Here is a 57,671-nt window from a genome sequence, read left to right as displayed (position 1 = left end):
CGTGGGTCTGCTTGGAGCGCGGCAGCTTGCCCTTGGTGCCCTTGGGGATGCCGAGGTCCTCGAACAGGTGGGCCGAGGAGGAGTAGGTCTCGACCGGCTCGGGGATCCCGAGCTCGAGCGCCTTGTCGATCAGGCGCCAGCGGGGGATGTCATCCCAGTCCACGAACGTGATCGCGGTGCCCTTGCGTCCGGCACGGCCCGTGCGGCCCGTGCGGTGCAGGTAGGTCTTCTCGTCCTCTGGGCACTGGTAGTTGATCACGTGGGTGACGTCGTCGACGTCGATGCCGCGGGCGGCGACATCGGTGGCCACCAGGATGTCCACCTTGGACGAGCGGAACGCGCGCAGCGCCTGCTCGCGGGCGCCCTGCCCCAGATCGCCGTGCAGCGGGGCGGCGGCGAAGCCGCGCTCGATCAGCTCGTCGGCGACCTTGGCGGCGGTGCGCTTGGTGCGGATGAAGATGATGCACCGGCCGCGGCCGTCGGCCTGCAGGATGCGGCCCAGCATCTCGGGCTTGTCCAGGTTGTGCGCGCGGTAGACGACCTGGCGGATGTCCGCCTTGGTCGAGCCCTCGTCCGGGGCGGCGGCGCGGATGTGCATGGGCTTGGACATGTACCGGCGTGCCATGGCCACGACGGGGCCGGGCATGGTCGCGGAGAACAGCATGGTGTGGCGCACGCGCGGCACCGCCGAGAGCAGCTTCTCGACGTCCGGGAGGAAGCCGAGATCGAGCATCTCGTCGGCCTCGTCCAGCACGACCGTCTTGACCTGGGACAGGTCCAGGTGATGCTGGCGGTTCAGGTCGATCAGGCGCCCGGGGGTGCCCACCACGACCTCGACGCCCTTCTCCAGGGCCTCGATCTGCGGCTCGTAGGCGCGGCCGCCGTAGATCGTCAGCACGCGCGCGTTGCGGGTCTTGGCCGCGATGGACAGGTCCGAGCCCACCTGCACCGCGAGCTCGCGGGTGGGGACCATGATCAGCGCCTGCGGTGCGCCCGGGCGCTCCAGGCGGTCCCAGCCGTCGTCGTCGCGGCCCACGACGTTCTGAACCGCCGGGATGCCGAAGCCCAGGGTCTTGCCCGTGCCGGTCTTGGCCTGCCCGATGATGTCCTGCCCGCTCAGCGCGATCGGCAGCGTCATGGACTGGATGGGGAACGGGTGGACGATCCCGGCCTCCGCCAGGGCCTCGGCGATGTCCTCCCGGACGCCGAAGTCGGCGAAGGTGCGGGTCTCGACGGGGGCCTGGGGCTCCACCTCCACGGAGTCCTCGGCAATGGCCTCCAGCTGGGCCTCGCCCTGGTCCGGGGCGGTCTCGGGAGACTGCTCGGTCTCGGGGGATTCGGTCTGGCTCATGTTCGGGTCCTTCCCGTGGTCATCCGTGCGCGCTCGCGCGGCCGCGGTCCGCGGCGCGAAGGTGCGACGGGGCACGCCGCTGCGACCGCTTCCGGGGCTCGCGGCCGCTTGCGGGGCCGGGGCGGAAGGGGAGGACGTGCCAGGGGTGGGAGCCGATCGTGCAGGTCTTCGGGTGATCTCGTCATCGACGATCGGGCATCCGGTTGCGGGACCACTGTACTCGGCTGTGTGCCCGGTCAGGGAAGGGGCCGCGGCGCGCTGCCTCGGTCGAGGCGAGCGCGACGCGGCCCGGGTGCGCTCGCGCGCTGGCTGCGAGCTGCGGCTCAGCTGGCGCTGACTCCGGGCATGAAGCCCACGCGGCGCTTGGTCTCCGCGCCGATCTCGACGTAGGCGATCCCCGAGGCCGGCACCAGCGTCAGGTTGTCCTTGGAATCCTTCAGGGACAGGACGGTGCCCTCGTTCAGTGCGGCGGTGACCAGGTCAGTGGCCTCCTGCGCGCCCAGCGGGGAGTCGACGACGATCTCCCGTCCGACGTGCTGCATCCCGATCTTGATCTCCACGGTTCCTCCTGAATGATCTGCGGGCCGCGAGGGCTGCGGCCGGACTCCTGGTGGTTGACGAGTCTAGGAGCGGGTCACTTCCAGTCCTCGTCGAGCACTCCGATTCCGCCCCAGGCTAAACGCAAGACCAGCAGCTGGGCCTCCTCGCGGGAGATGAGGTCGCGGTGGCGCGACCAGTAGCCGGCACCCGTCTGGACCATGTCGGTCAGCGAGCGCGAGAGCATGACGGCCGCGTCCTGGCTCATTCCGGTGTTCGGGCCCAGGACGCTGCCCACGCCCTCGGCGACGCGCATGTGGAAGTCCTCGAAGCGCTCGCCGATCTGCGGATCCGCCATGAGGTCCGATTCGAAGATCAGCTTGTAGGACTGCGGGTCGTAGTCCACGAAGTCGAAGTACACGCGCAGCATCTGCTCGACGCGCGCGCGGTTGACCGTGATCCCCTCGCGGGCCTGTGCGCCTTGCAGGGCCTGGAGCAGGTCGCCGCCGAGACGCTCCAGGCTGTGCTCCACGAGCGCCAGGTAGAGCTCGTGCTTGCCGGGGAAGTGCTGGTACAGCACGGGCTTGGAGACGCCGGCGGCATCGGCGATCTCCTCCATGGAGGCGCCGTGGTAGCCGCGCTCCGAGAAGACGGTGAGGGCGACCTGCAGCAGCTGGCGGCGCCGCTGCTCCTTGGGCAGACGGGTGGTGCGAGGACGGGGTGTGGGCATGGGGCTCCTGGGCTCAGCCAGCGGCGCGGGGCAGCTGCCTGTGGCCGTCGGCCGCGTCGTGGTGCGTGCGGGGCCCGGGGGTCGGCTCGGCTCGCTGATCGGTGCGGCCGCGGCCGCAGTGGGTGGGGTCCGTGGTCCCTGCCGCGTCGCTGCGGGAGGAGTCGGGACCGGTGGGGGCAGGGGTCTCGAGGGGCTCGGCGCGCACGGGCACCGCCTGCTCGGGAAGATCGACGGACAGGCCGAACAGGGCTTCGAGCCCGGTCAGGTAGTCCTCTGCGCGGCCCTCCTTGGCCATGCGGCGGGCGCGGACCGTGGGCTCGTGGAGCAGGGACTTCACCATGCGGCGCATGGCGAACTCGACCTCCTCGGCGGCGGCGGTGCAGCCGTGCTGGCGGCGGACCTTCTCCAGCTCGGTGTCCAGCACGGACATGGTGTGCTTGCGCAGCGCCACGATCGCAGCGTCCATGTCCCGCTCGGACCGGCGGTCGCGGAAGCGCTTGGCGGCCTCGGCGACGATGCGGCGGGCGGAGGCAACGGACTCCTCGGTGGCCTCGGGGGCCGCGAGCTTGACCGACTCGAGCGTGATCAGCTCGACGCCGTCCAGGTCCACGACCGAGGGATCGAAGTCCCGCGACAGGGCCAGGTCGACCACCGTGAGCGGGCCCTCGGGAAGCTGATCGGCCGACAGCGGCTCGGATCCTCCGGAGCAGCCGATCACGACGTCCGCGCGCTCGAGGGCCTCGCGCAGGCCGTCCACGGGAACCGGGGTTCCGCCGCGGTTGGCGGTGAAGGCCTCTGCTCGTCCCGAGGCGGAATGGACCTCGATGTCGGCGCAGCCGCGGTCGCGCAGCGCGGCCATGGTGGCCCCGGCGTAGGCGCCGGTGCCGAAGACCAGCGCGCGGCGCTCGGGCCAGCTGCCGTCGGTGACGTCGTCGGCCAGGTCCAGTGCCACCGAGACGATCGAGCGGCCGCGCTCGCCCAGGCTCGTGCTGGTGCCGACCTCTCGGGCGGTCTTGGCGGCCTCCTCGAACAGGCGCACGAGCCCGCCGGAGGCGGTGCCGCCTCGCTGGGCATCGATCAGCGCGCGGCGCACCTGCCCGGTGATCTCGCGCTCGCCCACGACGGCCGACTCGAGCCCCGAGACGACGGTGAAGAGGTGATGGGCGGCGTCCTCGTCGACGTGCAGGTCCATGGACTCCAGGACGTCCTCGAGGGCCACTCCAGAGCGCTCGGCCAGCAGCCGAGCGAGGGCCTCGCGGGCGGGGCCGATGCCGGCGGCGCCGGTGCTGTCGTCGAGCTCGCCGTAGATCTCCAGGCGATTGCAGGTGGACAGCGAGACGGAGCCGCTCAGCCCAGCCGTGGGGCCGAGCTCCAGGGGAGCGCTGGCAGCACCGTCGGCCAGACGCGCGACGGTGCTCAGATCAACGGTGCGGTGGGATGCCACCAAGGAGAACAGGACCACAATCCCCTCATCCTACCGCGCGGTCGCAAGCTCGCACCGGTGGCGCGGACCACCTCCTGCCTGCGGGGGGCCGTGCAGACGTCTCGTCGCCAAACCAGCATGCTGACGGAGGGCACAACGTGCAGACGCCTCGTCGCCAAACCAGCTTGCTGACGGAGGGCACAATGGGAGCCATGACCCACGCAGCACAGACCTCCGGAGCTGAGACTGCAGCGATCCGGCCGCTCACGGACGAGACGGTCCCCGACGGCTTCCGCGGAGGGTTCGAGCGCCTTGCCCCGGAGCACCCGCTGCGCAGCGCCGGCACCCATGACTCGGCGCTGCTGCGGGAGCTGACCGGGCGCCGCGCTGCCTCGCACCCCGTCTGGTTCATGCGACAGGCCGGACGCTCGCTGCCCGAGTACAAGCAGGTCCGCGAGGGCACCGCCATGCTCGACGCCTGCCTGCGGCCCGATCTCGCCGCGGAGATCACGCTGCAGCCCGTGCGCCGCCACCGCGTGGACGCCGGCATCTTCTTCTCGGACATCGTGGTCCCGCTGCGCCTGGCTGGTGTGGGCGTGGACATCGTCCCCGGCAAGGGCCCGGTGCTCGAGCACCCGGTGCGCACCGCTGCGGAGATCGATGCCCTGCCCGAGATGGACGACGAGGCCCTCGAGCCCATCCGCGAGGCGGTGCGGTTGACGACCGCCGAGCTCGGAGCGACCCCGCTGATCGGCTTCGCGGGGGCGCCCTTCACCGTGGCGGCCTACATGGTCGAGGGCGGGCCGTCGCGGGATCATCTGCGCCCGCGCACCATGATGCATGCCGATCCCGGGGCCTGGCAGGCGCTGGCGGCGTGGGCGGCGCGCGCCTCGGGCGCCTTCCTGCGCGCCCAGGTCGAGGCCGGCGCCTCGGCCGTCCAGCTCTTCGACTCGTGGGCCGGATCGCTGTCGCTGCGGGACTACCAGGAGCACGTGGCCCCGCATTCGGCGGCGGCCCTGGAGTCCGTGGCGGACCTGCCGGTCCCGCGGATCCACTTCGGCACGGGCACCGGGGATCTGCTGGCCGCCATGCGCGATGCAGGGGCCGAGGCCGTCGGCGTGGACCACCGCCTGAGCCTGAGCGAGGCCGTGCGCCGGGTCGGGCACGGCACGGTCCTGCAGGGCAACATCGACCCGGCCCTGCTTCCGGCCCCCGCGGAGGTGCTGCACCGCCACGTGGACGAGGTGCTGGCGGCCGGGGCGGAGGCCGCAGGCCACGTGGTCAACCTGGGCCACGGCGTCCCGCCGAGCACCGATCCCCAGGTGCTCACGGACCTGGTCTCCTACATCCACGACCAGCAGCCGGCGCCCAGGCCCGCCGACGGCTGAGCAGGGGGCCGGTTGCAGGCGGTGGCCGCGCGGCGGCTGCGTTGTCGGTGCGCAGTGGCATCCTGGAAGCAGATGAGGGCCGGCGGTCGTCGATCCGCGGACCGGCCGGTCCCCGCAGCGGAACTCGGATCAGCAGGCGCCTGGGCGCAGGCGCACCAGTGCAGGAAGGACGTGCAGCGGTGGAGCAGACCGTGTCGGGGCTCTCGGGCCAGCAGCGCGCGCGAGGACCGCTGCGCTCCGCGCTCGTGGTCGGCGGAGGCATCGCGGGCCTGTGCGCCGCGCGGGATCTCGCCGCGGCCGGGCTGCGCGTCACCCTGGTGGAGGCCCGCCCCCAGTTCGGCGGCTCCGTCGGCTCCCACCTGGTCGAGAACCTCGTGCTGGACTCCGGCGCGGATTCCTTCGCGACCCGCTCGGAGGCCGTCGCCGAGCTGGCCCGGGAGCTCGGGCTGGGGGATCGGATCATCTCCCCTGAGCCCCTGGGCTCCTGGACGGCCCTGCCGGACGGCCCCCGGCCCTCGCAGCGCACGGGCATCCTGGGCATCCCCGGCGACCTCTCGGAGCCCGGCCTGGCCGAGACCCTGGGGCGCTTCGGGCTGTGGCGGGCGCGCGCGGACCTCAAGCGCCCGGCGAGGGTCGGGGCGCAGGCGCGCACCCTCGGGGAGCTCGTGCGCCAGCGCATGGGCACCGCCGTGCTGGAGAGGATGGTCGCCCCCTTCACCATGGGGGTGCACTCCGCCCACCCGGACGCTCTGGACCTGGACACCGTCTCGCCGGGGATGCGCCAGGCCCTGCGCGAGCACGGCAGCCTCAGCGGCGCGGCGGCCTCCCTGCGCCGGGCAGCACCTCCGGGAGGCAACGTCGCGGGTCTGCGCGGAGGCATGAACACTCTGGCTGAGGCCCTCGTGGAGGACCTCAAGCAGCGCGAGGTCAAGCTCGTGCTCGGCTACGACGTCCTGGCAGTGGACCGGGATCCGCGCCGTCCCGGCTGGATGGTCCTGCAGCGCCAGCCGGAATTCGGGGACAAGTCCGCTATCGCCCGCGGCGAGCTGCTGGTCCTGGCCTCCGACGGCCCCACGGCCGTGCGCCTGCTCGGGGCACAGTCCCGGGAGATCTCCGAGTTCCAGCCCAAGCTGGGCCCCCAGATCGCCCTGGCCACGCTGGTCGTGGACAAGCCCGAGCTGGATGCCGCGCCCCGCGGCACAGGCATCCTGGTCTCCGAGGGCGTCCCGCACGTCCGCGCCAAGGCACTCACGCACGTGAGCGCCAAATGGGGCTGGGTCCGCGAGTCCCTCCCGGACGGACGCCATGTCCTGCGCCTGTCCTACGGGCGGGTCGACAGCTCGGGGCGCACGGCCTCGCCGGAGCTGCAGCTCAAGGACGACCAGCTGCTGACCCTGGCCATGCGCGATGCCTCGCACCTGCTGGGCGTCGAGCTGCCGCACTCCTGCCTGGTTGACGGCGACGTCGTGCGCTGGGAGCAGGCCATGGCCCGCCCGTCGGCCGGGCACGCCGAGAAGGTCGCAGCCTTCCGCCAGGCCGTGGCGCAGATGCAGGACGTCGCAGCGGTCGGCTCGTGGCTCTCCGGCACCGGGCTGGTCGCCGTCGTGGCGGACACCCGCCGGGAGATCTCCCGCGTGCTGCAGGAGCACGGGGTCACCGAGCCGCCGCCCGCAGAGGCAGCAGCGCACGGGGTCTGAGCCCCGCGCACCACAGCACAGCACGCCGATCGGGCGATTCCGATCGGAGCCCGACGAGAGGAGCAACGCACATGTCCGCTCAGAGCACCGAGCAGTCCCAGGACGTCGAGCAGCAGGGGACCCAGCACTGGGCCGTCTGGTCCGTCTACGCCCGCGACAACGACCGCACCGTGCCGACCCACGAGCAGGAGACGGCCGCCGTCCAGGAGTTCGACGCCCTCGTCGAGCAGCTGGCGGCCGAGGGCATCGTGGTCCGCGGCACCTACGACGTCTCCGGTCAGCGCGAGGACGCCGACATCATGCTGTGGCTGCACGGCCAGGACCCCGCGGCCCTGCAGCTGGCCCTGCGCCGCGCTCGCCGCACCGCGCTGCTGGCCGGCACCCACCAGGTCTGGGCCGCCATGGGCGTCCACCGCGAGGCCGAGTTCACGGCCAACCACTCGCCGTCCTACGCCCGGGGCGTCGCCCCGGAGGCCTGGGTCTGCGTCTACCCGTTCGTGCGCTCGTACGACTGGTACTGGATGGATTCCGAGGACCGCTCGCGCATGCTGCGCAACCACGGCATGAAGGCCCGCGACTACCCGCAGGTGCTGGCCAACACGATCGCCTGCTTCGGGCTCAACGATTTCGAGTGGATGCTTGCCCTGGAGGCCCCCGAGCTGGTGGACCTGGTGGATGTGATGCGCCACTTCCGCAACACCGAGGCCCGATTGCACGTGCGCGAGGAGACCCCGTTCTACACCGGTCGGCGAGTGAGCACCGCGGACCTGGCCGAGGTGCTGCGATGACCGCGCCCGGAGGCGCCCCGGTGCCGCAGGAGCCGGAGCTCGCGCCGTCGGCGGTGACGATCCCCAGCGGTCGCGCCGTGGACTCCTGGCCGCACCCGGCCCAGGCGCCGCAGCTCTCCCGGGCCCGAGCGCAGGAGCCCGCGGACTGGGATGCGATCGTGCTCTCGTCGTTCGGCGGCCCGGAGGGCCAGGACGACGTCATCCCCTTCCTGCGCAACGTCACCCGGGGCCGCGGCATCCCCGATGACCGGCTCGAGGCCGTGGCAGGGCACTACCGCGCCAACGGCGGGGTCTCGCCGATCAACGCGCAGAACCGCGCGCTGCTGGGCGCGCTCGAGCAGGAGCTGCGCGAGCGCGGGATCGACACCCCCATCACGTGGGCCAATCGCAACTGGGAGCCCTACGTCGCCGATGTCCTGCAGTCCCTGCACGACCAGGGCAGCCGTCGGGTCCTGGTGCTGGCCACCTCCGCGTTCTCCGGCTACTCGTCCTGCCGGCAGTACCGCGAGGACTGGGGAGTGGCCCTCGAGCAGACCGGGCTCGGCGAGCAGATGGTCGTGGGCAAGATCCGCCAGTACTTCGACATGGCCGGGTTCCTGGAGCCGTTCGTCGACGGGCTGCGCGAGGCCCTGCTCCAGCGTGCCGAGCGCGGTCCCCTCAGGATCCTGTTCGCCGCCCACTCCGTGCCGGACACCGACGCCCTGGCCGCCGGCCCCGAGACCATGCGGGAGGGCTTCGCGACCGGCTCGGCCTACGCGGATCAGCTGCTCGCGGCCTCGCGGAAGGTCATGGAGCGCACTCGGGCGCGGCTGCAGGACGAGGGGCTGTCGCTGCCCGAGTCGCTGAGCTGGGATCTGGTGTTCCAGTCGCGTTCGGGTCCGCCGTCCATGCCGTGGCTCGAGCCGGATATCAACGATGCCGTCGAGCAGGCGGCGGATGACGGCGCAGACTCCGTGATCGTGGTTCCGATCGGCTTCGTGTCCGATCACATGGAGGTGCTCTGGGACCTCGACACCGAGGCCCGCGAGACCGCGCAGGAGCGCGGCCTGGGCTTTGCGCGCACACCGACTCCGGGGACCCATCCGGCGTTCGTGTCCGGACTCGCGGACCTGATCGAGCAGCGCATGGCCGGGCGCTCAGGCGAGCCCAGGTCCTCCGCGTGCAGCGACGGCACCTGGTTCGACGACTGCCCCGCCGACTGCTGCGTCAAGATCCTGCGCGGCAGCACCGAGCCGCGACCCACGATCGCGCAGAGGCCCGAGGGAGAGCCGATCCCGGTCGGTCTCGACGAGACGGGCCAGGTGGTGCGCGCATGAGCGGGCAGCCCCACGAGACCGATCAGGTAGGCCAGGACATGAGCGAGGCGGAGCGCACCGAGGACCAGCGGCAGCCGGCCGCCGTGCTGAGGGTGGGCACGCGCGGTTCCGCGCTGGCCCGCACCCAGACCACCTGGGCGGCGGACCGGGTGGCCGAGGCCGCCGGGGTCTCCCACGAGCTGGAGATCATCCGCACCGAGGGCGATGTCCTCACAGGGTCGCTGGCGACCCTGGGCGGGACCGGCGTGTTCGCGGCGGCTCTGCGCGTGGCGCTGCTCGAGGATCGCGTGGACATGGCCGTGCACTCGCTCAAGGACCTTCCCACGGCACCCACCCCTGGCCTGTCCATCGGCGCGGTGCCCGAGCGCGAGGACCCCCGCGACGCCCTGTGCGCCCGCGACGGCCTGCGCCTCGAGCAGCTGCCCGACGGCGCGAAGGTCGGCACCGGCTCGCCCCGACGGGCCGCTCAGCTGCTGCTGGCCCGCCCGGACCTGCAGATCGTGGACATCCGGGGCAACGTCCCCACCCGCCTGGCGCGCGTTGCCGGGCTGGATCCCGAGGGCCCCGGCGATCTCGACGCCGTGGTCCTGGCCGCCTCCGGCCTGCGCCGACTGGGGCTGCAGGCGCACATCACGGAGGCGCTGGACCCGTCGGTCGTGCTGCCCGCTCCCGGACAGGGGGCGCTGGCCCTCGAGATCCGCACCGAGGTGCTCGAGAGGGATCCAGAGCTCGCCGAGCAGGCTTCCGGCTCCTCACAGGACGCCGTCGCCGCGCAGCGTGCCCGCCCCGGGCAGGACGCGCTCGACAGCGACCTGCTGCAGGGCCTGGCGCGGATCAACCACCTGGAGACCCGCTGGGCCGTGACCGCCGAGCGCTCGCTGCTGGCACGGCTCGAGGCCGGGTGCGCCGCACCGGTGGGCACGCTGGCCACGGTCGAGAACGGCATGCTCACCCTGCGGGTCGCCGTGGCCTCCCCGGACGGGGCCGAGGTCATGCGCCGCACCGAGGCCTCGCACGAGCTGTCCACGGCCGCCGCCCGGGAGCTCGGGCGCCGCGTGGGCGACGGCCTGCTCGCCGACGGCGCGGCCCGACTGGCGGGGCTGGCCTGAGCACGGTGCCCACGGCCTCCCCGTCCCGGGACTCGGCGCGGTTCAGCGCGCCGAGCGCGGGAGCCTGCGCGCAGCCCCCTGCGTCCGGGGCGGCAGGCTCGGGACCGCGCCCGGGCCGGCCAGGGCCGGCGGGGCAGGGGCAGGAGCACCCGGCCGGCTGCGGAGACAGCCCGCTGCGGGGCCGGTCCGTGCTGGTGACCCGAACCCCGGATCGGGCGGCGGAGCTGCTCGAGCTGCTGCGCGAGCGCGGAGCCGAGCCCGTGCTCGTGCCCGTCCAGGAGGCGCAGCCGGTCACCGGCCAGCAGCGCCAGGACCTGTACGAGCTGCTCGAGGCGGCGGCGCAGGGGCCGAGGCCAGCAGTGCCCCCCGGCAGCTGGACGGAGGGCCGCTCGTCGGCACCGGTCACAGGTTCCCATGGATCCCCGGACCGGGCCGAGCCGCTGTGGCTCGTGGTGACCTCGGCCAACACCGTGCGCGCCCTGCATCGTCTGGCGCTCGAGACGCACGGGCGCGGCCTCGGGGAGCTGCTGGAGCCCGGCATCGAGCGCGGGCTGCGCGTGGCAGCCGTCGGACCGGCCACCGCGGCCGAGCTCGAGAGCCATGCCGTGCCCGTTCATCTGCAGCCCCATCGCACGGCCTCGGCCGCCGGGCTGCTCGAGACCTGGGCGCGGCCGGAGGGCCCGGACGCGGCCCTCGCCCCGGTGCGCCCCGGCACCGTGCTGCTGCCCCAATCGGTGGCGGCCTCGCCCGAGCTGACGCGCGGGCTGCAGGAGCTCGGCTGGCAGGTGCGGCGCCGCGACGCCTACCGGATGGCCCCGTGGCCGGCCGAGGATCCCCTGGTCGCAGCACCCGTGGGGCAGCACGATCCGGTGCGCACCGTCGAGCAGGCCCGCTCGGAGCTGGCAGCCGGCGCGATCGACGGCGTGATCCTCACCGCTCCGTCGACCGTCCGTGCGCTGGCAGACGGACTCGTGCGGGCTCCGTCGCCCGCGCTGGCGGCCATCGGGGAGCCCACGCACACCGCCGTCGTCGCACTGGGCCTCGAGGCGGTCGTGGCCGAGTCCACGGCGCCGTCCGGGCTCATCGAAGCACTCGAGCGGGCCGTGGCCGCTCCGCCGGGGCGCCGGCGGCCCGCCCCACCCCAGGACATCGCCCCATCAGCACAGGAGGAATGACATGAACGATCGCATCGATCCCAGCGCAGCAGCCGAGGCTCCGCGGAGCCGCCGCTTCAGCGTCGATCTGCCGCACCGGCCGCGGCGCCTGCGCCAGTCCGAGACCATGCGCCGCCACGTGCGCGAGACCCGCCTGCACCCGTCGCAGCTGATCCTGCCGGTCTTCGTGAAGGAGGGGCTGCAGGAGCCGGTCGAGATCGCCTCCATGCCCGGGGTGGTGCAGCACAGCATGGACTCGCTGCGCCGTGCGGCAGCCGAGGCGGTCGAGCTCGGGCTCGGCGGCATCATGATCTTCGGCGTCCCGGCCATCCTGGACGCCCGGGGCTCGGGCCTCATCGATCCCGAGGGGATCCTCAACCGTGCGCTGGGCGAGGTCCGCGACGAGGTCGGCGACGACCTCCTGGTGATGGCCGACCTGTGCCTTGACGAGTTCACCGACCACGGGCACTGCGGCGTGCTGGACGACCAGGGCCGCGTCGACAACGATGCGACCCTCGAGATCTACGCGCAGGCCGCCGTGGCCCAGGCCCGGGCCGGGGCCCACGTGCTGGCCCCGTCCGGGATGATGGATGGGCAGGTGGGCGTCATCCGCGACGCCCTGGATGCCGCCGGTCATCAGGACACCGTGGTGCTGGCCTACGCCGTGAAGTACTCCTCGGCGTTCTACGGCCCGTTCCGCGAGGCCGTCGACTCGGCGCTGACCGGCGATCGCAAGACCTACCAGATGGATTCCGCCAACCGGCGCGAGGCCTTCCGGGAGCTCGAGCTGGACCTGGCCGAGGGTGCGGACATGGTCATTGTCAAGCCGGCCATGTCCTACCTCGATATCCTGAGGGAGGTCGCCGACCAGTCGACGGTGCCGGTGTCCGCCTACCAGATCTCCGGGGAGTACGCGATGATCCAGGCGGCCTCGGCCAACGGCTGGATCGACCGCCGCGGTGCGGCCCAGGAGTCGGTGCTCTCGATCATCCGCGCCGGCGCCGATACCGTGCTGACCTACTTCGCAACTGACCTGGCCCGCTGGTGGCGCGAGGACAACGGACTGAGCTGACAGGCCCCAGACGACACGACGACCACAGCGGAAGCCATCGGCCGCGCCCTGCCGCGCCGCCGCCGGCTTTCGAGACATCGCTTCCGAAAGGACCCCATGACCGTCTCTGAAGAGCTCTTCGAGCGCTCCCGCCGCGTGATCCCCGGAGGGGTGAACTCGCCCGTGCGCGCGTTCGCCTCCGTCGGGGGGACCCCGCCGTACATCTCGGCGGCTCGCGGGCCGTACCTGACCGATGCCGATGGCCGCGAGTTCGTCGATCTCGTGGGGTCGTGGGGACCGGCGCTGGTCGGCCACGCGCACCCGGTCGTGCTGGAGGCCGTGCACGCCGCCGTCGAGAAGGGCCTGTCCTTCGGCGCCTCCACGCGCGGTGAGACCGAGCTGGCCGAGCACCTGGTGCAGCGCGTCCCGGCGCTGGATGAGATCCGCATGGTCTCGACCGGCACGGAGGCCACCATGACCGCACTGCGCCTGGCCCGCGGCGTGACCGGACGCGACCTCGTGATCAAGTTCGCCGGCTGCTACCACGGCCATGTGGACTCGCTGCTCTCGGAGGCCGGCTCCGGTGTGGCCACCCTGTCGCTGCCCGGTTCGGCCGGCGTCACCGAGGCCACGGCGGCCGAGACCCTCGTACTCCCGTACAACGACCTCGACGCCGTGCGCGAGGCTTTCGCCGCCCACGAGGGGCGCATCGCCGCCGTGATCACCGAGGCCTCCCCGGCCAACATGGGCGTGGTCCCGCCGGATCCGGGATTCAACGCGGGCCTGCGGGAGATCACCCGGGCCCACGGGGCCCTGATGATCTTCGACGAGGTCCTCACCGGATTCCGCGTGGACCCCGCTGGCTACTGGGGCCTGACCTCGCCGCAGGAGGGCGGCTGGGAGCCGGACATCTTCACGTTCGGCAAGGTCATAGGGGGCGGTCTGCCGGTGGCGGCACTGGGCGGGCGCCGCGAGATCATGGAGCACCTGGCCCCCACCGGCCCCGTCTACCAGGCCGGCACGCTGTCCGGGAACCCGGTGGCCATGGCCGCCGGGCTGGCCACGCTGCAGCTGGCCGACGACGACTGCTACCGGACGATCGACCGTCTCTCCGAGCAGCTGCGCGGCGAAGTCTCCTCGGCGCTGTCTGCCGCAGGAGTCGACCACTCGATCCAGAACGCCGGTTCGCTGTTCTCGGTGACCTTCGGGACCTCGGACCGCCCGGTGCGCACCTACGCGGATGCCAAGTCGCAGGAGGTCTTCCGCTGGGCGCCGTTCTTCCGCGCCATGCTGGAGCAGGGCGTGTACCTGCCGCCGTCGGTGTTCGAGGCCTGGTTCCTCTCCGCAGCGCACGACGAGACCGCCATGCAGCGGATCATCGACGCGCTGCCCAAGGCCGCCGAGGCTGCCGCCCAGGCGCAGCCCGTCCAGGGCTGATCGGCTCCGGGCCCAGCTTCACGGACAGGACAGCGCCCCGGTCCCTTCCGCATCGCGGAGCGGACCGGGGCGCTGTGCGTCGGCGACGCGTCAGTTCTTGTCGCCCAGGACGTTGTCCTTGGCGTCCTTCAGGTTCTCGCCGGCCTGCTTGAGGTTCGAGGAGTTCTCCTGCTGCTCGCCGGCGCCCTGCAGGCGCTCATCGCCGGTGGCCTCGCCGAGCTTCTGCTTGGCCTGGCCCGAGGCTTCCTCGGCCTTGTTGCTGATCTTGTCACCGAGTCCCATGGGAACCTCCTGTGCTCTGCTGTCGACCGGAAGGCCGACGGGGAATCCGAAGTCTACTGCGGGAACCCGACCTGCGGCAGTCCTGCTGGGATCATCCCTGCAGGTCGCGCACCGGCCAGGTGCCGTCGATGACGATGCTGGGGTCCTGACGACGGCTGCGCAGGAACTCCTGGAAGTCGGCGGCCTGCTCGGCGGACCATTCGATCTGCTGCCGGTGGATCTGCGGGGCGCCCACGCGCAGCTCGGCGAACTCCTCGGCCAGACGACGCCCGACCTGCTCGGCGGCCAGGGCGTCCGCCCCGGAGGTGTGCGCCTCCTCCAGGTCCACCTCATAGGCCTCGGACAGAGCCACCAGCGTGCGCTTGCCGCGCCATCTCACCCGCACGTGCTTGTGCATCACGTAGGGGTCCAGCACCGGGAAGGCCTCCGGGGCCTGCAGCCCGTGGCGTCGGGCCTCGGCGGCCAGGACCGTGAAGTCGTAGGACGCGTTGAAGGCCAGCACGGGGATCCCGCGCTCCAGCAGATCGGCGACGGCGGCCACGATCTCCGGGACCACCTCCGCCGCCGGACGGCCGTGCTCGCGAGCGTGCTCGGTCGAGATGCCGTGCACGGCCGCAGCGCCCTCCGGAATCTCCACGCCGGGATCTGCGAGCCAGTCCCAGCGCTGGAGGATCTCGCCCCGGGCATCGATCAGCAGCAGCGAGGCGGTCACGATGCGGCACTCGTGGGCGTCCTTGCCCGTGGTCTCCAGGTCGAAAGCCGCTCGCGGCAGCTCGGTCCAGGGGGTGCCAGGGTCCTGCGGGGCCGGTGCCTTGTGGTCGGATCGCGGCGCCACAGCATCGGCGGGCGCCGCGCTCGCGGCGGGTGCGCTCGGCCGATCCCCGGCACCGGTCGATGCCGCGGGGGTGTCGAACAGCGACAGCTGGGCGTCCTGGGCCTCGGGCTGCGAGGGGCTCGCCGGGCTGCTGCCCGACGGGGTCGGGAGATCGAAGAGCGGATCGGTCTGCTCGGACGGATCGGGTCTGCTGGCCATGCCGACACCGTACGGAGCCGCTCCGACAGCACTGGGCCGGCGGCTTGTTCCGGCGCGATGCGGCCGATGGCGATGCCGATGCCGCTGAGGTCGGGGCCTCGGGGGGGGGGGCGGCGCACCTGCCGCCCGAGATGGCCTTGTGCTGTCAGAGCGCTGTGGTGCGATGTGGCCATGTCCCAGCAGCGGCCGTCGCATCCCCCCGAGCCCGTCGTCGATCTTTCCGCGTCGCGCTCGGCCTGGCGCCTGGTCCCGGCCGAGCGCAGCTCGCTCGTGCTCCCGGAGCTCTCGGCCCTGGATCGCGATCAGCGGGAGATCGCCGAGCTGGCCGGCGGCTGCGGCCCGCAGCTCGTGCTGGGGGCGCCGGGCACGGGCCGGACCACGGCCCTGCTCTCGCTGGCCGCCCGCAGGCTGCGCGAGGGCCTGCCCGCTGACCGGCTGCTCGTGCTCACCCCGTCGCGCGCCGCGGCCGCCCGCGCCAGGGACACGCTGACCGCCACCGCGGCCACCACCATGACCTCTCCGCCGGTGCGGGCGTGGCAGGCCTACGCCTTCGACCTCCTGCGCCGGGCTCAGGCGGAAGGACTGCTGCCGGGAGTCGAGCAGCCGCCCCAGCTGCTGTCGGGACCGGAGCAGGACGTCCTGCTCAAGGAGCTGATGGCCGGTCACCGCAGCGGCCACGGCGCCGCCGTCGTGTGGCCGCCGGATCTCTCGGAGGCTGTCGGCACGCGCGGCTTCCGCCAGGAGGTCCGCGATCTCTTCGACCGCGTGTGCGAGCACGGGCTGTCCCCGGAGGACCTCGAGCAGCTGGGGCACCAGATGCAGCGACCGGACTGGATCGCCGCCTCCGTGCTGCGCCGGGAGTACCTGCGCGTGCGCCGCCTGCGCATGCCGGAGGCCTTCGACCCCGCGGCCCTGGTGAGCGAGGCCTGCCGGGTCCTCGTGGAGCACCCCGACTTCCTCCACCGGGAGCAGCAGCGGCTCGAGCTCGTGGTGATCGACGACCTCCAGGAGGCCACGCCGTCGATCCACCGTCTGCTGGAGGTGCTGTGCCGGGGCCGGGACGTCGTGATCGCAGCGTCGCCGGACACCGTCGTGCAGGGGTTCCGCGGTGCTCGCCCGGACCTGCTGCGCGGACTCGACGACCGCCTGGGCACCCCGCAGCGGCCCCTCACGCGCCGCGTCCTGGGCACCGGGCACCGCATGCCCCCGGCCATCCAGCTGGCTTGGCAGCGCGCGGCTCAGCGGATCCCCGCTCTCGAGACCGCCCTGGGGGCCCGCCGTCCTCGTCCCGTGCCGCCGGGGGGCGATCCGGAGGCGGAAGAGCTGCCGCAGGCGGTCCTGCTCGGCTCGGCCGCGCAGGAGGCGCGCTGGATCGGCCACGCCATCCTCGAGCGCCATCTGCTGCAGGGCGTGGCGCTGCAGGACATCGCCGTGATCGTGCGCTCGAGCGATCGCCTGCAGTCCCTGCAGCGCCACCTCACGGCTCTCGGAGTGCCGGTGACCACTTCGGCAGCCGAGACTCCCGTCCGGGACGAGTCCGCGGTGCGTCCCCTGCTGTCCGCGCTGCGGCTGATCGTGGCGGAGCGCTCGGCGGCCCAGCACGATCAGGAGCTGGAGCGCGAGCAGCCGGACCCCGAATCGCTGCGATCCGATGCCCCGGAAGCGCCGCGGGCCTCGGAGACGGGAGAGGGGGCCGCGCAGAGCAGCGCCGTGCTGGAGGCGCACGAGGCCGTCGAGCTGCTCAGCTCCCGGATCGGAGGCGCTTCGGCCATGGACCTGCGCCGCCTGCGCCAGCGCCTGCGAGCCCACGAGCTGCGCAGCGGCGGAGGACGCAGCTCGGACCAGCTGCTCGTGGAGGCGCTGCTGGACCCCACCGTCATGGAGGATGCAGGCGTCAGGGCCGCCCCGGCGCGTCGTGTCGCCCGGATGCTCCAAGCCGGGCGCACCGCGCTGCGTGCCGACGGGGCCACCGCCGAGACGGTCCTCTGGGCGCTGTGGGAGGCCTCCGGAGTGGCAGGACGCTGGCAGCGCACCGCCCTGGCCGGCGGTCCGGAGGGCCAGCGGGCCGATCGCGATCTCGATGCCGTGGTCGCGCTGTTCGGCACGGCCGAGCGCTTCGCCGATCATCGCCCGGGAGCCGGGCCGCAGGAGTTCCTGGACTTCTTGGAGCATCAGGACCTGCCCATGGACACCCTCGCCGCCCGCGCCCCCACGGGGGCCTCCGTGGAGATCATGACTCCGGCCACCGCAGCCGGTCGCGGCTGGCCGGTCGTGTTCATCGCTGGCCTCCAGGAGGGCAGGTGGCCCAACACGACGCTTCGCGGGCAGCTGCTGGGAGCCCAGCGCCTCTCGGACGCCGTCGAGCTCGGCGTGGAGGTCGCCGCTCAGGCCAGCCCCGCCGCCCGGCTCACGGAGGTCCGCCACGACGAGCTGAGGCAGTTCGCCACAGCCGTCTCCCGTGCCTCGCGCGAGCTGATCGCCACGGCCGTGTCTTCCGAGGAGGAGAACCCCTCGGAGTTCCTGGACATCGTGGATCCGTGGGATCCCTCGCTGCACCCGGAGGCCGCCCACCGGGCACGTCCCGTGCACACCGCGCCGCGTCCTCCCACGCTGCGGGCCCTGACCGCCGAGCTGCGCCGGGTGCTCCAGCAGGGGACGGCCTCGCAGGAGCAGAGGGAGGCGGCGGCACAGCTGCTGCACCGCTTCGCCTCCTCGCCCGAGCCCGTGGATGGGGCGGCCCCGCACCAGTGGTGGGGCCTGCTGCCGCTGTCGTCCACGCAGGAGGTCCTGGACCCGCAGCAGCCGGTTCCGCTGTCTCCTTCGCGCCTCGAGACCATCCAGCGCTCGCCGCTGGACTGGTATGTGGCCACGGCTCGTGCTGAGGAGGCCTCGGATGCGGCGCGCTCGGTCGGCACCCTGGTCCACTCGATCGCAGAGCAGTCCCCAGAAGGCACCGGCGATCAGCTCGCGGCGCAGATCCACCGCAGGTGGAGGGAGCTCGGGCTGCCGGAGACCTGGGAATCAGACCTGCTCAAGGAGCGGGCCGAGACCATGCTTCGCAGATTCGCCCAGTACGTGATCCAGGCTCGCAAGGACGAGCACCGCCGCCTGGCCCTCGTGGAGGGGGGCTTCCAGGTCCTCATCCACGGCCGCGCCCGCGATGCCCTGCTGCGCGGTCGGGTGGACCGCCTGGAGATCGATGACCAGGGCCGTTTCGTGGTGGTCGACCTCAAGACGGGGCGCAGCGCACCTGCCACCAAGGATCTGCCCGAGCATCCTCAGCTGCTGGCCTATCAGGCGGCGCTGGCGGCCGGTGCCGGTCAGGCCATGGTCGAGGAGCAGCAGCGCGGCATCCGGCAGAGCACGGATGCGGAAGGGCAGAAGCCGGAGCCGAGCGAGCCCCTGGTGCTGCGGGAAGGGCCCCTTCAGCATCTGCCCGGCGGTGCGCTGCTGGTCCAGCTGGGCGTGGACAGGGTCAACGTCAGCACGCAGCTGCAGGACGGGCTCACCGAGGAAGGCGGCGTGCAGGTCCGCGAGCTGGTCTCGGCCACTGCGGATCTGGTGGCAGGGGACCGCTTCCTGGCCAGCCACACCGCAGGGTCGAACACGGGCCACGGCGGGATCGGCTGCAGCCTCCCGGAGATCTGCCCGCTGTGCGCCGAGGGACGGCAGGTCACCGAATGAGCGTGTCCGCTGCCTCCAGCGGCCGCTCGCCGCACGAGCCGAACCACGACCAGACCCAGAAGGAGCCCGGCATGGCCTCCGAGCACGACTCCCGCCCCCAGACGTCGTCATCCGAGGATGCGTCGTGGTCAGGCGAACCGGAGTCCGCAGCGTCGTCCTCGCCCGCCGGGGCGTCGGAGCCCGCGGTCTGCGCTGCAGGACCCGGGGCGATGAAGGGCGATGGATCCCCGCACCCGTACCTGGGCGTCGAGCCGCGCTGGAGCCCCCAGGAGCTGGCGGAGGCGCTGGGCGGCAACAGGCCCACCGAGCAGCAGGCGGAGGTGATCGCCGCGCCGCTGACCCCGCGGCTCGTGGTCGCCGGTGCCGGCTCGGGCAAGACCGCCACCATGGTCGACCGGGTCGTGTGGCTCGTGGCCAATGGCATCGTGCGCGCGGATCAGGTGCTGGGCGTGACCTTCACCCGCAAGGCCGCCGGTGAGCTGCGCGACCGCGTGCGGGGCCGACTGGGTGTGCTGCGCTCCAAGGGCCTCGTCGTGCCCGGACCGGTGGACCCCTCCGAGCTCTCAGCGGCCGACGCGGACCGCGGCGCCCCCGCCGGCCAGGGGGACACCGCGCCCGTGCTCGAGCCCACGGTGCTGACCTACCACTCGTATGCCAGCGCGCTCGTGCGCACCTATGGGCTGCGGATCGGCCTGGAGCCGGAGACCGCGCTGCTCGGCCCGGCCCAGGCCTGGCAGATCGCCTCGCGGGTCGTGGAGTCCTGGGACGGTGAGGTCCCGTCCGATCTGAAGATGTCCACGGCGGTCGAGCAGGTCCTCGCGCTGTCCTCGGGCGCCGCGGAGCACCTGCTGGACCTCGACGAGATCCGGCGGCACACGGCTCGGCTCGGGCAGGCCATGCTCGAGACCCCGCCGCGACCGGGGGGCAAGAAGAAGAAGGTCACCAAGGACACCCAGGAAGCCGCGGGCCGCCTGCTGCGCACCGGCGTGCTGTGCCGCATGGCGCAGCGCTATCAGCAGGCCAAGCAGGAGGCCGAGGTCATGGACTTCGGCGATCTGCTCAGCCACGCGGCGCGCCTTGCCCAGGAGGATCGGACCTGCGGCGCCTCGGAGCGGGAGCGCTACCGCGTGGTGCTGCTCGACGAGTTCCAGGACACCTCGCACGCGCAGATGAAGATCTTCGCCGAGCTCTTCGGCCAGGGCCATTCCGTGATGGCGGTCGGGGACCCCCAGCAGTCGATCTACGGCTTCCGCGGAGCTTCTGCCGGACAGCTCTTCGGCTTCAGCGACCATTTCCCGGCCCCCGGCGATCCCCAGGACGCCGTCTCCTTCCTGACCACCGCCTGGCGGAACGACACCGCGATCCTCGACGTCGCCAACAGCACTGCCGAGCCCCTGCGCACTCCGCCCCCGTGGAGCACCGGCAGCGCCGGACAGGGGCTGAAGAAGGTCCCCGGCCTGGACCCGCGCCCCGAGGCGGATCGCGGGCAGGTCCTGCTGTCCCGGCACCGCTCGGATCAGGACGAGGCCGTCGCCATCGCGGACGACATCCTGGCCGCGTGCGCCCGGGTCCGCGAGGACCAGGAGCTTCCCACCACGGCGGTGCTGTGCCGCCGCCGCTCCCAGTTCGAGCCCGTGCGCCGCGAGCTGATCGCACGGGGGATCCCGGTGGAGGTCGTCGGGATCGGCGGTCTGCTGCAGGTCCCGGAGGTCGTCGACATCGTGGCCACGCTGCGGGTGCTCACCGATCCCGGTCGCTCGGACTCCCTGGCCCGACTGCTGACCGGAGCCCGCTGGCGGCTGGGCGCCCACGACCTCGCCGCTCTCGGCGACTGGGCCGGACACCTCGAGCTGCGCCGCAGCGCTGCGGCGGACATGGGACTGATCGAGGACATCGACTCGCCAGGCAACCCTGAGGACGCGGTGCAGGGATCGCCCCAGGAGGACGTCCTGGTCGAACCGGACCGGGTAGACGCCGCCTCCCTCGTGGAGGCCGTGGAGACCCTGCCGCGCCCGGACTGGATCTCCGGAGCCGGACGCAGTCTCAGCGAGACCGGCCGTCAGCGACTCATCGCCTTCGCCGAGGAGCTGGCCGAGCTGCGGACCTGGCTCTCCGAGGACCTGGCCACCATCATCTCGGTGATCGAGCGGACCCTCGGTCTGGACATCGAGGTCGCCGCCCGCCCGGATGCTCGAGCCGAGCAGGGCCGCCGCGACCTGGACGCCTTCCTGGACCTGGCGGCATCGTTCAGCTCGTCCAGCGCCACGCAGGACGTCGGGGCGTTCCTGGCGTGGCTGGACATCGCCTCCCGCGAGGAGAAGCTCGACACCGCCCCGCCGGAGCCTGCTCGGGGTGCGGTGCAGCTGCTGACCGTCCACGCCTCCAAGGGGCTGGAATGGGATCACGTGCACGTGCCGGGCATGAACCAGTCGCACTTCCCCATGACCCGGGACACCCGCTGGACCAAGAACCCCTCGGACGTCCCCTGGCCGCTGCGCGGGGACCGGGCATTCCTTCCGCAGTGGAGCGAGGACACCTCGGATCTCGACGCCCTCAGCGACTCCCTGGCGCAGTTCCAGGAGGACGCCGCCCAGCATGCCGAGGCCGAGGAGCGCCGCCTGGCCTACGTGGCCTTCACCCGTGCCAGGAGCCGCCTGCACCTGTCCTCGAACGCATTCTCCGGCTCGGCCGCCACGCGGCGGACGCCGTCGCGCTTCCTCCTGGAGCTGCTGCCGCTGAGCGGTCAGCCGGGTCTGGAGATCGCGCGGGAGGCCGCCCAGGAGAAGGCCTTCGACTCCGCGCCGGTCGAGCTGCCCCAGGACGACCAGCACCGGAGCATCGACGGCATCGAGCTCGTCGGCTGGGAGGATGTCGCCGCGGACGAGAAGAACCCCGAGCAGTCGCGACGCCTGTGGGCGGCCTGGCCGTACGACCCCCTCGAGGGCCCTGAGGTCCTGGAGACGCGCGGCGAGCAGGCCCAGGCTCCCCTCGACCCGGATCAGCCCGGCGTGCAGAGGCAACCGGCCCCGCAGGCCGGGCGACGCGCCCGGGTGGAGGCCGCCGCTCACCGGGTGAGCGAGCAGTCCGAGACCGACCACGCGGAGATCGAGCGCCTGGAGGCCGAGCAGAGCCGCCGGGATCCGCAGATCCAGCGCTGGTTCGAGGAGGCGCGCATCCTGCTGGCCGCCCACGAGACCCGCAGCGAGGTCCAGGAGCTGGCCCTGCCCTCGCACCTGTCGGCCTCCACGGTGGTCGAGCTGGGCCGTGACCCGCAGGCGGTCGCCGCGCAGTTCCGCCGACCCATGCCGCGTCGCCCAGGCATGGCCGCGCGCGCCGGAACGGCCTTCCACTCGTGGGTCGAGGACCACTTCCAGTCCTCGGCGATCTTCGACCTGGACGAGGTCCCCGCGGAGGACGACTTCGTGGACGAGTCCTACGACCTCCCGCGCCTGGCCGAGACCTTCCGGGCAGGTGAGTGGGGAAACCGGCAGCCGTGGTCGGTCGAGCACCCCATCGAGACGCCGATCTCCGGAGTCACCATCCGCGGTCGGATCGACGCCGTCTTCCGCACCGAGGACGGCCGCTGGGAGCTCGTGGACTGGAAGACCGGAGCCGTGCCGGCCCAGAGTGAGCTGGCGCGTCGAGCCGTGCAGCTGGCCGTCTACCGCCTCGGCTGGTCACGACTGCAGGGCGTGCCGATCGAGGACGTCTCGGCGGCGTTCTACTTCGTCTCCGAGGACCGGACCATCCGCCCGCACGACCTGGCGGATGAGCAGCAGCTCGAGCGGATGGTGAGCCGGGCCTTCGGCTGAGGACCTCGCCCCGGGTCGCAGCCCCTCGGGCCGCGAGGAGCCCGCAGTCATGGTCCTCCGCGGTGGGCGACGCCGCCGCCGCGGTCTCGGCCCTGGATCTCAGTCCTGCGACGTCCCGGGGCCGGGTCGGCGCAGCGGGGTGACGGTGGCCCCGGTGTGCGGGTCGGCGGCGGGACCCTCGTCCTTCGCGCCGGAAGGCTCAGGGGAGTCGTCGTCCGCCAGAGGCTCGGCCGTGCCGACTCCTGCGTCGTCAGCGGGATCCGAGAACAGCGAGTCCCGGTTCAGGCCGTGGAGGCCGGTGGCCGTGAAGGAGGCCTCCTCGGCGCGCTGCCGGGAGGTGCGGGCATGCTCGGTGCGGGCCTCGACCGACTGCTCGGCCTCGGCTCCGCGTGCGGCCGAGAGCTCCCGGTCGTAGGCCTCCACGTCCTTCTCCAGGATGCGCAGCATGGACTCGGCGTCGGCGACCAGCTCCGGCAGATCCCGTGAGACGCCCCGCACGAGCCAGCGGGCCAGGGCGAACTCGGCCTCCAGATGCGCGCGGCGCAGCAGGTGCGGGTCCGGCTCGGCGGAGGTGTGCCGCGAGTACTCCGCGACCACGGCGGCGGCGAACGACGGGTCGCTGGCCCCGATCAGCCAGGCGAAGTCGTCGGCGGGATCGCCCACGTGCACGTCCGACCAGCCGGTGACGGCCGTGATCCGGTTGCCCTCCACGGTCAGGTTGTCCTCGTGGAGGTCGCCGTGGATCACGTGGGTGGAGAAGCGCCACAGCGTGCGGTCCTCCAGCGCATCCTCCCAGCGCCGCAGCAGAGCCGCGGGGATGCGTCCGGTGGTCGCTGCCTGGTCGAGCTCGCTGAGCCGGCGCCGGCGGCACTGCTCCGAGCTGTAGGCGGGCAGATCGGCGTCCATGACCATGGCGCGCGGCAGCGAGTGGATCGCGGCGATCAGCTGGCCCAGCTGCGCGGCGGCCTGCGGCACGGGCTCGGCGCTCGGGGGCTGCGGTCGCGCCGGCGGAGCGTCGGCCAGGTCCATGAGGTCGTCGATCGGCACCGGGCCACCGGGAAGGTGCGAGTACACGAACAGGCGCCGTCCGCGGTCCTCGACCGAGCCCACGACGGTGGGCATGTGGAACGGCAGCTTGGCGCGCAGCGCCGGGCTGAACGAACTGAGAACGGCGTGCTCGGAGGCCAGGCGCATGGAGGCCTCGTCGGTCAGCGAGCTGCGCACGCGCCACCGGCGCTGCGAGGCATCGACGACCACGGCGGAGCGGAAGTCGGCGTCGTCGTCGGGGGAGGGGGCCACACCCGCAGGTCGCAGCCCGGGGACGGCCGCGGCCGCCGCGGCCGCAAGGTGCTCCAGGGACGATGTCATGCAGGCAACCCTACAAGCGCATCCTGGTCGCTTCCCGCGCACGACGACCGCGTCCGGCCTCGCTCCACAGCGCCCTCCTGCTCAGCGGGGCCCGGGCGATCCCCACCGCTTCCCGGTGGGGGCATCGGGGCACGCGACGGGCCGCGATGCGTCGTCAGCTGCGGGCTCTACAGTGGTCGCGTGCCTACAGACCAGACCCGCAATGCACCTTCCGCCCACGATCACCAGGCGCCCGGCACCTCCTCGGGGCCGGGCTTCGATCGTCTGGACCCCTCGTCCATGCTCTCCACGGAGGCGCTGGACCGGCGCGCGGTCGAGCGCGAGCGCACGGATCTGCGCCGCGGCGCCCGGCTCGTGCTCGTGATGCTCGGCGGGCGGCTTCCGCTGCACGGGGACCGCCTGGTGCTGCTGGAGCGCTCGCAGCTGCCGGAGCTTCCGGCGGATCCCGCCCGGCCGGAGGTCTTTCTGGGGGAGGTCGCCGCCGCCGCCGTGCTGCCGGACGAGGAGCATGATCCGCAGCAGCGCGTAGGAGTCACCGTGCGCGCCCTGGACGATTCCCAGTCCGCTCTGCAGGACACCACTCACGGCGTGGTCGACGAGCTCGGCCAGCAGATCGCGGCCGTCCAGGCCCAGCTCGACACCGCTGCCCCGGGACATCAGTGGCAGGGGCTGCGTCAGGCGGCCCTGTCCATGATCGGCCGGTCCCCGGAGGACGAGGCGCTGGCGGTGGCCGCTCAGGCCGCCATGGCCTGGCATCTGGACCACCCCCGCTGCCCGCGCTGCGGCGAGGTCACGGAGGTCGCGCGCTCGGGCTGGATACGCGTCTGCCCGCAGGACTCCTCCCTGCACTTCCCCCGCACCGATCCCGCGATCATCGTGGCCGTCACCGACGGCGAGCCCGGAAGCGACCAGGAGCGCCTGCTGCTGGGCCGCGCGGCGGCCTGGCCGGAGGGCCGCTTCTCCACGCTGGCTGGGTTCGTGGAGCCGGGGGAGTCGATCGATCAGGCGGTGCGCCGCGAGATCCAGGAGGAGTCCGGGGCGGACGTGGGCGATGTCCGCATCCTGGGCTCCCAGCCGTGGCCGTTCCCGCGATCGCTGATGATCGGCTGCACCGCCCGCCTGCAGGGCGGGCAGGTCGCCCCGGACGGCGAGGAGATCGCCGAGCTGCGCTGGGTGACCCGTGAGCAGCTGCGCCGCACCTCGGAGGTCGGTGAGCTGCTTCTGCCCGGGCGGATCTCCATCGCCCGCTCCCTGATCGAGCACTGGAACGGCAGCCCTCTGACGGGGGCCGAATGGTGAGCCTGGAGCACCTCGAGCGCGAGATCGTCCCGGACGCCGCCTCCGCGGCACTGTTCGCGCTGCCGGAGACCGAGCAGCTTCCTCTCGAGGAGCGCATCCTCGAAGGCCTGGATCCCGAGCAGCGCGAGGCCGCCACGGCCCTGCGTGGACCGGTGTGCCTGCTGGCCGGCGCGGGCACCGGCAAGACCCGGGCCATCACCCACCGGATCGCCTACGGGATCGCCACGGGGGTCTACACCCCCCAGAAGGTCCTGGCCCTGACCTTCACGGCCCGGGCCGCCCACGAGATGCGCGATCGCCTGCGTCTGCTGGGCGCGGAGGGCGTGCAGGCCCGGACGTTCCACTCGGCGGCCCTGCGCCAGCTGCAGTACTTCTGGCCCCAGGCCGTCGGCGGCTCCATCCCGGACCTGGTCACGCACAAGGCGCGGCTGATCGCGGAGGCGGCCGGCTCCATGCGCCTGAGCAGCGACCGCGCGGCGATCCGCGACCTGTCGGGGGAGATCGAGCGCGCCCGGGCGCTGCTGCTCGTGCCGGACATGTACCCGGATGCTATCGCCCGAGAGGCCGCGGCCGGCTCCGTCCGGGATCTGCCCGGCGGGCACAGCGCCACCACGATCCAGCGACTGTGGCAGACCTACGAGGATCTCAAGACCGACCGGAACCTGATCGACTTCGAGGACGTGCTGGCCATCATGACCGGCATCCTCGAGGAGGACCAGCGGATCGCGGCCGCTGTGCGGGCGCAGTACCAGCACTTCGTGGTCGACGAGTACCAGGATGTCTCGCCGCTGCAGCAGCGCCTCCTGGACGCCTGGCTCGGCCCGCGCGACGACCTGTGCGTGGTGGGCGATGCCTCCCAGACCATCTACTCGTTCACGGGCGCCACGTCTCGGCACCTGCTCGAGTTCCCGGCGCGCTACGAATCCGCCCGGGTGATCCGCCTGGTGCGCGACTACCGCTCCACCCCGCAGATCGTGGACACGGCCAATCGCCTGCTCAGTGCGCGTCGTGCCGGCCCGGATTCGACCGAGGGGCTGTGGGCCGAGCCCCTGCGCCTGATGGGGCAGCGCGCCGCCGGTCCCGTCCCGGACTGGCACGAGTACCAGGACGATCAGGCCGAGGCCCAGGGCACCGCCGTGCGCATCCAGGACCTGCTCCAGGACGGCGTCCCGGCCACCGAGATCGCCGTGCTCTACCGCACCAATGGGCAGGCCCAGGCCTTCGAGACCGCACTGGCCGATGCCGGCATCGGCTTCCGGCTGCGCGGCACCGAGCAGTTCTTCCGCCGTCCGGAGGTGCGCCAGGCCATGGTGCAGATCCGCTCCGCGGCAAGGGCCGAGGCGGAGTCCGGAACCGGCGCCGTGGCCCAGCAGGTCCGGGACATGCTGCGCTCGCTGGGCTGGTCGCAGCACGCCCCGCGCACCGTGGGCAGCACGCGGGAGAAGTGGGAGTCCATGGCGGCGCTGGTGGACATGACGGACCGCCTGGCCGCCGCGCACACCGAATCGCTCCAGGCCGCTCAGCGCGCCGGGACGGAGGGCCCCGGCCCGTTCACCCTGCGGCACGTGGCCGAGGAGCTGGGTCGTCGGGCCGTGGCCCAGGACGCGCCCCCGGTCGAGGGGGTCACCCTGGCCTCCCTGCACTCGGCCAAGGGCCTGGAGTGGGACGCGGTCTTCCTGACGGGGCTGTCGGAGGGGCTCATGCCGATCACGTTCGCCGAGACCTCGGACGAGATCGACGAGGAGCGCCGACTGCTCTACGTCGGCATCACCCGTGCCCGCGAGCAGCTGATGCTCTCGTGCTCAGCCTCGCGGACCCCGGGCGGACGCGCCAACCGGCGCCCGTCGCGCTTCCTGAAGGACCTCCTGCTCACCCGCTGAGCCGCGTCCGGCAGCCGATCCGCCGGGCGCAGTTCACACGCGGCACAGGTCGCAGGCGGATCCGGGCGGCTCGGACACGGCGGTGCGGGTGCTGAAGGGGTGCCCGGGACCGAGCAGCCACCGCCGCGGCGACTTCTGGTGCGGCTCCTCGGGCTCCAGGGCGGCGGCCAGCACCGCCTGGACGACCATTCCCGCTGCCCACGCCGTATGAGCGGGCGCCGCTGCGCGCATGGCCATCAGCGGCCCAGGCCGGTCCAGCTGCTGCGCGCCGTCCTGGTGGGCGTGCTCGGCGATCCGCTGCAGGCACTGCTGGCAGGGGCGCCGGTGCCAGGCGCCGGTCTGCTCAAGGACCGCGGCGCTGAGCCCCGCGAGCTCGGGCAGCTGCAGCACCTCCACCAGGGGCACCCCGTCCGGCAGCCTCAGATGGTCGCCGGGCACCTCGAGCCACAGCCCCTCCTGCGCTGCAGCGCGCAGCCGGGAGGCCCGCAGCACCACACGGCCGGGTCGGGCGTCGGTGAGGACATCATCGGTCCAGGTCACCGGGGCTGCCAGCGCGTTGGCCGCCCGGATGCGCCGGCGCGTGCACAGGTCCCGGGGCAGTCCCACCTCGGTCGAGTCGAAGGAGCCTGCGCGGGCATCCGCCCAGGTGACCCAGCCGTCGTCGGCCACGGTGAAGCCGCGCACCCCGCACCCGGCCAGCATCACGGCCGCGGCCGCCGTGAGGGGGCTCAGGCCCAGCAGCAGCACGCGCATGTCGCACACGGCCGCGCCCAGACGCAGGTGCGTGGTGCTGGAGCGGGGCATGAGCAGCGGGTCGAGCCGTGCCGGTGCGGCGGGAACGGGGGCTGTGGGCAGCATGGGAGTCCTCTCAGCAGGCGGCCGCGCGCTCGATGGCGCACCGAGCGGATCCGGGAAGCGCCCCGGGCCTGCAGTCTGCGCGGCCTCGAGCAGTCTCGAGCGCTGTCCACAGGCGAGGATGGGTAGCCTTCGGTCCATGCCTGCCGCCCGTCGCCCCCGCCAGCACTCCGCCGATCGTCCGGACAGCGCTGCCGCTGCAGGCGCCACCGCCGAGGCCGAGACCGGCGAGGAGCCCGAGGTCGAGGTCCGGCGCTCGCAGCGCCGCCGCCGCACGGTCTCCGCGCACTGGTCGGGGGAGCGGATCATCCTGCAGGTCCCCGCGATGATGTCGTCCCGCGAGGTCGCGCGGTGGGCCGAGCAGATGACCACCCGCCTGGTCGACCAGCGCGAGCGCACCCGAGCCGCCTCGAACGCGCGCGGGCGCGACGAGTACCTGATGGGCCGTGCTCGGGAGCTCTCCGAGCGCCTTCTCGGGGGCCGGGCGCAGCCGACGGACGTGGTGTGGACGTCCCGGCAGACCGCGCGCTGGGCCTCAGCCACGCCGGCCACCGGTCGGATCCGCGTCTCGGATCGCCTGCGCAGCGCCCCCGAATGGGTGCTCGACACCGTGCTGCACCACGAGCTGTGCCACCTGCTGGAGGCCGGCCACGGTCCGCAGTTCCGTCGTCTGGAGGCGCTGCACCCGGACATGGACAGGGCCCAGGCCTTCCTCGAGGGAGCGGCCTGGGCCCTGGGGGAGCCGGATCAGCGGCCGCTGTCTCCCGAGTCCGGATCGGAGTCCGAGCCGGGGCCCGACTCGGGATCCTGATCCGCGGAGGAGCCGGAGTCCTGTGCGTCGTCCTCGGACATCGACTCGCTGTCCAGGAGGCTGCGCAGGGCAGCGTCGAGCTCGTCCTCGGAGGCCGTGAGCAGCCCGCGACGGGACTCGTAGCCCTCCGGATCATCGAGATCCTCGTCGGTGGGCAGCAGCTCGGCGGACTCCCAGAGGCCATCGCGGTCCTCGAGGCCGCGGCGCTGCTCGACGCGCTCCCAGAAGGCGGCGGCGTCGCGCATGCGGCGCGGGCGCAGCTCGAGCCCGATCAGGGACGCGAAGGCGTGCTCGGCCGGCCCGCCCGAGGCGCGACGACGGCGGATGGTCTCCGACAGCGCAGCCGACGAAGGCAGGTTGGCGGTCGCGCGCACCGTCACGACGTCGACCCAGCCCTCGATCAGCGCCAGCAGCGTCTCGAGGCGGCCCAGCACGGCTTTCTGCTCGGCGGACTGCTCGGGCACGAAGACCCCGGAGCCCAGGGCCTCCTGCACGGCGGAGGGATCCGAGGGATCGATGTCCGCGGCCAGGCCCTCGATGCGCTCCATGTCGATGTGGATCTCGCGGGAGAACCGGGTGATCAGATCGATGAGGTGGGGGCGCAGCCAGGGCGAGGCGTGGAAGAGGCGCGTGTGCACGACCTCGCGGACGGCGAGGTAGATCACGACCTCCTGAGCGGGGATGTCCAGGCCCTCGCCGAACTCCTCGACGTTGCGCGGGAGCATGGCCGGACGGTCCCCGCCCAGCGGCAGGCCGATGTCCGAGGACGAGACGACCTCGGCGGCCAGGCCGCCGATGGCCTGGCCCAGCTGCATAGCGAACATCATCCCGCCGGCACCGGCGAGCATGTTCGAGGCCCCGCCCATCATCTGGGAGACCTCCTCCGGCAGCTGCTGGGTGAGGGTGTCCGTCAGCGCCTTGGTGATCGACTCGGCCACGGGGCCGGTGATCTCCCGCCAGGTGTCGAACGTGCCCTCGACCCATTCGGAGCGCGACCACGCAGCCGGCTGCAGCGGAGCCTGCCCGAAGCTCGTGTGGTCCTCGACCCACAGCTGCGCGAGCTGGACGGCGTCGTCGACGACCTTGCGCTGGGCATCGGTCACGGACGGATCCCCGCCGGCCGAGACGACCCGGCGGGCATGGTCCTTGGCGGCCTGCCAGTTGACGGGGCCGTCCTGGCCAGCGCCCGAGAACATGGACTGCACCTGCGCGAACATGGCCTGCATGGCGGCGGGATCGGTCGGCATGCCCATCTTCTGCAGGTCCTCCTGGGACATCCCGGACTGCCCCAGGAACTGCTGGAACATCTGCTGGAAGGGGTCCTGGCCCTGACCCTCGCGGTCGTCGTCGCCGTTCGGTGACTGGGAGCTCATGGTCCTGGTCCTGTTCTGAAGATCGATGGCTGCGTGTGCGGCGTCGGCGCCGCCCTGGTCGGGCTGCGTCCGGCGGTCTGCTGCGGGCCCTCGTGCGCTGGGCACGCGAGCGTCGTGGTCCCAGGGTAGCGACGCCGACTCGGCCGCGGCCCGCCGTTCGCTGGAAGCATGTCGGGGTGCGTCGGACTAGGATCGGTCGGTGCCGCTCGTCGAGTGCGAGCAGCCCCGTCCCGCCGGTGCCCGAGAAGATCCCGAGGTCCTGATCCCCGTGTCCCGCCCCCGACTCCGCCCCGGCCTGGAAGGCGGATCGCTGATCGCGGCTGGTGCGCTGCTGATCGTGTGCGCCTGGGCCCCCACCCCGTACGTGGTCGAGCGGCCGGGGCCCACGTTCGACATCGCCGGCGAGGTCGGCGAGCAGCCGATCATGACGATCGACGGGGCCGAGACCTTTCCCACCGACTCGCAGCTCGACTTCTCGACCGTCTACGTGGTCGGCGGGCCGGGCTCGAGCCCCCGGGTGCTCGAGACCATGATCTCGTGGGCGGATCCGGGGATGGCGGTCGTGCCGCTGGAGGTCATGTACCCGCCGGCGACCACGCAGGAGGAGGTCACCGACTCCGGCACCGCAGCCATGGAGTCCTCGCAGGACATGGCGATCGCCGCCGGGCTCAACGACCTCGATTACGACTACGAGACCTCCCTGAGCGTTTCCGCGATCGAGCCCGGAGTGCCCGCGGAGTCGTCCCTGCGGGTCGGCGACCAGCTGCTCGAGCTCGACGGCGAGCCCATCGCCTCGTTCGAATCCCTGCGCGACGACCTCCTGGCCATGCCGGATGACACGGCCCAGCTCACGGTGCTGCGCGACGGCGCCCGGACCGACGTCTCCGTCGAGACGATCGACGAGGGTCACGGCCGTCAGCTCGGCGTCTACCTGGACCGCGAGTTCGACTTCCCCTTCGAGGTCGACTTCGGCCTGGAGGACGTGGGCGGTCCGAGCGCCGGGATGATGCTCTCGCTGAGCCTGATCGACCAGCTCACCGAGGGCTCGCTGGCAGGAGACCACCACGTGGTCGGCACCGGCACCATCGACGCCGAGGGCGACGTCGGCCCGATCGGCGGCATCCGGCAGAAGATGATCGGGGCCTCGCAGGCCGGGGCGGATCTCTTCCTGGCGCCGGTCGAGAACTGCGACGAGGTGCGCGGCCACACCCCGGACGGCCTGCCCGTCGTCGCCGTGGACACCCTCGACGAGGCCGAGGAGGCCCTGGCCGTCCTGGCCGATGACGGCGATCTGTCCGCCCTGCCCAGCTGCGGGGACGCGCAGGACTGAGCACGGGCAGCTCTTCCTATTCCCAGAGGATTCACCGACTTTGCCCATGTGCTCGTCAGGGCCGACAATGGAGGCGGTGCCCCGTCTGTCGTCGGAGCGCCTGACATCTTCGACCATCCCGCTCGAGCTGCGCTGACCAGCGCGTCATCCGGGACCGGCTCGAACGCTCCTACCCCCAGGGAAGGCCCAGGATCTCGTGACCGCTGGACCGGCAGAACCGCCCCGCCCGCCGAAGGGCCCCGCAGGCAGCACTCCCGCTGGAGACGGGCCCGCGGCTCGTCAGTCCCGGCGCAACGGAGCCCTGCTGCCGACCGTCATCATCGTGGTGGCGCTGATCGCCGCGTTCGTCGCGTTCACGCAGGTGTACACGGAGATCCTGTGGTTCGACCAGCTCGGGTACCTGAACGTGTTCGCCACGCAGAACATCGCCCGCGCGGGGCTGTTCGTGGTGGCCGCGGCGCTGGTGGCTGCTCTGCTGTGGCTCTCCATGCGCGTGGCCTACCGCAGCCGGCCGATCACCGCGGCCGACGCCACGGATGACAACCTGCGGCGCTACCAGCAGGCCTTCGAGCCCGTGCGCCGGATCGCCATGATCGCGGTGCCCGTGCTGTTCGGGCTGTTCACGGCCTCCACGATCGCCTCCCAGTGGGAGACCGTGCTGCTGTTCTTCCACCAGGTCCCCTTCGGGCAGGATGACCCCGAATTCGGCATGGACCTGGCCTTCTGGGTCTTCACCCTGCCGTTCCTGCAGCTGCTGATCGGCTTCCTGACCTCCACGCTGCTGCTGTGCGGTATCGCGGCGCTGCTGGTCCACTACCTCTACGGCGCCATCCGCCTCTCCGAGCGCGGACTGAGCTTCAGCCGCGCGGCCCGCGTGCAGCTGGCCGTCACGGCCGCCGCCTTCCTGGTGCTGCAGGGCGTGAACTTCTGGCTGGACCGCTACGCCACACTGCAGAACACCGGCGGCAGCTGGACCGGCGCCATGTACACGGACGTCAACGCCGTGATCCCGGTGCGCGGGATCCTGGCCGCTGCTGCGCTTGTCGTCGCCGCGCTGTTCGTCGCCTCGGCCGTCATGGGCCGCTGGCGCCTGCCCATGATCGGCACGGCCATGCTCGTGATCGTCGCCGTGGTCGCAGGCGGGATCTACCCGTCGCTCGTGCAGCGCTTCCAGGTCCTGCCCTCCGAGCAGCAGATGGAGGACGAGTACATCCAGCGCAACATCGACGGCACTCGCGCCGCCTTCGGCCTGGATCAGACCGAGACGCAGGCCTACGACGCGACCACGCAGACGCAGGAGGGCGCGCTGGCCGACTACGAGGAGACCACGTCCAACATCCGTCTGCTCGACCCGAACGTCGTCTCCCCGGCCTTCGGGCAGCTGCAGCAGTTCCGCCCGTACTACTCCTTCCCCTCCACCCTGAACGTGGACCGCTACGAGATCGACGGCCAGGTCCAGGACACCGTTCTGGCCGCCCGCGAGCTCAACCAGGGCGAGACCGACGGCTGGTACAACCAGCACGTCGTCTACACGCACGGCTACGGCCTGATCGCAGCCTTCGGCGACCGCGTGGAGGCCGACGGCTCCCCGTCGTTCATCCAGGGCGGCATCATGGCCGGCGGCGAGATCTCGGAGGACTACGAGCCGCGGATCTACTTCGGCGAGCAGTCTCCCGAGTACTCGATCGTCGGCGGTGCGGAGGAGGACCCGAACCTCGAGCTGGATCGCCCGTCGACCTCGGACGACGAGGAGGACGACGTCCGCACCACGTTCTCCGGCGAGGGCGGCCCCAACGTGGGCAACCCCCTGAACCGGCTGTCCTACGCCATCAAGTTCCAGTCCACGGACCTGATGTTCTCGGATGCCGTGCGGCCCGATTCGCAGGTCCTGTTCGATCGCACCCCGCGCGAGCGCGTCGAGAAGGTCGCCCCGTACCTCACGGTCGACGGCAACCCGTACCCGGCCATCGTGGACGGGCGCGTCAAGTGGATCGTGGACGCCTACACAACCTCGGACGCCTACCCGTACTCCACGCCCATGGAGCTCGACGACGCGACCGAGGACACCGCGACCGCCGAGGGCGCCTCCGCGGCGCTGCCCAGCGAGCAGGCGAACTACATGCGCAACTCGGTCAAGGCGACCGTCGATGCGTACGACGGCTCCGTGGACCTGTACGCCTGGGACGAGGAGGATCCCGTGCTGAAGGCCTGGCAGGGCATCTTCCCGACCTCGTACAAGCCGTACTCGGAGATGTCGGCCGAGCTGATGGAGCACGTGCGCTACCCGGAGGACATCTTCAAGGTCCAGCGCGAGCTGCTCAACCGGTACCACGTCACCGATGCGGGCTCGTTCTACGCCGGCGACGACGTCTGGTCGATCCCGAACGACCCCACGACCGACGCCTCCACGGCCATCCCGCCGTACTACCTCTCCATGCAGATGCCGGAGGAGTCGGAGGCCAGCTTCCAGCTGACCACCCCGTTCATCCCGCAGCAGAACGAGGGGGAGAACTCCCGCAACGTGCTCTACGGCTACCTGGCCGCCAACGGCGATGCCGGCACCGGCGAGGACGGCGTGAAGTCGGACGAGTACGGAGACCTGAAGCTGCTCGAGCTGCCCCGCAGCTCCGTGGTCCCGGGACCGGGCCAGGCGCAGAACAACTTCAACTCGAACACCGAGGTCTCCTCCGCCCTGAACCTGCTGCGCCAGGGCGGCTCCGAGGTGATCAACGGCAACATGCTGGCCCTGCCGGTCAACGACGGCATGATGTACATCCAGCCCGTCTACGTCCGCTCCTCGGGCGAGTCCGGCTATCCCACTCTGCGGCGCGTGCTGGTCAGCTTCGGCGAGGAGGTCGGATTCGCTCCCACGCTCGACGAGGCACTGGACCAGGTCTTCGGCGGCGACTCAGGCGCTCAGACGACCGACGGCGCGGGCGTCACCGAGGCCGAGGCCGCCGAGGCGGCGGAGGGCCAGGACGGCGAGCAGCAGGCCGAGGAGGAGCAGCCCGCCGATGGCGAGACCACCGCTCCGAGCGGCGGCACCGACCTGGACTCGGCGCTGTCGGATGCGGCCGATGCCATGGAGGACTCGCAGACGGCCATGGAGGAGGGCGACTGGGCCGCCTACGGCGAGGCTCAGGACCGTCTCGACGACGCCCTGGGGCGGGCCATGACGGCCGAGGGCATCGACCCCAGCGCCTCGCCGGGTCCCACGGATCCGAACGCAGATCAGTGATCGGGCAGCCGGTCGGCTGCTGAGGCGCAGGAGGGCCCCGTCGGGAAGGCGTGCACCGCACGACCCCGACGGGGCCCTCCTGCGTCTGCGGGTGAGGCAGTCGGCGACGGGCTGGTGGACGGGCCGTGAACGCCGGGCGACCCTCGGTTTGCGAAGGCTCGGGGAAGTGCGTATAGTCTTTCTCTGTCGCCGCGGGGTGGAGCAGTTCGGTAGCTCGCTGGGCTCATAACCCAGAGGTCGCAAGTTCAAATCTTGCCCCCGCAACCACGTAGTGAAGAAGACCCCCGGAACCGTCGGTTCCGGGGGTCTTCTGCTGTGCTCGGACCCTGTGCCCACCTTGAACCCCGCATGGACCCACCTTGAGACTCGCATCGGCAGGAGAGAGCGGGGCCTGCCCGTCAGGGGGCCCGGCTCGGCGAAAGGGCCCCTCGTCAGTGGCCCTCGCGCGCCGATCGGCCGCGGACAGACCGACGGCCGGTCCGCTGCCCCGTGTCTCGGGGGAGCGGGCCGGCCGTCGGGTCCAGCGGGCTCAGTGCTCGATCTCGCCGATCTGCTGGGGCGCGGGCAGGCTGGAGAGGTGATCGGTGGTGCGCCCGGCCTTGAGGGCGGCGAACCGGGCCTCGATCTCGGACTCCTGGCTGAGATCCTCCAGTGACTCGAACTGGGCGTCCAGGCTGGAGGCGGCGAGCTCCTGCTGGCCCATCACGCGGGCCTCCTCACGGCGGATCTTGTCCTCGAAGCGCGAGACCTCGGATGTGGGATCCATGACGTCGAAGGCCTTGAGCGCATCCTGGACCTGCGACTGCGCCTGCACGGTCTTCTGCCGGGCATTGAGCTCATCGCGCTTGTTCGACAGCTCCTGGAGCTTGCCGTGCATCTTGTTCAGACCGTCCTTGAGGCGGTTGACGACCTCGGTCTGCGCCTGGATCTGCGGCTCGGCCGCGCGCGCCTCGGACTCGTGCTGCATCTGGCGCTGGATGGCGACCTTGGTCAGGTTGTCGAACTTCTCGGCCTCGCCGCTCTGGCCGCTGCTGCGGAACTGATCCGCCCGGCTCGAGGCCGCCAGGGCCTTGGAGCCCCACTCCTGGGCCTCGCGCACGTCCTCGTCGTGATCCTGCTCCAGCATCCGCAGCTGTCCGATGGTCTGGGCGACGGCGGCCTCCGCCTCGCGGATGTTCTCCGTGTAGTCGCGCACCATCTGATCGAGCATCTTCTGCGGATCCTCGGCCTGGTCGATCAGCGCATTGATGTTGGCGCGGGTGAGCTGGGCGATGCGCCCGAAGATGGACTGCTTGGACATGTCGGTTCCTCCTGTGGATGGGGAGCTGATGGTGCTGGGAATCTGCTGGTCGGTGCGGCCTGCTGGTCAACAGTGCTGAGAGGGAGTCTGTCTGAGAGTTCGGGCGGAGCCCTCAGAACCTCCCGCCGGAGCTGCGACGTCCGCCGCCTCCGCCGGAGCGGCGCCCGCCGCCTCCGAAGGAGCCCCCGCTCGAAAGGCGTCGTCCCCCTCCGCCTCCGAAGGACCCGCCGCCGAACCCTCCTCCGCCGAAGCCTCCGCTGAACCCGCCGTTGAAGCCTCCGCCGCTGAATCCGCCGGAGCCGCGGCGCGAGCCGTCCATGACCTCGTCGAGGATCGAGCCCAGGAGGATGCCGCCGAGCGCGGCCCCTCCGTAGCTGCCGGATCCGGGGGAGCGGCGGTGGGAGAAGTCGAGAGAGTCGGTGTGGGCGCCGTCCAGGGCCTGCTGGGCGTGGTGCTCGGCCTGCTGCGCCGCCTCGAGAGCGGCCTGCGCATCGGACTGGGCGAGCTCCTGCGCGCGCTCCAGATAGCTCTGGGCGTTGGCGAGCCGTGTGCGGGCCTCGTGGCCGATGCCGCCGCGGTTGCCCCAGATGTAGCGCTCGGCGGCCTGCACTCTGGTTCGGGCCGAGTCGATGGCCTGGTCGAGCCGCCCGCGAAGCGCTCGGTCCTGCTCGGCGGCGGTGCGCAGCCCTCCCAGCGTGCGATCGAGCTGATCCCGGGAGAGATCCAGGCGGTGCTGCAGCTCGACGGGGTCGATGCGCTGGTCCTTCAGCTGCTGGTCGATGGTCCCGAGTACGGAGCGCACCCCGGCCGCGGCGGCCGCCAGATCCGGCCGGGAGCCATCGCCCGCATAGGACTCGGCCTCGGCGATGTCGCGCTGGGCGAGGGCCATGGCATCGCGCAGACCGGTCTCCGCCGCGCTCAGCCCGTCCGCGGCCTCCCGGATCGAGCGCAGCAGTCCGGCGGCCTGGCCGGCGCCCTCCTCGCCGGCGCGCAGCCGCACGACGGCGCTCGAGCGGTCGTCGCCGTGGGCGGCCTCCTCTGCCGCTGCCGCCATGTCGTCCGCGAAGCGCAGGCGCTCGCGGGCCTGGCCGAGGTCCTCGCGCAGCGGATGCAGCGCCGAGTCCGCGTAGCGGGTGCTGAGCTGGTCGATGTGGGCGGCGGCGGCGTCGAGCTCCGGACGGACGCGCTGCGATTCCTCCTTCAGCTGGGCGAGGGCCTCGGGAAGACGGGTCTCCAGCTGCCGCAGCCCGGCGAAGGCCTCCTTCTGCTCCTCGAGAGGCCGCTGCGCATCCCGCGTGCGGCCGATGATCTCCGTGAGCCAGGAGCGCTGGTCGTCCTCGGTGTCCGGGATGTGGTCGTCGAGCTGCTGCTGCAGCGCGAAGCAGGCCCGCATGTGCTCCTTGGCCTGCCGGATCGCCTCCTCGAAGGGGGCGACCTGCGCCTGGCTGTACTGCAGACGGGCGAACTCGAGCTCCTGCTCCGAGTGCTGGATCGCGTTGTCGGCGGCGACGATCTGCTCCCCGGCGCGCACGCGCAGCTCCTTGATCGGGACATCGGCGAACTCGCCGTAGCGCGATTGGCGGGCCTCGCCCTGCTGCTGACGCTGGCCGGCGCGCTGCCTGTTCACTCGCCGGGCCACGCGAAGGACGAACGGGACGAAGATCGCGGCCAGGCCGATCAGCAGGACCAGCAGCACGGGGCTGAAGGACAGGCCCCCGTCGCCGCTGTCGGAGGAGCCGCTGGTGCCCCCTGCGGCCTGGTCGAGGCCCTCGACGGCACCGGCCACCGCCCCGTCCCAGTCGTCGTCGGACAGCTCGGGGACGATCTCGTCCTGATAGATGCTGTCCTGCTCGTCGAGGCTGATGCCGCCGCCGTCGCCGGCCAGGAAGCGCGCCTCCCGATCTTCGGAGGCCACCGCCAGCAGGGCATCCGAGCTGCCCATCCCGCTGGCGAGCCAGGTCTGCTCGACCCATTCGTCGGCGGAGGCGGCATCTGTGAACTCGTCGACGATCACGACGCTGAGCGTGATGCCCTCATCCTGGGTGAGCTCGTCGATCTGCTCCTCGAGCCCGGCGGGATCCTGGAGGACGCCCGAGTCGTCGACGATGCGCTCGTCGCTGGGCAGGTCGACCGGCGGCTCCGCCCAGGCCGGGGAGGCCGCGCTGAGCACAGCGACGGCCCCGAGGGCGCAGACGATGCTGCGCTGTGCGGCACCGGTTCGGCGGCTGGCCCTGCTGCTGTGCTGAGGCATGGTCTCCGTGGGGTCGGTCGCGTGCGGCGCGCACCGGAGCATCCGATGGACGAGGGGATCCGCGACGTGGTGTCGGTCACTCACCGGCGAGTATAGGTGCCCGGTGCGACGCCCCGAGGGCAGGGCAGTCGACGCACAGAGCTCGGACAGGCGGCTCCCAGGGGTCTCGTCCCGACACTCAGCGGTGTTCCAGGCATACGCTGGATACTGTGGGCCGCGATGCGCGTGCGCGGGCCCGGCCTGCGCGGCCCGATCCGGGGCAGTTCCCGGACAGTCCGGGCGCATCCATCGACGAGAACTTCGCATGAGGAGCACTGGCTTGAGCAACGGCGCCGACACCCCCCGTCCGGACGACCGCCGAGACGGCGGCACCGGATGGCAGCCGGGGCATCAGCCCCACGAGCCGGTCCCCGGCTCCGACGGCGACGCCCCGCGCACGGCCCCGCAGCCGATCGTCGGGCAGGATCCCCGCGCCGGGCAGCAGCACCCTGAGCAGCAGGGGAGCGATCAGCGGCAGACGGCAGGGCCGTACTCGTCCGGCTCGCAGGATTCCGGCTCGTCGACGCGACCCCAGGCGGAGGCGTCCTCGGCAGGCCCGTACGGACAGCCGGAGCCGCACAGCCCGTACTCGCAGCAGCCGCAGGCAGCGGGCTCTCAGGCCGGCTCCGGATTCGGCCCGGGGCACCAGGCCGGCGGCACCGATGCGCGGACCCGCCGCCGCGGCGGTGCCGGTCTGATCGCCGGCGGTCTGATCCTCTCCGCCCTGGTGGGGGCGGGGACCTACGCGGCCGTGGACACGGTCGCCGGCTCGGACGCCGCCTCCACGGCGGCGGCCTCGCGCGAGCTGATCGTCAACGACACCGACTCCGTCACGGAGATCACCGGCGCCGCGGCCAAGGCCTCGCCCTCGGTCGTGACGATCTCCTCGTCGGACGGCCAGAGCGCAGGCTCCGGTTCGGGGATCATCCTGGACGAGGAGGGCCACATCCTCACCAACACCCACGTGGTGACCATGGACGGGCAGTCCAGCGACCCGTCGATCGAGGTCCAGCTCTCGGACGGCACGGTGACCACCGCCGAGGTCGTCGGGACGGATCCGCTGTCCGATCTGGCCGTCATCAAGATCGACCAGGACGGGCTCGTGCCCGCCGAGCTCGGCAGCTCGTCCGATCTGAACGTGGGGGATACCGCGATCGCGATCGGCGCTCCGCTGGGGCTGTCCGGCACGGTCACCGACGGCATCATCTCCACCACCGATCGCACGATCGCCGTGGCCTCCTCCGCCGTGCCCGAGACCCCAGACGAGGGCGAGAGCTCGGAGGAGGACCAGGGCGGGGGCGGCTGGCAGGACTTCTTCTTCGACTACGGCCAGGGCGACTCCTCGCAGGGCCAGACGGAATCGGTGTTCCTCAACGTGATCCAGACCGACGCCTCCATCAACCCGGGCAACTCCGGCGGCGCGCTGGTCGACGTGGACGGGAAGGTCGTCGGCATCAACGTGGCGATCGCCTCGGCCTCGGGCGAGGAATCCGCCGGTGCAGGCAGCATCGGCGTCGGCTTCGCCATCCCGATCGATCAGGCCGAGCGCATCGCCCAGGAGATCATCGACACCGGCGAGGCCACCCACGGCTACCTGGGCGCCGGGGTCTCGGCGGCCGCGGCCGACGACGTCGAGAGCCGGACCTTCTCGGAGGGCGCGCTCGTGCGCTCCGTCGAGGACGGCTCGCCGGCCGATGACGCCGGCCTGCAGGAGGGCGACATCATCCGCAGCTTCAACGGCCACACCACCCTCGATGCCGATGAGCTCACCGCCGCTGTGCGGGAGGTCCCGGCAGGCGGGAAGGGCGAGCTGGTCTACGAGCGCGACGGCCAGGAGAAGACCGTCGAGGTCACGGTCGGCAACGCGGCGGACGCCGACTGATCTGCGGCACCGGCCCCGGGCAGGTCAGCGCTCGTCCGGGTCGGTGCGCCGGAGCCGCCGCTCGGGTGCTGAGCGGCGGCTCGCCGTCTCACACGGCGCCGTCGAAGCCGTTCTGGCGCCAGGCCTCGTAGACGGCGATCGAGACGCTGTTGGCCAGGTTGAGCGAGCGGCGAGCCGGCAGCATGGGGATGCGGATCTCCTGCGTCACGTGTGGGTCCGCCTTGTGCTGCTCGGACAGCCCCACCGACTCGCGTCCGAACATCATGACGTCGTCGTCGCGCCACTGCACGGCGGTGTGGGAGGACGTGCCGGTGGTGGTGAAGGCGAAGACGCGCTGCGGTCGCAGCGCCTCCCACGCGGCTTCGAGATCGGCGTGGACGTGCATGCCCGCGAGGTCGTGGTAGTCCAGTCCGGCGCGGCGCAGCTTGGCGTCGTCGAAGTCGAAGCCCAGCGGCTCGACCAGGTGCAGCTCGGCACCCGTCACCGCCGAGAGGCGGATGACGTTGCCCGTGTTGCCGGGGATCTCGGGTTCCACCAGAAGCATGCGCACCATGGGCCCAGAGTCTACGGGCGCTGCGCGGCCTTCCGGACCCGGTAGCGGGTGAGCAGCATCGAGCCGTCGCGCAGCACCTGGGCCAGCTCGAGGCGCTGCGGGTCGATCGCCTCGCCCAGCAGGCCAGCCCGGGTCCGGCCGGCGAGCACGGGGGACAGGCTCAGGTGCAGCTCGGCGATCCGCCCCGCAGCCATCCACGCCGCCAGCACCGTCGGACCGCCCTCGCTGTGGATCCGCTGCCAGCCGCGCCGGGCGAAGAGCTCATGGGCGGCCTGCGGATCCACGCCGCCGGTGCCGTCGTCGATCACCTCGACGTCGGCCACCTGCTCGAGGGCCTTCCTGCGCTGCGCGGAGGACGCGGCACCGGTCAGGATCAGCGGCCGCACGGGAGCCTCGGCCAGGAAGTCCGAGGCCGGGTCGAGGTCCAGGCTGCGGGAGACCACCACGAGCACGGGGTGCTCGCTCATGCCGCGGGCTCGGCGCCAGGCGGCGGAATCGTCGTGGACCTGCAGGCCCCCGTAGCCCTCCTCGCGCAGGGTCCCTGCGCCGATCACCACGGCGTCGACGACGCCGCGCTGCACATCCATGAGCTTCTGATCGGCGGGCGAGGACAGTCCGCCGGAGACCGCGCCGAGCACCGCCGAGCCGTCGAGCGAGCTGATCATCATGGCCCCTGCGCCCTCGGAGGCATCGGGCCAGGTGCGCGCATAGTCCTCGCGCAGCTCGTCGAGGCTCAGGAAGCCGGGCTCGGGCCAGATCCGCTCGAGTCCGCGGATATCCTCCGGCGCATCGGGATGCGTCATCGTGGTCCTTCCATGTTGTGCCGGGCCTCGACGGGTTCGCGCAGGCCCATGATCGTGGCCGCCATGTCCAGCGCCCGGCGTGCCTGGGCGGGCTCGTGCATGCGGAAGATCCGGGCGCCGTTCAGGGCGCAGACCACCGCTGCCGCCAGCGAGCCCTCGAGGCGCTGCTCGCGCGGCAGGCCCAGGGATTCGCCCACGAAGTCCTTGTTCGACACCGCCGCCAGCGTGGGATGGCCCAGGCTCGTAATCTCGCCCAGGCGCCGGGTCAGCTCGAGCGAGTGGACGGTGGTCTTGTGCAGGTCGTGGCCGGGATCGATGATCAGCCGGTCCGCCGCGATGCCGTGCTGCAGCGCGTGGTCGATCCGCCGGGCAAGGAACTCGCGCACCTCGGCGACCACGTCGTCGTAGCGCGGATTCGGCACCGGTGTCCGGGGGCCGCCGGGACCGGTCAGGGAGTGGGTGACGATCACGTGGGCGTCGTGGTCGCGGACCGCCTCGGCCATCTCGGGATCGGAGAGCCCGGTGGTGTCGTTGACCACGTGCGCGCCGGCGGCCAGGCAGGCGTCGGCCACCGACGCGTGGAAGGTGTCGACCGAGAGGATCAGACCGGGGCGCAGCTGCGCCAGCTGCTCGATCACCGGGACCACGCGATCGGCCTCGACCCTCGGATCCAGGGCCTCGCCCGGGGCGAAGGGCACGCCGCCGACGTCGACCCAGTCCGCGCCGTCCTGCGCGTGGCGCTCCCCGGCGGCCACGGCGGCCTCGAGCCCGAAGGTCCGGCCCCGGTCGTAGAACGAGTCGGGGGTGCGGTTGACGATGCCCATGACCAGCAGGTCGCGGCGGAAGTCGATCCGCCGCCCGGCCAGGCTGCGCACCGGATGCCGCAGGGCGGGCACCCCGTCGGCGGGGTTCGGGGGCACGGAGCTCGGTGCGGCGGTCACATCGGTCACGGTAGCCCGTCGGGGCGGCTCCCTACACTGGCCGCGTGTCCGATCCGCAGCCCCCCGCCCAGCCCGCCGGGCCCGTCTACCTCGACCACGCCGCCACGCACCCGGTCCTGCCGGCGGCGGCCCGTGCTGTGCAAGAGCAGCTGTTGCGCGGCGGCAACCCGTCCTCGCTGCACGCCTCCGGGCGCGCCGCCCGCCGCGTGCTGGAGGAGTCCCGGGACGCGATCGCGGCAGCCCTGGAGGCCGATCCGGTCGAGGTCATCCTGACCTCGGGCGGCACCGAGGCCGACAACCTGGCCGTGAAGGGGCTGTGGGAGGCCCGGACCGCGCAGCACCCGAGCCGACGCCGGGTGATCGTCTCGAGCATCGAGCATCCTGCGGTCCAGGAGCCAGCCGAGCACCTGTCCCAGCACTGCGGCGCGCAGCTCGAGGTGCTGGAGGTCGATGAGCTCGGCCGCACGGATCCCGCCCAGCTGAAGGCGATGCTCGCCCGCGATCCGGGATCGGTGGCCCTGGTGGCCGTGATGTGGGCGAACAACGAGGTCGGCACCGTCCAGCCGATCGCCGAGCTGGCGGAGGTCTGCGCCGAGTTCCAGGTCCCGCTGCACGTGGATGCCGTCCAGGCGCTGGGGGCCCTGCCGATCAGTTCGCGGCTGCCCGGGCTGACCACGATCGCGGTCTCCGGGCACAAGATCGGCGCCCCGGTCGGAAGCGGCGCGCTCGTGGTGGGGCGCGCAGCGCAGATCCGCCCGCTGCTGCACGGCGGCGGACAGCAGCGCGGGCTGCGCCCCGGGACCCTGGATGCTGCCGGTGCGGCCGGGTTCGCGGCGGCGGTGCGGGAGGCCACGGCTGATCTGCCGGAGCAGGCGCGGCGTCTGGCGCAGCTGCGCGACCGCCTCATCGACGGCATCCGGGCGGCCGTGCCCCAGGCCGTGCTGCGGGGACCGCTGGATCGGCCTCACTCCGGGCTGCGCCTTCCCGGCAATGTCCATTTCACCTTCCCCGGCTGCGAGGGCGACTCCCTGCTCTTCCTGCTGGATGCGGCCGGATTCGCCACCTCGACCGGGTCTGCCTGCACCGCCGGGGTGCCGCGTCCGTCGCGGGTGCTGCTGGCCATGGGACTGGATGAGCGCACGGCCCGAGGCGCCCAGCGCTTCACCCTGGGGCGGGGCAGCACCGAGGCCGACGTCGACGCCCTGGTCGCGGCCCTGCCGCAGATCCACGCGCGCGCCCTGGCCGCAGGGCTCTCCGGCGCCTGAGCCGGCGCCCGACCGTCGTCGGGCAGCCCGGTGCGGCTCCGGGCGGACACGGCTGCCGTCGCACCGCTACCCTGGAGGGGCGATCCGGCGGTCCCGCCGGTCATCGAGCACCCCGAAGCACTGTGAGGAGATCCCCATGCGCGTCCTGGCAGCCATGTCCGGGGGAGTGGACTCCGCCGTCGCGGCGGCGCGCGCCGTCGAGGCCGGGCACGACGTCACCGGCGTGCACCTGGCCCTGAACCGCATGCCCGGCACGCTGCGCACGGGTTCGCGCGGGTGCTGCACCGTGGAGGACTCGAACGACGCCTGGCGGGCGGCCGAGAAGCTGGGCATCCCGTTCTACGTGTGGGACTTCTCCGAGCGCTTCCAGGCCGATGTGGTGGACGACTTCATCAGCGAGTACGCCGCCGGGCGCACCCCGAACCCCTGCCTGCGCTGCAACGAGAAGATCAAGTTCGAGGCCCTGCTCGACAAGGCCATGGCACTGGGCTTCGACGCCGTGTGCACCGGCCACTACGCGTCCGTGATCGAGGTCGACGGCCGCCCCGAGCTGCACCGGGCCGCCGAGGACGCGAAGGACCAGTCCTACGTGCTGGGCGTGCTCGACGAGCAGCAGCTGCGCCACTGCCTCTTCCCGCTGGCGCCCACTCCCTCCAAGGCGCTCGTGCGCGAGGAGGCGCAGCGCCGCGGACTGTCGGTGGCCGCCAAGCCGGATTCGCACGACATCTGCTTCATCCCCGACGGCGACACCCGCGGCTGGCTGGCGGAACGGGTCGAGATGCGTCCCGGGGCGATCGTCGACGACGACGGCCGGCAGCTCGGCAGCCACGACGGCGCGCTGGCCTACACCGTCGGCCAGCGCAGGGGCCTGCACCTGGGCACTCCGGCCCCCGACGGCAAGCCCCGCTTCGTCCTGGAGATCCGGCCCAAGACCGACGAGGTCGTGGTGGGCCCGCGGGAGCACCTGGCGGTCGACGAGATCCGGGGCATCCGCCTGTCCTGGGCCGGTCGCCCCGTGCCCGAGTTCGAGCGCTTCCAGCAGGGTGCCCGGACCAGCGCGGGCCGGGTCTCCGAGGAGGTCGAGGTCCAGGTCCAGGTGCGGGCCCACGGCGAGGCCCTGCCCGGACGGGCTCGGCTCGAGGACGTCGAGGACGACGGGCAGCTGCGCACCGAGCTGGTGCTCGAGCTCGACGAGCCCCTGAGCGCGGTGGCCCCGGGGCAGTCGGCCGTCGTCTACCAGGGCACCCGCGTGCTCGGGCAGGCCACGATCGCCTCCGCCCAGGCCGCTTCCCGGGCCTCCTCGCCCGCCCGCTGACCTAGGATCGAGACCATGAGCTCCGACGATCAGACCGCCAGCGCCCCGCGCCCGGCCGAGTCCCTCGGCACCGAAGAGGTCCTCGCCCAGCTGCGGGCCATGCGCGGCACCATCGACAACCTCGACGCCGTGCTCGTCAACGTCCTGGCCGAGCGCTTCAAGGCCACCCAGCGCGTGGGAGAGCTCAAGGCGGCCAACGACCTTCCGGCAGGGGACCCCGAGCGCGAGTCCCAGCAGATCGAGCGGCTGCGCCGTCTGGCCCAGGACGCCGAGCTGGATCCGGAGTTCGCGCAGAAGATCCTCAGCTTCATCATCAGCGAGGTCATCCGCCATCACGAGCGCATCGCGGAGGAGCACCGCGCGGGAACCGAGCGGTGAGCGCACGATCCTCCGAGACGGCCGTCCTGCCTCAGGAGCCGACGCGCACGCGCGCCACGGTCGTGGGCGGACTGCCCGGCACCAGCGCGGTGGAGGCCTTCACGGTCATGCGCGGCGAGCTCGGGGCGCCGCATCGCAGCGGGCTGCTGCCGCTGCCCCAGCGCTCGGACGTGGCCGATGACCTGCCGCGCACGGTCGCCGTGCTCACCGAGCTGTGGTGCGACCTGCAGCCGCACGGCTGGCGCCTGCAGCGCCACGACTCCAAGGAATCCCGGGCCGCCCGATCCCTGCTGGCCAGCGACCTCAATGTGCTGGCCGATGTCATCGGCGCCGAGTCCGACGGCGACCTGGAGCCGGTCACCACGCAGCTGCTGGGCCCGACCGCCCTGGCCGCTCGTCTGCACCTGCACGGCGGCGAGCGAGTGCTGCGCGATCACGGCGCTCGCCGGGACCTGGTCGACTCGCTGGCAGACGGCCTCGGCGGGCACCTCTCAGCGCTGCGCCAGTCGATCGGCCCGCGGGGGATCGTCGTGCGCCTGGCCGAGCCCGAGCTGCTGCGCGTGCTCGAGGGTCGGATCCCCACCGCCAGCGGCTATCAGACCCTGCGGGCCGTGCCGTGGTCGGAGGTCCGCGAGGGGCTCGAGCGCGTGGTCGAAGCCGCGCGGTCCGCCGGGGCGCTCAGCGTCGAGCTGCAGCTTCCGGAGGGCCTGGAGCCGGCGCGGGCCCTGGGGGTCGGTGCGGACCGGATCGTGGTGTCCGCCCCCGGTCCCAGCGCTCGCGACTGGGAGCCGCTGGCCGAGATCCAGGACTCGGGCACGGACCTGTGCCTGCTGCTGCCGCACCTGGTCGAGGGCCTGTCCCGGCCGTCGTCGACCTCGCGCGAGGTCGAGGCGATCGTCCGGCCGATCAGCGAGGTCGGCATGCCGCTGAAGGAGCTGTCGCGGCTGATGGTCGCGGTCGGCCCAGGGCTCGAGGAGCTGGCCCCCGACCGGCTGCAGTCCGTGCTCGGCCGCGTCGCGGACATCGCCCGAGGGCTCGAGGACACCGCCCGGGAGGCGTGAGCTCGAGCGGGCGCGTCGTCGGGCGGATCCGCATCGGCCACGCTTCCGCGGCTGGGGTGCCCGCCTGCGGGCGGCAGAGCTGACATGATGGACGGGAGCCCACCCTCGCACGACCAGCACGCCGCGCTGCCGCAGGGATCCGGGCAGATGTCGCGAAGCAGAGAGGCGATCCGGTGGCCAAGGCAAAGATCCTCGTGGTGGATGATGACGCAGCACTGGCGGAGATGATCGGCATCATCCTCAACGCCGAGGACTACGAGACGATCTTCTGCGCCGACGGAGCCGAGGCCGTGGAGGCCTTCCGCCAGGCCGAGCCGGATGTGGTGCTGCTCGACCTGATGCTGCCCGGCAAGGACGGCATCCAGATCTGCGGCGAGATCCGGGAGTTCTCGGACACCTCGATCGTGATGCTGACCGCCAAGTCGGACACCGACGACGTCGTGCGCGGCCTGGAGGCCGGGGCCGACGACTACATCCCCAAGCCCTTCAAGCCCGCCGAGCTGCTGGCCCGCGTGAAGGCCCGGCTGCGCCCGGGCTCGCGCGCCACCTCGACCGAGCTCGTGGTCGGCGACGTCACCGTGGACATCACCGGCCACCGTGTGCTGCGCGGACAGGAGGAGATCGCCCTGACCCCGCTCGAGTTCGAGCTGCTGGCCACCCTGGCGCGCTCGCCCGAGCAGGTCTTCACCCGCGACATGCTGCTGCGCCAGGTGTGGGGCTACCACAACGCCGCCGACACCCGCCTGGTCAACGTCCACGTCCAGCGGTTGCGCTCCAAGGTCGAGCGCGACCCCGAGAACCCGCAGATCATCGTCACCGTGCGCGGCGTCGGCTACCGGGCCGGCCACGAGCACCGCTGAGAACCTCCCAGAACCCCCTCGTCATGACCGACCCCTCCTCCACCGGCGCCCACGGCTCGTCCGCGGTCGCCGGCGCGCGCCCGGACGCCGAGTCCGTGGCGGGCTCGGCGGGACCCACGCTTCCTGTGGGAGTCGTCGATGTCCCCGGACAGGAGACGGTCGTCCATACCGACCCCCGCGCCGCACGCAGGCGGCGGCGCCGGTACCGCGGACCCATCGGCGGGGCGCGCCTGCGCCTTCGGCTGGTGCTGCGGCGCTGGCGGCACTCCCTGCAGTTCCGTGCCGTGTCGATCGCGCTGGTCGGGGCGCTGATCGTCTTCCTGGTCACGGGCAGCTTCCTCTCGCACCAGATCTCCGAGCGGCTGTTCAACGACACCCTGGGACAGGCGCTGAGCCAGTCCGAGGCCGACTACCGCAGCGTGCAGGCCAGCTTCGATGCCTCCGAGGGCGGCGACCAGGCGCAGCTGCAGACCCTCGTGTCCTCCACCCTGAGCGGGCTGGACTCCGGCAGCGACCGGGCGCGCAGCCGCTGGGTGCTGCTGCCGCTGCACGACGAGGACGACAGCCGCGACGACTCGCTCCCGCCCCAGTCGGAGAAGCCGTGGCTGGGCGAGCAGACCATCCCGGCGGAGCTGCAGGAGGAGGTCGCCGACAGCGTGGGCGTGGACGAGGGCATGTACTGGCAGTCCGGCTCGGCGCAGATCGACGAGAACGGACCGTCCGTGCCCGTCGTGATCGTCGGCCAGGTCGTGGAGCCGAGGCAGGGCTCGCCGTACGGGCTCTACTTCGTCCACGACTTCTCCCAGCCCCAGCGCACCCTGGATGCCATGCACGCGGTGCTGGTTCTGGCCACGCTGGTCCAGGCGCTGCTGGTCTCGGGCGTGGTCTGGTACGTGACCCGCGAGATCGTGCGCCCGGTGACCTACACGGCCCGGTCCTCCGAGTCGCTGGCCGACGGCAACCTCGATGCCCGCATGGAGGTCCACGGCTCGCACGAGGTCGCCCGGCTGGGCCGATCGTTCAACCGCATGGCCGACAACCTCGCGGATCAGATCACCCGTCTCGAGCAGCTCTCGTCCATGCAGCAGACCTTCGTCTCGGACGTCTCCCACGAGCTGCGCACGCCGCTGACCACGGTCCGCATGGCCGCCGAGGTCCTGCACAATGCGCGCGACGACTTCGACCCCGTCAACCGGCGCTCCGCGGAGCTGCTGTACCACCAGGTCGACCGCTTCGACGTCCTGCTCGCCGACCTGCTCGAGATCTCCCGCTTCGACGCCGGTGCGGCGCGCCTGGAGATCACCGGGGTCAACATCATCCAGCAGATCACCGGGGTGCTCGAGACCGCCGCACCCCTGGCCGCCAATGCCGACACGGTGATCCGCGTGCACGCCGACCGCCAGCGGATCCTGGTGCAGATGGATCAGCGCCGCATCGAGCGGATCCTGCGCAACCTGGTGGTCAACGCGATCGAGCACGGCGAGGGCCGCCCGATCGACATCGTCGTGCGCGCCTCGGGCACCGCGGTGTCCGTGGCGGTGCGCGATCACGGCATCGGGCTCACCGAGGAGCAGACGGCCAAGGTCTTCGACCGCTTCTGGCGTGCGGACCCGGCGCGCGCCCGCACCACGGGCGGCACGGGGCTGGGGCTGTCGATCGCCGCCGAGGACACTCGTCTGCACGGCGGCTGGCTCGACGCCTGGGGCTCGCCCGGACAGGGCGCCTGCTTCCGGCTGTCCCTGCCGCTGCTGCAGTCGCGCCCGCTGTCCGAGGACGACGAGCCGCCCGTCGAGCTGCCGCCGGATCCGGAGTCCATGCCGGTCGTCGGCGTGGTGACGGACACCGGGACCATGGTCGTCATCCCGCTGGACCAGGACTCGGTGGTCTCGCGCTCCACCGGGCAGCTGCAGCTCGCGCAGATCCGTCGCGCGGCCGATGAGGCCGAGGACGAGGAGGAGCAGACCGCTCCCGAGGCGTCCCGGACTCCGGAGCAGGACGGGGCGCAGGCTTCCGGACCGGCGCCTTCGGGGGCGGCGCACGAGTCGATCGGCGGGACGTTCGTGGGGGCCTCGGCGGCCGGTCGCTCGGAGGGCGGCCCGCGCTTCACGCCCGTGGGGTCCGAGGCCTCCGGCGCGCCGAGCGATCCGACAGGCGCGCACGGCGACGGCTCAGGCATGCGCAGCGGCGCGCTCGACGGCGGACGCAGCGCCCCTCTGCCTGATGAGCCGATCGGCGGCACGGCCTTCCGCGATGCTCCGGTTCCCGATCAGCCGCCCGCCTACTTCGAGGAGGACGACCTGGACGAGTCCTACGAGGACCTGTTCCCGGATGACACCGGCGAGCTCCCGGCCTTCCGCGACCTGCCGGAGCAGCTGCCCGATCCCGAGCGCCGCGGCTCCGAGCCGGCCGATCCGGAGGGCCCCCATGACGACGACGCCGATGGAAGGAGCTCGTCATGAGCCAGGACATCCCCGATCCGCGGGCAGCAGGTGCGCGCGGCTCGCGCGCTCGCCTGGCGCTGTCCATGGGCGTCGTCGGCTCCCTGGTGCTGGGCGGCTGCGCGTCGATCCCCACGTCCGGTCCCGTGCACGTGGCCGAGCCGCCCACGTCCTCGACCACCGAGTCCGCCGAGCCGGAGTTCGCTGCTCCTGCCCCCGGGGCGAGTCCCGAGCAGATCGTGACCGACTTCCTGGCAGCCGGACAGGGCGCCGCGGAGGACTACGCCGCGGCTCGCCGGTACCTGGCTCCCGAGCTGGCCGACAGCTGGCGCCCCGGGCAGCAGACCTATGTGTTCTCCGGAGAGGCGGGGATCCAGCAGGGGCTCGAGGACGACCAGGTCCGCGTGAGCGTGGACACCCGCGCCCAGATCGACATCAACGGGATCATGAACCGGCAGGAGCCCGGCTCGACCGATGAGTTCGATCTCGAGCTCACCCAGGTCGACGGCGAATGGCGCATCTCCTCGGCCCCGGACGCCGTGCTCATCCCGGCCACGAACCTGGACGACGTCTATCAGCCCTACAACCTGTACTTCATGGAGCCGGGCGGCGAATACGCCGTGCCGGACCCCCGCTGGTTCCCGGATCGGCCCGTGGTCTCCACGCAGCTGATGCGCGCGCTGATCAACGGCCCGGCCCCCTACCTGGACGGTGCCGTGCGCTCCCACATCCCGGAGGGAGCCGAGCTCGCAGAGGGCTCCACGGTGCCCATCCAGGACGGGGAGGCCTCGGTCGAGATGACCATCCCGGACTTCAGCACCGCTGATCTGGAGACCACGCAGGGCATCTACGGGCAGATCATGCTCACGCTCCAGGACCTCGAGTCGGTCGACAGCGTCGCGATGTCCGTCAACGACTCCGCCGTGGAGCTGGCACCGGATGAGGCCGCCGACCTGCCTTCCACCGTCGCCTCCGTGCCCGGGCGCCAGATCGCCCTGCGCGACGAGGAGCTCGTGTTCCACCAGGGCGGGCAGATCAGCCCGGTGCCCGAGCTCGCCGATGTCCTCGAGGGGCGCTCGCCCGCCGCGCCGGCCATGAGCCGGGAGATGGATCAGTTCGCGGCGCTGGCCGACGACGCCGAGACCATGGTGACGTTTTCCTCGGCCGCTCCCCGGCCGGTGGACCGCGTCAGCGGCTCCGGGCTCACGGATCCGTCCGTGGATCAGCACGGCTGGGCCTGGACCGCCGACGACGAGGGCGCGGTCAGCACCGCGAGCATCGACGAGCCCGGCCGCCCGGCCCTGCAGGTGCAGGCGGATTCGCTGGAGGGCGTCCCGATCGCCAGCCTGCGAGTCGCCCGCGGAGGCACCCGTGCCCTCATCCTCACCGACGAGGGCGACGACTCCCGGATCCTGTTGGCCGGCATCATCCGCCGCGGCGATGGCGAGCCCGTGCGGCTCAACGACCCGCAGCTGGTGGATCTGGACGCCGTCGAGCCTCCGGCCTACGCCGCCTGGATCAGCGATTCGGCCTTCGTCGTGGCAGCCGAGGGGGACTCCAGCAGCACGCCGGAGGTCTATGACGTCTCGGGTCGCCACCGCAGCCTGCCGACCGTGGTCGACGGCGTGCAGAACATCGCCGGCGGCGACGGCGAAGGCGAGATCTACGTGGAGAGCGACGGCGAGCTGCGCCTGCTCACCGGCGAGGCCTGGTCGCCGCAGACCGACGAGGTCTCGGACGTCGCCTACGCCGGCTGAGCCGCCGCCGGGTCGTTCGGGCTCCACAGGCCGTTTCGCCTCCGCTGCGCGGGCCGCGGGAGTCGCGGGGCGCCACGAAGCCGGTCCGGGTCCTCTGCCGATCAGAGATCCTGCCGCCGTGAGCCAGCCCGTGAGTCGTCGAGCCCGGTCCGGGCGCAGCAGCAGCGCGGCCTCTGGGAAGTCCCTGGAGCTGCGCCTGGCCCGGGCGGGCCAGGTCGCCCTTCGAGGGATCGAGCCTCTCGTGCCGGTCCAGTGCGCGGTGTGCCGGGAGCCGGGGGAGTCGGTGTGCCGTCCCTGTCGTCGCCTGCTGCACCGAAGCTGCTCGCGACCGCGCCGGGTGGAGACCGGCGCCGCTCAGCTCGGCGGGCTGCCGGTCGTGGCCGCTGGGCCGTACGAGTTCGAGCTGGCGGTGTGCCTGATGGCCTTCAAGGACGGCGGGCGGTCCGATCTGCTTCCCGTGCTCGCACCGATCCTCGCTCGCGCCGTGCGCGCCGGGCTCGGGGAGGACTCTGCGGATCAGGTGCTCGTGCCGATCCCCACGTCCGCTCGAGCGCTGCGGCGCCGGTGGTCCGATCCGGTGGGCGAGCTGCTGGCAAGGGCGGGGCGCGAGGGCCTGCTGCCGGCCGGCGCGCGGATCGAGCCGTGGCTCGCCCACCGATCGCGCACGGCAGGGGCCGCTCTGCACCTCGGGCCCGCGCCGTGGACGGGGTCGCAGAAGACCCGCGACGCCGCCGGACGCGCACGTGCCGAGGACCCGTTCGTGCTGCAGCGCCCGGGGCGGCGGCTGCGCTCGCCGGTGCCGGTCTCGGCGGTGCTCGTCGACGACGTCCTCACCACGGGCTCCACACTGCGCCGGGCGGCGCGCCGGCTCGAGGCGGGCGGCATCGAGGTGCGGGGCGCCGTCGTGCTGGGCGCGGTGGGCGCGCCCTCAGCGCAGACCGCAAGGTCGGCGCGCGAATCTCCGGAGGCCGGTGGATGAATCGCAGGTGTGAGCCGGGTAATATCCTGTTACCGGGACCCCTCGTCCCGGGTGGGGGTCGCCCTCGTCGGCCTCCGCAGGGTCTACCACGGACTGTCCCCCGTCCTGCGGGAGCCGGTCCGCTGACTGGGAGGACATCATGGAACTCACCATCCAGGGCCGGAACGTCACCATCTCCGATCGCTTCCGCGAATACGTCGAGACCAAGGTGGCGAGGTTCGAGGAGCTGGGCGACAAGGTCCAGCGGATCGAGATCAAGGTCCTCAAGGAGAACCCCCAGCCCGGCCACGACGGCATGCGTGTCGAGGCCACCGTCATCGGCCGCGGACCCGTGGTGCGCGCTGAGGCCCGCGGCGATGACAAGCAGGCGGCCTTCGACTCCGCCTACGCCAAGCTCATCGAGCAGCTGCGCCGCGCGCGCGATCGCCGCAAGATCCACCGCGGCAACCACCGCCCCACCGCCGTCCACGAGGCCACCGCCGCCCTTCCGGTCCTGCCGATCAGCGACCGCCCCTACGCGTCCCCGGAGGAGCTCTCGGCGGCGGAGTCCGAGGCCTTCGACACCGAGTACGCGCTGAGCGAGGACGTCCCGCCCGTCGAGATCCGCCGCAAGAGCTTTCCGGCAGAGCGGATGAGCGCGGACCAGGCCATCGACCGCATGGAGCTCGTCGGGCACGACTTCTTCCTCTACATCGACTCGGCCACGGACGAGCCCTCCGTGGCCTACCGCCGAAAGGGCTGGGAATACGGTGTGATCTCCCTCAGCGACTCCGTCGCCGAGCCGGAGACCGTGGAGGAGAGGGCCTACCAGGCCAGCTGAACGGACCCCCCGCCGGGCCGCGGGCTCGGCCTGGAAGCCGCTCGTGCGGACTTCGCGCTCAGCGCACCGCAGACGCGACCGGAGGACTCCCGGTCGCGTCTGCGCTCATGCGCCCTGCCGTAGACTGTCCTGAGTCGCCGGCCGACCCCACGGCCTCGGACCGGGGAGCTCGTCGCGGGAGGTCCCGTGCCGTGCCTCGGATCGACCACGGCGACGCAGCCCCCACGATCAAGGAGCGTGTGCCAGTGGCGTCCATCCTGGAGAAGGTGCTCCGGACCGGCGACAAGAAGGTCTTGCGCCGCCTGCGGTCCTATGCCGATGCGATCAACACGCTCGAGGACGGCTTCAGAAAGTTCACCGACGCCGAGCTGCGTGCGGAGACGGACGCATTCCGCCAGCGCCTCGAGGACGGCGAGTCCCTGGACCGCATGCTCCCGGAGGCCTTCGCCGTGGTCCGTGAGGCGTCGCACCGCGTGCTGGGCAAGCGCCATTACGACGTCCAGCTCATGGGCGGGGCCGCGCTGCACCTGGGCAACATCGCCGAGATGAAGACCGGCGAGGGCAAGACCCTGGTGGCCACCGCGCCCGCCTACCTCAATGCGCTGTCCGGCAAGGGCGTCCACGTCATCACGGTCAACGACTACCTGGCCTCCTCCCAGGCGGAGCAGATGGGCCGCGTCTACCGCTTCCTGGGCATGGAGACCGGCACGATCCTGGCGGGCCAGTCCCCGGATGTCCGCCGCAAGCAGTACGCCGCGGACATCACCTACGGCACGAACAACGAGTTCGGCTTCGACTACCTGCGCGACAACATGGCCTGGTCGGTCGACGAGCTGGTGCAGCGCGGGCACAACTTCGCGATCGTCGACGAGGTCGACTCGATCCTCATCGACGAGGCCCGCACCCCGCTGATCATCTCCGGTCCGGCCTCCGGCGAGGCCAACCGCTGGTACTCGGTCTTCGCCTCGCTCGTCGAGCGGCTGGAGCTGGACGAGGACTACGAGGCCGACGAGAAGAAGCGCACGGTCTCCGTGCTGGAGCCCGGCATCGACAAGGTCGAGGACTGGCTGGGCATCGAGAACCTCTACGACACCTCCAACACGCCGCTGATCGGCTTCCTGAACAACGCCCTGAAGGCCAAGGAGCTCTTCGCCCGAGACAAGGACTACGTCGTGGTCAAGGGCGAGGTCCAGATCGTCGACGAGCACACCGGACGCATCCTGAAGGGCCGTCGGTACAACGAGGGCCAGCACCAGGCGATCGAGGCCAAGGAGAAGGTGAAGGTCAAGCCTGAGAACCAGACCATGGCGACCATCACCCTGCAGAACTACTTCCGCCTCTACGACAAGCTCGGCGGCATGACCGGCACCGCCGAGACCGAGGCGGCCGAGTTCATGAACACCTACGAGCTCGGCGTGGTGGCCATCGAGACCAACCGGCCCATGGTCCGCGAGGACCGGGAGGATCTGGTCTACAAGAACGAGGTCGTGAAATTTGCGGCCGTGGTCCAGGACATCGAGCAGCGCCATGAGACGGGCCAGCCCATCCTGGTGGGCACCACGTCGGTGGAGAAGTCCGAGTACCTCTCCAAGCTGCTGTCCAAGCGGGGCATCCGGCACGAGGTCCTCAACGCCAAGAACAACGAGCGCGAGGCCGCCATCGTGGCCCAGGCCGGGCGCAAGGGCTCCGTCACGGTGGCGACCAACATGGCCGGTCGCGGCACGGACATCATCCTGGGCGGCAATGCCGAGGCGATCGCCATGGAGCGCATGAAGGAGCTCGGCCTGGACCCGGACCGGGACCCGGAGGGCTACGAGCAGAAGTGGCCCGAGATCCTGGAAGCCGCGGAGCAGGAGATCGGCGACGAGCACGAGACGGTCAAGGAGCTCGGCGGGCTGTACGTGCTGGGCACGGAGCGCCACGAGTCCCGTCGCATCGACAACCAGCTGCGCGGGCGCGCCGGCCGTCAGGGCGACCCCGGCGAGTCGCGCTTCTACCTGTCCCTGAACGACGACCTCATGCGCCTGTTCAACGCCGGCGGCGCCTCTCGCCTGATGGCCAACGCCGCGGAGGACACCGCACTGGAGTTCCGGATCGTCTCCCGGGCGATCGCCTCGGCGCAGAACATGGTCGAGGGCCGCAATGCCGAGCAGCGCAAGAACGTCCTGAAGTACGACGACGTCCTGAACCGCCAGCGCACCGCGATCTACGCCGACCGCCGCCGGATCCTCGAGGGCCACGACCTCCAGGATCAGGTGCAGCAGTTCCTCCGGGAGGTCGTGGGCTCGATCGTGGTCGAGAAGACCAGCTCGGGGCACCCCGAGGACTGGGACCTTGACGCGCTGTGGGAGGCCCTGCGCACGGTCTACCCGGTCTCGGTCTCCCAGGACGAGCTGATCGAGGAAGCGGGCGGGCGCGACAAGCTCAGCACCGAGTTCCTGCGGGAGCAGCTGGTCTCGGACGCCGAGGTCGTCTACGAGGAGCGCGAGGAGCAGATCGGCTCCGAGGCCATGCGCAACCTCGAGCGCCGAGTGGTGCTCTCCGTGCTGGGCCGCAAGTGGCCGGAGCACCTCTACGAGATGGACTATCTCAAGGACGGCATCGGGCTGCGCGCCATGGCTCAGCGCGATCCGCTGGTCGAGTACCAGCGCGAGGGCCACATCATGTACCAGAACCTGATGGACGGCATCCGCGAGGAGACGGTGACCTACCTCTTCTCGGTGGATCTCAGCTCGCAGCGCGCCAACGCCGGCGGCGGACCGCTGGGGGCCGGGCTGCCGAAGCAGCCCAAGTTCCTCCAGTACTCCGCACCCAGCGAGAGCGGACGCACCCAGGTGCGCACCGAGCGCAGCGGCGCGAAGTCCTCCGAGGCCTCCTCCCGGGGATCGGCAGAGGCCTCGGCTCCGACCGCGTCGTCGGTCTCGGATCCGGCGGCCTCCGGCGGCGAGGCCCCGGCCCAGCCGCGATCGCGCGCCGAGCGCCGTGCCGCAGAGGCCAAGGCCGCGCGCGAGGCCAAGAAGCGGGCGTCGTCCGAGGACTGAGGACGTTGCGCCCATGAGGGACGGTCCGGGCAGGTCGGAGGGGCCGGGCGGAGGCGAGTGCCTCCGCCCGGCCCCTCTTCCGTGCTCGGGCGGCCCCGCAGGGATGGTTCAGCCGACCTCCAGGACCGTGATGCGCCAGGCCTGCTCCTGCCGCTCGGCCCGCACCACGACCGCGCGGGAGCGGGCGTCGTCGCAGATGACCAGGGCTGCCTCGTAGATTCCGGCGTCCACGGCGCACACGCGCTGGCTGCGGACCTCCGAGTGCTGATGCACGCGGTGCACGGGCGCCTCAGCGGGTTCCAGAGCTCTGCGCCTCTGCAGGAGGACGGCTCGGCGATGAAGACGATCCACGATCTCCGGCTCGGCCCAGCGGGCGAGCTGCCTGGCGGGCCGGGCGCCGGCCAGGACCTCGACGGCAGCGACGGCGACGGCTCGGATCAGAGCCGTGGCGCGCTCGCGCTCGGTGCCAGGGGCGCTCGGTCGCGGAGCTGTGCGCTGCTGCTGACGCCAGACGTACGGGCGGGCCGTGCCTGGTGCGGCGGTGCGATCCCCGGTGCGCGGGGTCGGCGGGCGGTGCGAGGTGATGGGCATGGCGGACTCCTGGGGCAGTCAGGGACGGAAGGGCGGGTGGAAGAGACGGCAGCGGGGCGGGGCCGGGCCGGTGACAGCGTCTCGAGCGGGCCGGGCCGGTCGGTCTCACTGCTCGGGCAGCAGCTGCGGCGGGACCTGCAGGACGGTCCCGGCGGCCACCTGATCCGGGTCCCGGATCTGATCGGCGTTGGCCTCCCACAGCAGAGGCCAGGACCGGGCGATCTCCGCCGCCGAGGCATCGGGCCCCAGCAGCTGACCGGTCAGCGACCACAGGCTCTCTCCGCTGCGCAGGACCAGCGTGGCCTGGGCCAGGCGGTCCTGGATCCGCTCCGGCGAGGTCTGCGGCGGAGACGCATGCACGATGGGTGCGGACTCTGCGGTCGCGACTCCGGTGGGTGCTGCGTCGAGGGCGCCGGGCATCGTCGCAGCGCTCCACAAGGGGCTCACCGGC

42 protein-coding genes and 1 tRNA gene (2 of these 43 running past the window's edge) are annotated in these 57,671 nt (G+C 72.3%); 27 read left to right on the top strand and 16 right to left on the bottom strand.

Going from position 1 to position 57,671, the window contains the following annotated elements; genetic code table 11:
- The 4 genes from RF645_RS03310 to RF645_RS03295 all read right to left on the bottom strand — a co-directional run.
- A protein-coding gene (locus tag RF645_RS03310; protein WP_368818580.1) for a DEAD/DEAH box helicase crosses the window boundary here: on the bottom strand, positions 1 to 1,351 show its 5' portion. Its footprint begins 521 nt before the window's first position; 1,351 of the gene's 1,872 nt are visible here — the first part of the coding sequence; it begins with the start codon at positions 1,349 to 1,351; its stop codon lies off the left edge, out of view.
- Positions 1,352 to 1,674: 323 nt separating this feature from the next.
- On the bottom strand, positions 1,675 to 1,911 hold the full coding sequence (locus RF645_RS03305) for a DUF3107 domain-containing protein (RefSeq protein WP_058871339.1): 237 nt from the start codon (positions 1,909 to 1,911) through the stop codon (positions 1,675 to 1,677).
- A gap of 74 nt (positions 1,912 to 1,985) precedes the next feature.
- Complete coding sequence (locus RF645_RS03300; RefSeq protein ID WP_058871338.1) at positions 1,986 to 2,618, bottom strand: TetR/AcrR family transcriptional regulator; 633 nt, start codon at positions 2,616 to 2,618, stop codon at positions 1,986 to 1,988.
- 13 nt (positions 2,619 to 2,631) lie between these two features.
- On the bottom strand, positions 2,632 to 4,080 hold the full coding sequence (locus RF645_RS03295; protein WP_058871337.1) for a glutamyl-tRNA reductase: 1,449 nt from the start codon (positions 4,078 to 4,080) through the stop codon (positions 2,632 to 2,634).
- 164 nt (positions 4,081 to 4,244) lie between these two features.
- Between RF645_RS03295 and hemE the strand changes: the two genes are divergently transcribed.
- The 8 genes from hemE (at position 4,245) to hemL (ending at position 13,981) form a co-directional block, all read left to right on the top strand.
- The gene (gene hemE, locus RF645_RS03290) at positions 4,245 to 5,429 is read left to right on the top strand and encodes a uroporphyrinogen decarboxylase (RefSeq protein ID WP_368818579.1); all 1,185 of its coding nucleotides are present in this window, start codon (positions 4,245 to 4,247) and stop codon (positions 5,427 to 5,429) included.
- A 179-nt stretch (positions 5,430 to 5,608) separates the two neighbouring features.
- Positions 5,609 to 7,126 carry a protoporphyrinogen oxidase gene (gene hemG, locus RF645_RS03285; RefSeq protein WP_006215789.1) on the top strand — a complete coding sequence of 506 codons (1,518 nt, stop codon included), beginning with the start codon at positions 5,609 to 5,611 and terminating at the stop codon, positions 7,124 to 7,126.
- Positions 7,127 to 7,197: 71 nt separating this feature from the next.
- Positions 7,198 to 7,914 carry a hydrogen peroxide-dependent heme synthase gene (gene hemQ / locus RF645_RS03280; RefSeq protein WP_006215790.1) on the top strand — a complete coding sequence of 239 codons (717 nt, stop codon included), beginning with the start codon at positions 7,198 to 7,200 and terminating at the stop codon, positions 7,912 to 7,914.
- A complete protein-coding gene (locus RF645_RS03275; RefSeq protein ID WP_368818578.1) occupies positions 7,911 to 9,230 on the top strand; it encodes a ferrochelatase in 1,320 nt (439 codons plus the stop codon). Before hemQ ends, RF645_RS03275 begins: the two co-directional genes overlap by 4 nt.
- Positions 9,231 to 9,268: 38 nt before the next feature.
- On the top strand, positions 9,269 to 10,339 hold the full coding sequence (gene hemC / locus RF645_RS03270) for a hydroxymethylbilane synthase (protein WP_058871500.1): 1,071 nt from the start codon (positions 9,269 to 9,271) through the stop codon (positions 10,337 to 10,339).
- 188 nt (positions 10,340 to 10,527) lie between these two features.
- Positions 10,528 to 11,514 (top strand): uroporphyrinogen-III synthase, encoded by a 987-nt coding sequence (locus RF645_RS03265; RefSeq protein ID WP_058871335.1) that lies wholly within the window; start codon positions 10,528 to 10,530, stop codon positions 11,512 to 11,514.
- 1 nt (position 11,515) lies between these two features.
- The gene (gene hemB / locus RF645_RS03260; RefSeq protein WP_368818577.1) at positions 11,516 to 12,565 is read left to right on the top strand and encodes a porphobilinogen synthase; all 1,050 of its coding nucleotides are present in this window, start codon (positions 11,516 to 11,518) and stop codon (positions 12,563 to 12,565) included.
- A 96-nt stretch (positions 12,566 to 12,661) separates the two neighbouring features.
- Positions 12,662 to 13,981 carry a glutamate-1-semialdehyde 2,1-aminomutase gene (gene hemL, locus RF645_RS03255; protein WP_006215796.1) on the top strand — a complete coding sequence of 440 codons (1,320 nt, stop codon included), beginning with the start codon at positions 12,662 to 12,664 and terminating at the stop codon, positions 13,979 to 13,981.
- 90 nt (positions 13,982 to 14,071) lie between these two features.
- Here hemL and RF645_RS03250 read toward each other — a convergent pair whose 3' ends face one another.
- Both RF645_RS03250 and RF645_RS03245 read right to left on the bottom strand, forming a co-directional pair.
- The gene (locus RF645_RS03250) at positions 14,072 to 14,263 is read right to left on the bottom strand and encodes a CsbD family protein (protein WP_006215798.1); all 192 of its coding nucleotides are present in this window, start codon (positions 14,261 to 14,263) and stop codon (positions 14,072 to 14,074) included.
- A gap of 91 nt (positions 14,264 to 14,354) precedes the next feature.
- Positions 14,355 to 15,296: a 3'-5' exonuclease gene (locus RF645_RS03245; protein WP_006215799.1), complete on the bottom strand. Its 942-nt coding sequence runs from the start codon at positions 15,294 to 15,296 to the stop codon at positions 14,355 to 14,357.
- A 171-nt stretch (positions 15,297 to 15,467) separates the two neighbouring features.
- Between RF645_RS03245 and RF645_RS03240 the strand changes: the two genes are divergently transcribed.
- A complete protein-coding gene (locus RF645_RS03240; RefSeq protein ID WP_100244748.1) occupies positions 15,468 to 18,980 on the top strand; it encodes an ATP-dependent DNA helicase in 3,513 nt (1,170 codons plus the stop codon).
- Positions 18,977 to 22,792 (top strand): ATP-dependent helicase, encoded by a 3,816-nt coding sequence (locus RF645_RS03235; RefSeq protein ID WP_368818576.1) that lies wholly within the window; start codon positions 18,977 to 18,979, stop codon positions 22,790 to 22,792. Before RF645_RS03240 ends, RF645_RS03235 begins: the two co-directional genes overlap by 4 nt.
- Positions 22,793 to 22,891: 99 nt before the next feature.
- Here the strand turns inward: RF645_RS03235 and RF645_RS03230 are convergent, their stop codons facing one another.
- Complete coding sequence (locus RF645_RS03230) at positions 22,892 to 24,160, bottom strand: macrolide 2'-phosphotransferase (protein WP_006215335.1); 1,269 nt, start codon at positions 24,158 to 24,160, stop codon at positions 22,892 to 22,894.
- Between the two features lie 180 nt (positions 24,161 to 24,340).
- On the opposite strand from RF645_RS03230, the gene nudC reads away from it, so the two are divergent.
- Both nudC and RF645_RS03220 read left to right on the top strand, forming a co-directional pair.
- Complete coding sequence (gene nudC, locus RF645_RS03225; protein ID WP_235044759.1) at positions 24,341 to 25,459, top strand: NAD(+) diphosphatase; 1,119 nt, start codon at positions 24,341 to 24,343, stop codon at positions 25,457 to 25,459.
- Positions 25,456 to 27,339: an ATP-dependent helicase gene (locus tag RF645_RS03220; RefSeq protein ID WP_235044764.1), complete on the top strand. Its 1,884-nt coding sequence runs from the start codon at positions 25,456 to 25,458 to the stop codon at positions 27,337 to 27,339. The genes nudC and RF645_RS03220 overlap by 4 nt, the downstream gene beginning before the upstream one ends.
- Before the next feature lie 33 nt (positions 27,340 to 27,372).
- Here RF645_RS03220 and RF645_RS03215 read toward each other — a convergent pair whose 3' ends face one another.
- Positions 27,373 to 28,197, bottom strand: coding sequence for a hypothetical protein (locus RF645_RS03215; RefSeq protein WP_006215332.1), 825 nt, complete (start codon positions 28,195 to 28,197; stop codon positions 27,373 to 27,375).
- A 136-nt stretch (positions 28,198 to 28,333) separates the two neighbouring features.
- On the opposite strand from RF645_RS03215, the gene RF645_RS03210 reads away from it, so the two are divergent.
- Positions 28,334 to 29,005, top strand: coding sequence for a M48 family metallopeptidase (locus RF645_RS03210; RefSeq protein ID WP_081609551.1), 672 nt, complete (start codon positions 28,334 to 28,336; stop codon positions 29,003 to 29,005).
- Here the strand turns inward: RF645_RS03210 and RF645_RS03205 are convergent.
- Positions 28,942 to 30,378 (bottom strand): zinc-dependent metalloprotease, encoded by a 1,437-nt coding sequence (locus tag RF645_RS03205; RefSeq protein ID WP_040561242.1) that lies wholly within the window; start codon positions 30,376 to 30,378, stop codon positions 28,942 to 28,944. The two genes, RF645_RS03210 and RF645_RS03205, sit on opposite strands and share 64 nt — an antisense overlap.
- A gap of 199 nt (positions 30,379 to 30,577) precedes the next feature.
- On the opposite strand from RF645_RS03205, the gene RF645_RS03200 reads away from it, so the two are divergent.
- The 3 genes from RF645_RS03200 to RF645_RS03190 all read left to right on the top strand — a co-directional run bounded on the left by RF645_RS03200 (position 30,578) and on the right by RF645_RS03190 (position 35,213).
- Complete coding sequence (locus RF645_RS03200; RefSeq protein ID WP_006215330.1) at positions 30,578 to 31,708, top strand: PDZ domain-containing protein; 1,131 nt, start codon at positions 30,578 to 30,580, stop codon at positions 31,706 to 31,708.
- A gap of 196 nt (positions 31,709 to 31,904) precedes the next feature.
- On the top strand, positions 31,905 to 34,946 hold the full coding sequence (locus RF645_RS03195) for a UPF0182 family protein (RefSeq protein ID WP_006215329.1): 3,042 nt from the start codon (positions 31,905 to 31,907) through the stop codon (positions 34,944 to 34,946).
- A 190-nt stretch (positions 34,947 to 35,136) separates the two neighbouring features.
- Positions 35,137 to 35,213, top strand: a tRNA-Met gene (locus RF645_RS03190).
- Between the two features lie 262 nt (positions 35,214 to 35,475).
- On the opposite strand, the gene RF645_RS03185 is transcribed toward RF645_RS03190, so the two are convergent.
- Together RF645_RS03185 and RF645_RS03180 are read right to left on the bottom strand one after the other, a co-directional pair.
- Positions 35,476 to 36,246, bottom strand: a complete 771-nt coding sequence (locus tag RF645_RS03185; protein WP_006215328.1) for a PspA/IM30 family protein — start codon at positions 36,244 to 36,246, stop codon at positions 35,476 to 35,478.
- A 112-nt stretch (positions 36,247 to 36,358) separates the two neighbouring features.
- A complete protein-coding gene (locus RF645_RS03180; RefSeq protein ID WP_368818575.1) occupies positions 36,359 to 38,497 on the bottom strand; it encodes a TPM domain-containing protein in 2,139 nt (712 codons plus the stop codon).
- Positions 38,498 to 38,816: 319 nt separating this feature from the next.
- Between RF645_RS03180 and RF645_RS03175 the strand changes: the two genes are divergently transcribed.
- Complete coding sequence (locus RF645_RS03175; protein ID WP_006215325.1) at positions 38,817 to 40,418, top strand: S1C family serine protease; 1,602 nt, start codon at positions 38,817 to 38,819, stop codon at positions 40,416 to 40,418.
- An 88-nt stretch (positions 40,419 to 40,506) separates the two neighbouring features.
- Here the strand turns inward: RF645_RS03175 and RF645_RS03170 are convergent, their stop codons facing one another.
- The 3 genes from RF645_RS03170 to folP are packed head-to-tail and all read right to left on the bottom strand — an operon-like array spanning position 40,507 to position 42,715.
- A complete protein-coding gene (locus RF645_RS03170; RefSeq protein ID WP_024290877.1) occupies positions 40,507 to 40,971 on the bottom strand; it encodes a tRNA (cytidine(34)-2'-O)-methyltransferase in 465 nt (154 codons plus the stop codon).
- A gap of 11 nt (positions 40,972 to 40,982) precedes the next feature.
- Positions 40,983 to 41,774, bottom strand: a complete 792-nt coding sequence (locus RF645_RS03165; protein WP_006215323.1) for a dihydrofolate reductase family protein — start codon at positions 41,772 to 41,774, stop codon at positions 40,983 to 40,985.
- Positions 41,771 to 42,715, bottom strand: coding sequence for a dihydropteroate synthase (folP, locus tag RF645_RS03160; protein WP_235044758.1), 945 nt, complete (start codon positions 42,713 to 42,715; stop codon positions 41,771 to 41,773). The genes RF645_RS03165 and folP overlap by 4 nt, the downstream gene beginning before the upstream one ends.
- A gap of 44 nt (positions 42,716 to 42,759) precedes the next feature.
- Between folP and RF645_RS03155 the strand changes: the two genes are divergently transcribed.
- The 10 genes from RF645_RS03155 to secA all read left to right on the top strand — a co-directional run bounded on the left by RF645_RS03155 (position 42,760) and on the right by secA (position 56,629).
- Positions 42,760 to 43,980 (top strand): cysteine desulfurase family protein, encoded by a 1,221-nt coding sequence (locus tag RF645_RS03155; protein WP_006215321.1) that lies wholly within the window; start codon positions 42,760 to 42,762, stop codon positions 43,978 to 43,980.
- A 136-nt stretch (positions 43,981 to 44,116) separates the two neighbouring features.
- Complete coding sequence (mnmA, locus tag RF645_RS03150; RefSeq protein WP_368818574.1) at positions 44,117 to 45,295, top strand: tRNA 2-thiouridine(34) synthase MnmA; 1,179 nt, start codon at positions 44,117 to 44,119, stop codon at positions 45,293 to 45,295.
- Positions 45,296 to 45,310: 15 nt separating this feature from the next.
- The gene (locus RF645_RS03145; RefSeq protein ID WP_006215319.1) at positions 45,311 to 45,673 is read left to right on the top strand and encodes a chorismate mutase; all 363 of its coding nucleotides are present in this window, start codon (positions 45,311 to 45,313) and stop codon (positions 45,671 to 45,673) included.
- Positions 45,670 to 46,734: a hypothetical protein gene (locus RF645_RS03140; RefSeq protein WP_368818573.1), complete on the top strand. Its 1,065-nt coding sequence runs from the start codon at positions 45,670 to 45,672 to the stop codon at positions 46,732 to 46,734. Before RF645_RS03145 ends, RF645_RS03140 begins: the two co-directional genes overlap by 4 nt.
- A gap of 173 nt (positions 46,735 to 46,907) precedes the next feature.
- Entirely contained in the window at positions 46,908 to 47,594 is a 687-nt protein-coding gene (gene mtrA, locus RF645_RS03135) for an MtrAB system response regulator MtrA (RefSeq protein WP_006215317.1), read from the top strand.
- Between the two features lie 23 nt (positions 47,595 to 47,617).
- Positions 47,618 to 50,053: an MtrAB system histidine kinase MtrB gene (gene mtrB / locus RF645_RS03130; protein ID WP_368818572.1), complete on the top strand. Its 2,436-nt coding sequence runs from the start codon at positions 47,618 to 47,620 to the stop codon at positions 50,051 to 50,053.
- Entirely contained in the window at positions 50,050 to 51,789 is a 1,740-nt protein-coding gene (locus tag RF645_RS03125; RefSeq protein ID WP_368818571.1) for an LpqB family beta-propeller domain-containing protein, read from the top strand. The genes mtrB and RF645_RS03125 overlap by 4 nt, the downstream gene beginning before the upstream one ends.
- Positions 51,790 to 51,907: 118 nt before the next feature.
- On the top strand, positions 51,908 to 52,768 hold the full coding sequence (locus tag RF645_RS03120) for a ComF family protein (protein ID WP_200904759.1): 861 nt from the start codon (positions 51,908 to 51,910) through the stop codon (positions 52,766 to 52,768).
- Between the two features lie 139 nt (positions 52,769 to 52,907).
- Entirely contained in the window at positions 52,908 to 53,588 is a 681-nt protein-coding gene (raiA, locus tag RF645_RS03115) for a ribosome-associated translation inhibitor RaiA (protein ID WP_006215313.1), read from the top strand.
- Positions 53,589 to 53,833: 245 nt separating this feature from the next.
- The gene (gene secA, locus RF645_RS03110; protein ID WP_024290867.1) at positions 53,834 to 56,629 is read left to right on the top strand and encodes a preprotein translocase subunit SecA; all 2,796 of its coding nucleotides are present in this window, start codon (positions 53,834 to 53,836) and stop codon (positions 56,627 to 56,629) included.
- Positions 56,630 to 56,737: 108 nt separating this feature from the next.
- On the opposite strand, the gene RF645_RS03105 is transcribed toward secA, so the two are convergent.
- Positions 56,738 to 57,220 carry an Rv3235 family protein gene (locus RF645_RS03105; protein ID WP_268142689.1) on the bottom strand — a complete coding sequence of 161 codons (483 nt, stop codon included), beginning with the start codon at positions 57,218 to 57,220 and terminating at the stop codon, positions 56,738 to 56,740.
- A gap of 105 nt (positions 57,221 to 57,325) precedes the next feature.
- Positions 57,326 to 57,671 carry the 3' portion of a LysM peptidoglycan-binding domain-containing protein gene (locus tag RF645_RS03100; protein ID WP_368818570.1) on the bottom strand. It continues 266 nt past the right edge of the window, so the window shows 346 of its 612 coding nt (coding positions 267-612); the start codon falls outside the window, past its right edge; the stop codon is at positions 57,326 to 57,328.

Origin of the sequence: Kocuria sp. CPCC 205260 (assembly GCF_040981045.1) — a bacterium.
GTDB lineage: Bacteria > Actinomycetota > Actinomycetes > Actinomycetales > Micrococcaceae > Kocuria > Kocuria palustris.
Note: the sequence above shows the minus strand (reverse complement) of the source record. Positions and strands in the feature narration are given on the sequence as shown.

Bases quoted from the DNA above. Each gene is read 5' to 3' on its own strand.
- RF645_RS03230 (WP_006215335.1), bottom strand. From the start codon at position 24,160: ATGACATCGTCCCTGGAGCACCTTGCGGCCGCGGCGGCCGCGGCCGTC.
- RF645_RS03235 (WP_368818576.1), top strand. From the start codon at position 18,977: ATGAGCGTGTCCGCTGCCTCCAGCGGCCGCTCGCCGCACGAGCCGAAC.
- RF645_RS03215 (WP_006215332.1), bottom strand. From the start codon at position 28,197: ATGCTGCCCACAGCCCCCGTTCCCGCCGCACCGGCACGGCTCGACCCG.
- RF645_RS03240 (WP_100244748.1), top strand. From the start codon at position 15,468: ATGTCCCAGCAGCGGCCGTCGCATCCCCCCGAGCCCGTCGTCGATCTT.
- RF645_RS03250 (WP_006215798.1), bottom strand. From the start codon at position 14,263: ATGGGACTCGGTGACAAGATCAGCAACAAGGCCGAGGAAGCCTCGGGC.
- raiA (WP_006215313.1), top strand. From the start codon at position 52,908: ATGGAACTCACCATCCAGGGCCGGAACGTCACCATCTCCGATCGCTTC.
- RF645_RS03145 (WP_006215319.1), top strand. From the start codon at position 45,311: ATGAGCTCCGACGATCAGACCGCCAGCGCCCCGCGCCCGGCCGAGTCC.
- RF645_RS03275 (WP_368818578.1), top strand. From the start codon at position 7,911: ATGACCGCGCCCGGAGGCGCCCCGGTGCCGCAGGAGCCGGAGCTCGCG.
- mtrB (WP_368818572.1), top strand. From the start codon at position 47,618: ATGACCGACCCCTCCTCCACCGGCGCCCACGGCTCGTCCGCGGTCGCC.
- RF645_RS03165 (WP_006215323.1), bottom strand. From the start codon at position 41,774: ATGACGCATCCCGATGCGCCGGAGGATATCCGCGGACTCGAGCGGATC.
- RF645_RS03180 (WP_368818575.1), bottom strand. From the start codon at position 38,497: ATGCCTCAGCACAGCAGCAGGGCCAGCCGCCGAACCGGTGCCGCACAG.
- RF645_RS03245 (WP_006215799.1), bottom strand. From the start codon at position 15,296: ATGGCCAGCAGACCCGATCCGTCCGAGCAGACCGATCCGCTCTTCGAT.
- hemQ (WP_006215790.1), top strand. From the start codon at position 7,198: ATGTCCGCTCAGAGCACCGAGCAGTCCCAGGACGTCGAGCAGCAGGGG.
- hemB (WP_368818577.1), top strand. From the start codon at position 11,516: ATGAACGATCGCATCGATCCCAGCGCAGCAGCCGAGGCTCCGCGGAGC.
- RF645_RS03105 (WP_268142689.1), bottom strand. From the start codon at position 57,220: ATGCCCATCACCTCGCACCGCCCGCCGACCCCGCGCACCGGGGATCGC.
- RF645_RS03205 (WP_040561242.1), bottom strand. From the start codon at position 30,378: ATGAGCTCCCAGTCACCGAACGGCGACGACGACCGCGAGGGTCAGGGC.
- RF645_RS03170 (WP_024290877.1), bottom strand. From the start codon at position 40,971: ATGGTGCGCATGCTTCTGGTGGAACCCGAGATCCCCGGCAACACGGGC.
- hemE (WP_368818579.1), top strand. From the start codon at position 4,245: ATGGGAGCCATGACCCACGCAGCACAGACCTCCGGAGCTGAGACTGCA.
- RF645_RS03300 (WP_058871338.1), bottom strand. From the start codon at position 2,618: ATGCCCACACCCCGTCCTCGCACCACCCGTCTGCCCAAGGAGCAGCGG.
- RF645_RS03125 (WP_368818571.1), top strand. From the start codon at position 50,050: ATGAGCCAGGACATCCCCGATCCGCGGGCAGCAGGTGCGCGCGGCTCG.
- hemL (WP_006215796.1), top strand. From the start codon at position 12,662: ATGACCGTCTCTGAAGAGCTCTTCGAGCGCTCCCGCCGCGTGATCCCC.
- hemC (WP_058871500.1), top strand. From the start codon at position 9,269: ATGAGCGAGGCGGAGCGCACCGAGGACCAGCGGCAGCCGGCCGCCGTG.
- mnmA (WP_368818574.1), top strand. From the start codon at position 44,117: ATGCGCGTCCTGGCAGCCATGTCCGGGGGAGTGGACTCCGCCGTCGCG.
- RF645_RS03185 (WP_006215328.1), bottom strand. From the start codon at position 36,246: ATGTCCAAGCAGTCCATCTTCGGGCGCATCGCCCAGCTCACCCGCGCC.
- RF645_RS03210 (WP_081609551.1), top strand. From the start codon at position 28,334: ATGCCTGCCGCCCGTCGCCCCCGCCAGCACTCCGCCGATCGTCCGGAC.